Below are 57,671 nucleotides of genomic sequence, written 5' to 3'. Positions count from 1 at the left end.
TTGGACAGACGAACTGATTTGATGCCAGTAGGCGTAACTGGGTTCGGTTGAATGGTAGTCGTAGTGCTTGATGTGTTGTTGTCAGGATTGGGATCGGTCACATCCTTCGGTCGCGTGACTGTTGCCGTATTGTTCAATTGCTCAGATGGTGCAATCGGAGAGATGGCACCAGTTACGGTATAGGTGGCAACAGCTCCATTATTGAGATTGACTGTAGTGTTAATAGCATTTCCCGTACCGCTAGCTTGTCCGCAACTACCAGTGCCCGTAGTAATGGCACAAGTCCAAGTGACTCCAGTAATCTGAGAGGGGACGTTGTCTGTCACCGTTGCTCCAGTTACATTAGAGGGGCCGTTATTGGTAACAGTAATAGTGTAGGTAATGGGACTACCTGCAACGACTGGGTTAGTCACCAAGGTTTTTTGAATTTGCAGATCGGCTTGTGACACAGTGATGCCTGTTTGAAGAGCCGTCACTGTAGATGGGTAGTATGTCCAGGTATCAATACCTCTGTCATTACCAAAGAGGTTAGTAAACCCATGAGCGCCATTAATACTAGAAACCCCTCCCAGAGCGTTCACAGGAGTAGGTGCTCCGGCAACCTGTTGATTATTGGTTAAAGGAGCGTCGTTATAGTACACCTCAAAAGGATTGGGAGCCGGTAGTGTTGGCGCAGCTGGCTCATTGAGCCGCTGGATAATTAGACCTTCGGGGTTGTTTTCTGGGTCTAGAAAGGGAAAATGAATTTCACCTGCACTGAGTACAATTTGCGCTCCGTAAGGGATATTGCTAGCAGAAACATTCACTCCATTGGCATCTAAGCCATCCCAAGGTACAGTGTTGAACCCAGATTCTGCTACACCAACCAGTACGCGATCGTTGGCATTGCCGTATATACTGTCTTGGTTGAGATCGAGAACAACTCTGTAACTGCCCTGTGCAGGTGTATTAAAGCTGAAAGTACCTCCCAAGGGGTCAGTAGTACCAGCTTGATTGTTAGTCCCCTCTGTACCTATAAATTTAAAATCAGTGGGAGTAGGAGGTGCCACGGCTGGCGTCAGTAGCCATGTCTGACCACCACTGGCTGGAGTTATGGGTGCTTGCAGCGGCAGGGTAGAACTGGGTTGGTTAAAGAAGATTTTATAGGTGACATCCGTCCCGAAATCTGGCTGATCCGGGTTATATACGTTACTTCCTGCAAGTGGAACGGATTGGTAAATTGGACCGCCGTTTGGAGTTGGTGTGAAACCTTTGTTATTCGCGAAAAAGATAAATCCAAAGGGATCGATACCATTCAGGTCGATTCGGTACAGATAGCCTTCATCGGTGAGAATAATGGCTTCGGAACGCAACTCTGCTGGCTTATTAGCTCCCAAATTGAGAGACAAATAATTTGCATAAGCTCGACCGGGGATAGGGGTATTTCCATTGACGACGGTGACATCCCAAGCTGTCACCACACCCAGATTGGGCTGAGTCCAGTTAGCTTGGGCAAGAACCGGGGGCGGGTTGCTATTGATAGCAGCATTAGTAGGATTTGGGCTGACAAAATCAATTTCCCAAATTCCTGCTCCTGTTGCGGCAGTCTGGGCCGCTGTAATTGTACAGGGAGTGTAGCCTGCGGGATTGAGGGGCGCTGGACCTGCAACCTCTTGCGCTCGGTTGACGATCTTTCCGATACCTGCACCACAAGAAGTAAAAGTAGTGCTATTGGGCGGTCTATATCTGATCTCGCCAACTCCAACACCAACGGCACTGGAACCAAGATAGATGGTTTCCCCTGGATTAGCGAAAACTCTAATTCGACTTCGACGCGGTATAGGAGTACCCAGAAAAGGAGCGTTTTGATAATATTCCAAGTAAGGGCGATAGCCTGGGTTATCGGTCAGTTCGCGACTGCCTTCAGCAAATGCCGCTTGAGTCCAACCGCTAATCGCGCAAATGGATAGGGCAAGGCTGCCGAAGCGACAACTCCAACGGCTAACGGAGGCGCTAATTTTTTGCAAATGTTGGGATTTTAACGGCGAACTCACTCTGCTTTCTCTCGCTAGGGGTGAAGACATCAAGATGGGAGGGAACAGATAACGGGTTAATGGCGGTTAGAGAGCAATGGGTAACGATTCTTACTCCAACTGCAAATCTTCTTCTTGAACAAATAGATCGATGCCTCTGGCATCTTTGAAGATAAATTCGACCCGACGATTCCGGGCATGATCTAGACGGTTTCTTCCAGTAACTCGCGGTTGAGATTCACCCAAAGCGCGAATTGTCATGCGTTCTGGGGCAATGCCTTGCCGTAATAAATAATTTCTCACTGCGATCGCTCGCCGATTTGACAAGTCAAGATTATAAGCATCGCTGGCACGAGGATCGGTGTGACCTCGAAGCTCAATCACGATAGGGGGATTTGCTTGTAAAACTTCGGTAATTCGATCGAGAATTCTGGCACTTTCTGGGCTAATCGTGGCTTTGTCGAGGGCAAAGTGGACGTTGGTTGGCACTTGGATGCGGATGGGTTCTGGCGGTGGCGGTGGCGGTTCTTCCGGCGGCACCTGTACTACTGGGGGAGCGGGTGCGGTGGTACATTGAGGAATTGTTGGTGCTGGATTATTCGTTGCCGCTGTTTGTTGTTTACCAGCGACTGTTGATGAAATTAAGGCATTCGCGGCGGGTTCGGAGGTGCCGTACTTGGGATCTGTCGCGATCGCGCTAACTCTATCTCCCGGTTGTAAATTATCGAGTGTGAGGCTAAAATTCCCCTCGTCATCTACTGCACCTGTTGTCAGCGGTTCTCTTAAAGGGGCATAGGGCGTCTCGGCATTCTCCTCCACTCGATAAATTGTTACCTGAGAACCCGGATCGGCAGTTCCAGATAGATTCGTTTTATTACCGAGTACAAAAAATTCGCGGCTAATGAACTGGGGGGCATTAATCGCTGAGTTAGCCGTATCCAAGCGACGATTTGGCGAATTCCGAGGTGGATTGGGACCATCTCCTCGTTGGTAATCTTGGACACCTGTATTTTGTTGAGCGATTAAGTCGATGCTCAAACCGGCTAAATCGAAGTAGCGATTGGATTGAATGAGATTGCGATCGCTCTTGGGATAAGATGCAACCACGACACCCGGTCCGGTTTGATGACCGATTTGGTTCTCGATCACTTGATGATCGTTCCCCATCAGGTAAACGGCTGCCCGACGCAAGCGACGACCGTTATAAATAATTTGGTTATTATTAATCTGCGCCGCGCCTTGGGGTTTAAATAAAAAGACGCCACTACCATCGTTAGCACAAATCAAGTTAGCGCTAACCCGTGTCTTATCAATCTTTCCTTCTAAGCGAATTGCATCGGGCATTCCCGCAATCCCGTTACCAACAATAATGTTTTCTGTTACCTGCAAATTCTCAGCTTGAACAGAGGTAATAATCCCGCTGCCATCGTGGTTGGCAATTCGATTTCTTTGAATGGTTGTTCCCAAACTGTTAAAGACAAATACCCCAAAGGCCGAAGTTTGCTGCGGCACACTTTGATCGGGCAAAATCCCTAACCAGTTGTTTTCAATGACTACATTTTTCGGAGAATTGGAAACTGGTGATGCTTCGCCTTCCCGGTTCTCTGGTAACTTTTGACCATTTGCGGCTCCCTTAATCGCAGCAGACTGAGGATTATCGATAAAAATGTCTGCTGGTGGCAAGGTAGCCGTGGCGCGATGGCGGGAGGTGAAACCGTAGAGGCTTAATCCGCGAATTGTCACCCCATCCGCAACAACTGTTAAGCCCCGGAAGACTTCTCGATCTGCGGCGGGAGCGATCGCGACTACCGGAATCGGAATTGCGATCTCGGCAGTTGCAGTCCCTTCGGGGTCATACTCTGGTTGAGTTGTACCATCAACAACTAATCCCGGACGAGCTAATGGTGGCAGCACATCAACGAGGCGGATGGTAGTATCTGCTGACGGCAAATTGAAAGCAATCAGCGAACCCGTACCACCATTACTTGAAACCAGGCTTTGTTCGGCGCTACTAAGACGATCTAAAGGTAATGTACCATTGACAATCTCAATTGCTTCCCGCAGCGTTAAGGTCTCATCTGGATTAACTGCTCCATCCTGGTTGCTATTAACAACAACTTTTAAATTTTCTGTCTGAGCAGTTGCAGAAACAGGCAACAGTAAAAAAACAAAAGGTAAGAGAAATTTTTTAGCGTTCATCTGTAGTCATTTATGATTAGCGATCAGCGATTGATAATTGGTCATTCTTTACCGATTACCCATTACCAATTACCCATTTCTCAGTCCCCATTACCTCTCTACCGCGACTGGTTGCACCTGGGATTCTTGTTGCTGAGGCGGTGACACTTTTTGTCGCCCAAAGCCGCCGAGTAGTTCATTGACCTTCAGCGTTAAGCCAAAATAAACACCACCCTCCGACCGATAACCGCTAAAATCACGGTCATCTACACTGCCAAAGCTATATCCCAGAGACGCTCGCAAGTCCGGCGTCACATAATAACCTGCCTCTAGAGCAAAGCCGGTTTCATTAAAATTCGTATCGGGTTGTCCAATCCAGCGAGCTTCCCCCGCCACATCCCAGCGATATCCCAGGCGGTACATCGTCCGGAACTGTGCCAGAAATACAGTCGAAGAGTTGCTGAAGTTATTGGCTAAATCAGTAGTGCTGTTTCGCATGGCATATTTGCCATAAAATTCCCACCGCCAGGAAGGAGCATAAATCGCCTCCGCAGCGATGATGTGATCTCTGTAACCCGTGCCACTGCCCAGCAGCAATGTCTCTGGAATGGTGGAGGGGTTACGGCGATATTCATAACTCAATAAACCATTCCACTTGTCAGAGTTGGGATTGCGGTACGCCATACCCAGCTTGACGTTCATTGTGTCTCCCAAGGCGTATAACAACTGGTTAGAAGCACTTGCCTGTTGATAGCGCACTAAAGCAGTCAAGGAGGGAGAGAGTTTACCGGCAGCAGCACCAGAAATCACGGTGTTACTACCACCGGAGCCAGTACGATGCTCGAATCGGCCGGATGCTTGGAAATTGGGATTGTCAGTATATTCCACCCCAACACTGTAAGCATCGCCACCGCTGAGTCCTAAGGAGGAAGCACTTTGTCCGGTAGCGTAGGGCTGTTCAAATCGCGGTCCGGCGGCGGTGCGGCTAAATAGGTCGCTGAAGATATGCTCGTAACCCAGATGGACTCGCAATCCGGGGGCAACAACCCAGCGGTGATTTAAACCGACTGCCCCTTGTCCGGTGATGGTGTTGAAGCCGCTAATAATCGAGTAGCGACCTGTAATCGAGGTGTTTTCGCCGAGTTTTTGTTCTACCAGTGTGTCCAGACTAGTGATGGAATTGCGACCAAAGACTCTGGTGTCTACAAATTGGTGGGCGAGTCGCAAAGCTACGCCTTCCATGACTGCCCAGTCCAGCCCGAAGGTGGTACGGTCGGGATAAAGGGCGTCGCTACTGTTGCCTAAGTTCAGTTCATTTTGTGCCCGAAAGGTGAGGGCATCATTTAAAGCAACGTTGAGGCGAGAGACAATTTGGCTGGCGTTGCTGTCGAAGGTGTCGCCGATACGATCGTCGCGGGAGCGGTTGACGTATTCTAAGCTGAGGTCTGAAGCCCCAAACTTTTGTAGAATTCCAGCGCGAACTGTAGTTAGAGAATTATCAACTTTTTCGCCGGGTGTGGGTTGGGGTTGAGGGTTAAAAATATCAAAAAATTCCACCCGTTCTAAGGGCGCAGTGCCGAAATTTACCTCGTGATCGTAGCCAGCAGTCAGCGAAGTAGTTTGGCTAAGTTGGGCGGCAATATTTGCACCGTATCTTGTTTGACCGGGGGTAAAACTGGTTGTCGCATTATTGGAGAAATTCTCCTCGACAGAACGGTAATAAGCGCGGGCGAGAATGCTTTTAGCGATCGCTCCATACGCTTCCAGTCGATAAGCATTTCCGTTCACATCCCCGTTAAACGGAGAATTATGAGCTGAGCGGGCATATTCCCCAACAATTTGACCGCTATTCCCTAAGGGGAATAGGAAATCCGCACCCAATAGCTCAAAATCCTGCAATCCCTCGTCTTGCTGGAAATAGCTAGCTCCAATCCAGGATTGACGATTCAAGTCTTGAGAGAAGTTATACTGCGCCCGTCCCGCATAAATATTTGTCTCTTCGCTATCAACCCCTTCATGCTGATAAGTGACGACAATTCGCTGCACCTGAGTAACGCCAAACGGGTCAAATCGCGTGGCAAAGATGGGACGACGGAATAGTAGCGTTCCCCGGTCGTAGTCAATTTCATAGTCAGGCCCGCGAACTAGGGGTTTGCGCGATGTCACCGTTCCTGGACGGTTAATTTCTTCTGTTTCTAGGAAAACACTTTCACTACCGGGAATCAGCAAACGACGGGACAGAAAATAATAGCCGCTGGTGCCATTGGGAGCAACAGTATCTCGCTGGAATCCCTCAACATCCGGGCTATAGAGGGCAGTGATTTGCAGATTTCCCAGGTTATAGTTGCCCTTGAATCCGTGTAGCTGGCGAGAAGTGGCGCTAAATAGCTGAGAGGCGCGGGCGAATTCGGTAGTGTTGTAATCTCCCCACATCACATAGTCTGGTTCAGCACCAAAAACTGGGGAAGTCCGTTCCAGACGGAAATACAGGCTGTCTTTTGAAGGGGTTAGATAATCAACTGTGGAGCTATCACCATAAACGGGATATTGTTGCTCACAGAATTGTGGCCCCCGGAACAGGGTGGTGATGCCATCGCAAGTTTGGTTGAGGGGACGCGCACTATTATATGCACCCGTAAGCAGCCATTCCCCCACTTTACCCGTGGCAAAAACCGCAGCACTCAAATCGATATTAGTGCCATCGTCGATCGTATCCGGATTTAGAAACTCCCGGCGCGGTCCCCAGAAATTTGTTCCTTTAGGACCAATCCGCAGATTCACCACGCCCGAAACCAAGGAAGGGCGCAGATTGGTAATGAATTCTACCTGCGTATAAGTTTCAAGGGTATCAGTGCTTAGTTGGTCTTGGGTATAAGCAACTGGGTGGTCAGTCGGAGGGACTGGCGGGTATTGGGTATTAGAGGGAATTGGATATTGTTGGAGATTGGGAGACAGGGGATTGGCGTTGGGGGATTGGTTAATTGGTGTAGGTAAGTTGTCTTTCTCAACCCGAATTCTTTCTGACGTAGTACCCCTAGTCCCCTCTGTAGCAGCTCGAATCCGTACTTTCTGCGCTTCCAAACTCGATTGCAGTTGGGCGGTAAATTGCCCTCCTCTGGCAATCACCTGAAATCCGGCTCGATCTTTGTCCTCGTCAGCACCGACAAACTTACCGGCGCTAGTCGTTAAAGTTACGACGGTATCTTCGCGGATTAATTCGCCTTTCTCATTCGTGATTCTCCCTGCTAGGGGCAGTAGCGATCGCCCATCAGCGGGAATTCGGGCATCACTAACTGGAGCAATTTCTAAGGTTTTGGCAGTTGTCTTTTCTACAGTTAGCTTGACACTTGCCGAGGTGCCGTTATTCGCTTGCACTGTAATTGTGTTCTCGCCTTTCTCTAGAGGGACGTTGTACCAAACTTGAGTGATGATGTTTTGGGCTTCGTCTCGCTCTATCTGCGTGGGTATTTTGGCATCCAGTGGTTTTTTGTTGACGCTGACTTTTACCTGAGCTTGAGTGTGGTACTGGATGACAAGGTTCGTAGAAGCCTCCCCCAATACTCCACTTTCAGGGGTAATAATCCGAACTTCCGTAGGTGCCAGAATCGCATCTGAGTTTAGCTGAGGAGGCTGCTGGGCATTCGTTTGAGGGAGCGACTGTCTCAGCTCGCTGGCAGTTGGTACGGTCGTTATCGAGTTCTTGGGAGTTGACCCAACCTGTTCCGGAAGTTCGAGGAGGGGTGAAGCTGTCGGCGCGGTATTTTGAGGCGCTGGGTTGGGCGATATTGCTGGTTCTGCCGTCCCTACCGCTTTCTCTACTAAAGGGGGGGGTGAAGCTGTCGGTACAGTATTTTGAGCTAAATCTAGAATTTCTGCTGAATCTGGGATGGCGAATTCAGAATTTGCGCTCCAGACTTCTGAATTTTCTGGTGTCGTTTCTAAGGCAGTCGTCTGCTCGATTGCAGGAAGAGTTGTGGAATTTTTTATTGCAAACTCGGAATCTTCCTCCAGTCCGCCTTGAGGAGGTGCAGACAGTTCATTTGCCTTCGCGGAGCGAGGAAGTAAGAAATAAAAAGTAAACAGTAATAAGAAGGAGAAATATGTCAAGATTCCTTCTTTTTGCGGCTGTTTTTTGCTTTTTGCCCGGTTAATCACTGCTTGCCCTCCCCATAGGCGGGTGTCACCCCGAAATTCATCCGTACTAATCCTCCCGGTTCAAGTTGCACCAGGCGGGACTGACTATTGCGCTCAATAAATTTTTGGTTGGGAGCCAAAGTGTAGCCCGGTAGACTGGTTAAATCCAGCGTGCCGGTACGGTAGCCAGAGATAACATTGGCAAGTGAGAATAAACCGTTGGCATCGGTCGTAATGCGGTTGCCGTCATCCATAAAAATTACAGCATTGGGCACTCCTGGCTCTCCTGGCTGCTGTTCGCCGTCAAAGTTTTTATCGACAAATACTCGCCCAATCAGGGTGCCGCAGTCTGACAAAATACCGGGTCGAATCCGCAACTGATGGCTGGCGATGTTGCTCCTCGTTTCTTGAGCCTGATTTCTCCCGTTCCCCCGAACGGCGTCTGGCGTTACCACGGTGGCATAAACCACGTTCAGGGTTTGATTCGGCTCAAGCTTAGGAAAATTAAAGGTAACTGTCCGGTTGGACGTAGTAGCGGGTTGTATAGTGGTTTGGGCAGTACTGGTACCACTGGTCAGCGAGGCTTGCAAAGACTCCGGCACATACCGTAAGCCCACAGGTAGGGTGTCTGTAATGCTGATATTGCTAGCAGTGGCTGTGCCGGTATTTTTCAATGCCAAGCGATAAACAACTGTGTCGCCCGGTTCCGCAGCAGCGCGATCGCCTGTTTTGATCAGTTCTAGAACCGCTTGACCCGCCGTTACTGAAGTTTCATTGGATTTCACGCCTTCTGGGGGGAGATTGTCACCCGCCGCAGAGGCGGAATTCAAGATGTCAATCGCGCTAACGGGCAGCGAGGGAAAGGCAAACGAGCAAGTTAGGATAGCTGTTAGAGGCAGGTAGACGCGCCCCAACAGAGTTTGCAGGGATTTCATTAGCAAAATTAACTAAATAAAACACCCCATTTCTGGACTGTTAAAGAGATAAAGAAATTGTGGCGGTAGACTCCCTGATGCTCCCTGAGGGGTATAGACCCTGATTTGGTGAAACTTACACTACCAGGTTTCTACGATCTACGACAATACCTGTATCTGAGTTAATTCCGCAAGAGAATATCCTCAGGAATATTACTATAGGAAGAGTTTTCTTTTTCGCCTTAATAATTTTTTTATACCTTTTGGCAGATAAATTAAATTAAAAAATATTTATATTTGATTTTTGCGTTTGCATCAGCGGGTTCTTGAGCGCGAAATTGTCAAGAAATCAGCCAATTCTACTGAAAATCTTGAGTTTTCTAAATTTAGGGCAAATTTAATCGGCGTTGACTAGGCTAGGCGCGATGGGATGTTGAAGAATCCATCACATTGCTCATAGCTCATAATCAAAGAACCCCACCCCTAACCCCTCCCCGCAAGCAGGGAGGGGAACCGGAGCTGTAGGGGATAGAGCAGGGCGAAGGGAAAAGCAGTCGTTTTTTGCGACCTAAAACTCACCGGCTAAGGCGGGAATGCAACGTTCGCACAGCAGGGGATGCTCGGCAGATTCACCTACGTGAACCGAGTAGTTCCAGCAGCGATCGCATTTTTCTCCGTCTGCTTTGACTACGCCAATCGATAAAGCTTCTGTCTGCGAACTGTATTTTAAGCCTTGCAATGCTTCCGGAGAATCTAGCAGCTCTACTTGGGAGGCGATAAATAAGTATCTCAGTTCATCCACACAATTACCCAGCCCTGAAGACTGAGGATGAGAATGGAGGGCAGAATTCAAGTTCAAGGCTTGTAGTAAAGAGCGGAACTCAGCATTCGGGACATAAAGTAATACCTGGGCTTCTAGAGAAGAACCAATCATTTTTTCTGCCCTTGCTTGCTCCATCACCTTATTCACCTCAGTGCGGATTTGTCGCAATTGTTGCCAAAATCCTGCTAGTTTTGGAGCTTGCCAATGCTCCTCTAACTTCACCCACCCCGCTTCAAACACAGATTTGTAAGATGTGGGATAGGGCACATATTGCCAGATATCTTCTGCTGTATGAGAGAGAACAGGCGCGATCGCACGGGCTAAATTTTCCAGTGCGATCGCTAAAACTGTCTGACAACTACGGCGACGGCGGGCGTTTGGGGCGCTGATGTAGAGCCTATCTTTAGCAATATCTAGATAAAAATTAGACAAGTCAACAACGCAGAAATTCTGCACCGTCTGGAAAAAGCGGAAGAACTGGAAACTCTCAAATGCTTGCGTTACTTCCCCAAAGACTTCTGTCATCCGGTGCAACATATAGCGGTCGAGTTCCGGCAGTTGTTCGTAAGGTACTGCATCTTTAGCCGGGTCAAAATCGTGTAAATTGCCCAGCAAGAACCTCGCCGTATTGCGAATCTTATTTCTAACATCTCCCATCTGCTTGAGGATGTTCTTGCTGATGGGGACATCCGAAGAGTAATCCACCGAGGAAACCCACAGACGCAAAACATCAGCACCGTAGGGTGGCTCTTCTTTTTGATTTTTGCCCCCATTGATCACAATCGAGGGGTCGATGACATTCCCCAGAGATTTACTCATCTTGCGCCCCTGCTCATCCAAGGTAAAGCCATGCGTCAAGACGGTTTTGTAGGGCGCGATGGCGTTGGTTGCCACACTGGTGAGCAAACTCGATTGGAACCAACCCCGGTGCTGATCGGAGCCTTCTAGATAGATATCCGCTGGATATTGCAATTCTGGGCGCTGTTTGGCTACCGCCGCCCAAGAGGAGCCTGAGTCAAACCAGACATCCATCGTATCGGTGCCTTTGCGGTAGCTGCGCCCGTTATGGCGATAACTTTCTGGCAAGAGTTCTTCTACTGACCTTTCCCACCAGACATCCGAACCCTTTTCGGCAATGATTGCTTGGACGTGGGCGATAGTTTCCTCGTTCAGTAGCGGTTCGTTGGTTTCCAGCTCGTAGAAAACGGGAATTGGCACGCCCCAGTTGCGCTGACGGGAAATACACCAATCAGAACGATCCGCGACCATTGCCGTAATCCGATTTTCACCTTGAGCGGGAATCCAGTTCACAGAAGCGATCGCTTTTAGCGCCTCTTCTCTAAATCCCTCCACCGATGCGAACCACTGTTCTGTAGCTCGATAAATGGTCGGCTGTTTCGTGCGCCAGTCGTAAGGATATTTATGAACGTAGGGTTCCTCTTTCAGTAGCGATCGCGCTTGGCTTAGCGCGTCAATTACTGCCTGATTTCCATCACCCAGTACGTTCAACCCTGCAAACTGTCCTGCTTCTTGCGTGAAATTGCCATCACCATCTACTGGCGACAACAGTGGCAAACCGTAGCGTTGACCGACCTTGTAATCCTCATCTCCATGACCGGGAGCCGTATGAACTAATCCCGTACCGGAATCGGTGGTGACATAATCGCCCCCAATCACAATCGGACTTTCACGGTCGAACAGCGGATGCCGATAAGTGCTATGTTCCAAATCTTTACCCGGTACTGTCGCTTTTACCGTGAGATTGGTCGAGAGCGTCGTTGACAACCGTTCCACCAAATCGGCAGCTACTAGCAGGTATTTGCTAGAAATCGGGAGAGAATCTGCCTCCACTTCCACGACTGCGTAGGTCAGTTCTGGATTCACGCTCACCGCTAGGTTGGCGGGAATCGTCCAAGGCGTCGTCGTCCAAATTGCCACACCCAGATCGGGCAAGAACGGTGAAAGAAGCGATCGCACGGCTGGCCCCAGATTCGTCATCTGGAAAGCTGCATAAAGGCTGCGCGAAGTGTGGGCTGGGCGACCTTCGGAATCTTCGGGATACTCTAACTCCGCCTCAGCCAGCGCCGTTTTAGAACTCGGACTCCAATGAACTGGCTTTAAACCGCGATAAATATATCCCTTCAGCACCATCTGACCGAAGACGCCAATTTGAGCGGCTTCATACTCTGGTTTTAAAGTTAGATACGGATGCTCCCAGTCGCCCCAAACGCCATAGCGTTTGAAGCTCTGGCGTTGCTCGTCTACTGTTTTGAGGGCAAAGTCTCTGGCTTTGTGGCGGAGATCCAGCGGCGTCAGATTTTGCCGCTCTGCTGGCTTCATTTGCTGAAGGACTTTCAATTCAATTGGCAAGCCGTGACAATCCCAGCCTGGAACGTAGCGAACCTTGCGCCCTTGCAGAAGCTGGTAGCGGTTGATGATGTCTTTGAGGATTTTATTTAAAGCATGACCAATGTGGAGCGAACCATTGGCATAGGGCGGGCCATCATGCAAAACAAAAAGTTCACCGGGATTGTTCTGCGACAGTCGCTCATAAATTTGCTGGTCTGCCCAAAATTTTTGCAGTTCCGGTTCCCGCTTAATAGCGTTCGCCCGCATATCAAATTGGGTTTTGGGCAGATTAACGGTGTCTTTGTAGTTCCCTGTTGCTGTCACAGTTTAATGCCGAGAAATGATTGAGTCCTCTTTCAATCATTATCGGTTACAAATCGCAATCTCTTCAAGTTGTGGCGGAAAAACTAAACCACAAAGATGCACAGAACACAAAGCAAGAAAATGGAATAAGCCGCGATCGCAATCTGATTTTAGTTGGGAGATGCCAGCCCTTAAGATCCCCAACTTCTCTCTCGAAGTCGGGGATCTCGCCTTCACAAAGCGTTAGGGCTGCTATCCCTTCCGCTGCTTCCTTCACGACATACACCAGCTTTGCGGCTCATTCTCCTCCTAACCTTTATTTTTAAGTTGGGTTGGGTGGATTTTCTAACGGCTGATTTGCCTGCTCTGTTGCACTTACCGAGTCACTCGTTTCTTCATGGGCTGGTTCTGGCGGTGAAGCCGGAATGTGCTTTTCTTCAGCATCTTCTAGAGCAGCTTCTACCAGTTCGGGGTCGGGGGGGTTCGGGCGAACTGGTTCGGGTAAGTTTTCTGGGTTAGCCTCCGACTCTGAGGGTAATGATGGGGCAGTCTCTGGTGCTGTTATGACTGTGTCCCCTATAGTGGCTGCTTCCACAGATGCAGGGGGTTCCAAGTCATCTAAGTCTCGGTCTTGGGCACTTTCTTGAGAGGGGGTGGATACCACTTTGGGTTGGGAGGGTGTGGATGGAACGGGTGGTTGATTGAGTAACACCGTTTCATCCTCATCTTCATCCGGTTTCCGGTTATCCAGCATGGTGACACGGGGTTTTCCGGTGTCAGTGGCTGGCGCAGGTTCTGTCGTCTTGGATGCTCCTGGTTGGGGTGTTCCAGTGCCTGGTTTGCTCTGAGTAACTTTACTTGCCGTCTGCTGAGCTTTGTCCTTGAGATTTGCAAATAGACTGGTTATCCGCTGCGGTATGGATAAATTGGTCAGTTTTTCCTGCAATGCTTCAGGACTCGGAATCTCAGTTTGCTGGGCTGCGGGGGTAAGACTTCGTCGTAATGTCAGGGTTTCCCAACCTAACCAACCAACTAGCGCTACGCTAGCGATTTGACCTAGCAGTACACCGCCGGTGATGCGTCCAGCACACACCCATAAAACCAGGGCATAGAACAATCCCACCCCACTCCAGATAAAATCACTCTTTCGGTGTACTTCGGGGAAAAAGAAAGCCGCCATGTAAAGGGCGAAGCTACCGACTGCAACAGCGATCGCTAGGATATATGCCAGCATTTCGTGGATGCTCCAAATACTTGTGTCTATGTTTCAATTTTGCTTGAGATTGTTGACTTAGATACAAATAAAAACTAAATCTGCTGTTTCAATTGTTGATTCTTCGGTGAAGGAGGCTGTACTACTTTTGCGACTCTTAATATCTTCTTTAGGGAAAACTTTCAGGATATCGGGCTACTCTGAAGGAAAAGCAACTGTTCAAAAGCATTGCAGAGTTGAACATTGAATCTTATGACACAGCAGAGCTTTGGTGTGATTGGTTTGGCGGTCATGGGCGAGAACTTGGCGCTGAATGTGGAGCGTAATGGATTCCCCATTTCCGTCTATAATCGCACGCCAGAAAAAACGGATGCCTTTATGGCTGAACGAGCACAGGGCAAAAATGTCTATGCTGCCTATTCCATTGAAGATTTTGTCGAATCCTTAGAACGTCCTCGCAAAATCCTGATTATGGTGAAAGCGGGTGCGCCGGTAGATGCGGTGATTAACCAGCTCAGACCACTACTGGAAGAGGGTGACATCATTATTGATGGTGGCAACTCCTTGTTTGATGATACTGCTCGCCGCACCCGCGAATTAGAGCCGTCTGGGTTCAGATTTATCGGGATGGGCGTCAGTGGAGGTGAAGAAGGAGCGCTGAATGGCCCTAGCCTGATGCCGGGAGGGACGAAAAGCTCCTATGAGTATCTGGAGCCAATTTTGACGAAAATTTCGGCTCAGGTGGATGATGGCCCCTGTGTGAGCTATATCGGCCCTGCGGGTGCCGGTCACTACGTCAAGATGGTACACAATGGCATTGAGTACGGCGATATGCAGCTGATTGCAGAAGCATACGACTTGCTCAAGACTGCGTTGGGGCTAGATGCTACCCAACTGCATGAAGTATTTGCCGAATGGAATACTACCGAAGAACTCGATTCTTATTTGATTGAGATTACAGCGGATATCTTCAATTACACTGACCCCGATACTCGTCAGCCTCTGGTCGATGTGATTCTAGATGCAGCTGGGCAGAAAGGTACAGGGCGCTGGACGGTACAGAGTGCGCTGGAATTGGGGATCTCTATTCCGACGATGACAGCAGCGGTGAATGCCCGGATCATGTCTGCCTTTAAGAAGGAGCGAGTGGCTGCTTCGGAGGTGTTAATGGGTCCAACCGGCAAGTATGAGGGAGATCCCAAAACCTTCATTAACCAAATCCGTGATGCTCTCTATTGCTCGAAGATTTGCTCTTACGCTCAAGGGATGGCGTTATTGAGTGCGGCGTCGAAGGCTTATTCGTATGACCTGAATTTGAGCGAAACTGCCCGCATTTGGAAGGGTGGTTGTATTATTCGAGCCAGGTTCTTGAATAAGATTAAATCTGCTTTCAAGGAAAATCCAGAGTTGCCTAATTTGCTGCTGGCTCCTGAGTTTAAGCAGACAATTTTGGATCGCCAGGATGCTTGGCGGGAGGTATTGGCGCAGTCGGCGAAGCTAGGAATTCCAGTTCCGGCATTCAGCGCGTCGCTAGATTATTTCGATAGTTACCGACGCGATCGCTTACCGCAAAATCTCACCCAAGCTCAGCGAGACTACTTTGGTGCCCACACCTACGAGCGCGTTGATAAAGCAGGCTTCTTCCATACCGAGTGGACTCGAATTGATGAGGAAACCATTCAAACCTCAACGCCTGAGCCACTTCAAGCTCAAGATCCTGCGGACACTCTACGCACGACGATTACATAAATAGGAGTAGTAGAGCGGGCAATGCCCGCTCTACCCTCGTTGTGTCGATTTCAACCGCTTTTAGCTTTGTGTCACTCTTTTGGTAAACGTTGCGCGATCGCATCTTTTCCCATCAATTTCGGGTGAAAATTTAAGGCAAGTCCTCAGATCCCCTTTCTCAGGGATTCATCACCCAGGTTGTTCTGAATCAAGAACTTTGACTACACGAATCCTCATGCACAAACTGAATCTGGGGTATTTGAATCCAGCATCCAGGGAGCGGAGAATGGGCGATCGCCATCCTGAGAAACCGTTAGGAACTTGAATTGATGGAAAATCCTTTGCAAACGCCTCACAGTGGCTACCACTGGGACGGCACCAGTCAGCGATTCTTTGAAGGTTGGTATTACCGCGTCACCTTACCAGATTGCGGACATACCTTTGCTTTCATGTACTCCATCGAAGATCCCTTGGGCAATCAACCCCACAGCGGCGGTGCTGCCCAAATTCTGGGTCCCGAAGATAGTTACCTTTGCCGGACTTTCCCGGATGTCAATAAATTCTGGGCATCGCGGGACGTTCTAGCCTTGGGACACTGGGGCAAAACCGATTTATTAACCAAACCCGCCTACCTTCCCGCAGAAGCTTTTGAGCGTCACGTTCAAGATGGCTATCAAGCTACTGCTACTTGGCATCAGGGAGTTTTACATGATCCTGGCACGGGTTCTCAAGCGCGTTGGCAGTATGAGATTAAACCTGTATATGGATGGGGGAATCTAAATCAGCCACAACAATCAACAGCCGGATGGTTGTCTTCTTTCCCGATTTTTGAACCGGGATGGCAAATTTTGATGGCTCACGGGCTGGCAACTGGCTGGATTGAGTGGAATGGAAAACGCTACGACTTCACCAATGCCCCTGCCTACGGTGAAAAAAACTGGGGACGCTCTTTTCCTCAAAAATGGTTCTGGCTGAATTGCAATGGTTTTGAGGAGTCTTCAGTCATCGCCTTAACGGCTGGTGGAGGAAGACGCGGGGTGCTGTGGTGGATGGAATCGGTGGCGATGATTGGCTTGCACTATCAAGGCAAATTTTATGAATTTGTACCTTGGAACTCAAAGGTAAGTTGGAATATCGAGCCTTGGGGCAGCTGGCAAATGCAAGCCCATAATTCTGAGTTTGAAGTTGAGTTAACCGCCACAACAAATCTACCAGGGACTCTCTTGCGTGCCCCGACTGAAAAGGGTTTAATCTTTTGTTGTCGCGACACGATGAACGGTCAAGTTGACCTAGAACTGCGCCAACGGGATGACAAATCCAAAATCATCCTGAAAGCTCGCAGTTCTCTATGTGGATTGGAAACAGGCGGTGGTCCTTGGGAAGAAACCTGGCGATCTACTTAAATTCAACTGGGTAATGCTGCCCTTGGGCTGCTATGATCGCCTTAGAATTGGGGCTGTAGCTCAGTTGGATAGAGCGAGCGCCTCCTAAGCGCTAGGTCGCCGGTTCGAGCCTGGCCAGTCCCGTTGTCTGTTACTCTCTAAAACAGTTAGTCGCCCAGTGGAGTGTATCTACGTGGACGCTAGCTGGAATAGAGAATTTTCGCAAGTTAGCGATCGCGCTTCGTGCGTATCGCTTCCCATGTAAACACGGCTTTTTCAATTGATTGATGATCCTGAAAATTGGTCCTAGCCGACAAAAACACTTATTTTCCAAGCCTTCACGCTCTAAAAGTAGATATTCTCGGCTCCTAATACTAGCTTTACCTGTGGCGCTGTGGTTTGGATACAAGGAAGTTGAAAAAAGCCAGGTCAAACCCCAGGCAATGTTAGTTTTGGGCGGCTCTACTTCAGCCTTGGAGCGAGAGAAGTTGGCAGCCGCAATGGCTCGTCAGCATTCAAATTTGCCCATCTGGGTTTCTTCAGGTAGCACTAACAAAGCTTACGTTCAAAGGGTTTTTGCTAAGGCTGGAGTTGGCCCGCGTCGCCTGCGTTTGGACTATCAGGCGGTGGATACGGTTACGAACTTCACGACACTGGTTGATGAGTTGCAGAGTCTTGGGATCACTAGCATCTATTTAATTACCTCTGACTATCATATGCGCCGCGCCAGGGTAATTGGAGAGATTGTTCTAGGCAGCCGGGGCATTACTCTGAAGCCGGTTGTTGTGCCTTCAGGGATACCGCAGGAACCGATTGAGAAATCAATTCGGGATGGAGCCAGAGCTATGCTTTGGGTGACTACCGGCTATACGGGAGCCACCCTCGGTCAGTCATCCAATCAGATTAAGCAGCAATTGTCGCCGTTTCTTTTACCAAAACATAAGGCGACACGATCAAAGCGCTGAACCGCTTGTTTCGGTTATTGTTCCAATCTTGTTTCTGCTCTTCGGAAGGCTTGTAAATCAATTGTTCGCTAATCCAGTGTTGTACAGAGGAAACATCATCATTTGCGATCGCTACCCCTACATCCAGCAAGTCCAGCTCTTGAGATACGATAACCACAGCCTCCCGTTCCGCATGAGGCATCAACCAGTTCCACTCAGCCTCATCGATCAATTCTGCTAATTCTTCTCTTAAACCCTGCATTTTTATTTTTTTGATTTCAGCAAATTTTATTTTAATCTATTTTATAGAAGCTGATACTCCTCATGAGATGCCTCTAAACATCCCTCTAAGATTCTGCTTTCATTTCATCAATTTCAAATAAACTGACAAGGACTCCAGTAATCGGAATTGCAATAAAAATTCCGAGTAATCCTGCTACTCTAGCGCCTACTAGCAAGGCAAGAAATACGATAACTGGATTAATATTAAGTGAATTTTGCATGATCCGAGGTGCGATAAAATTGTCTTGCAACTGCTGGATAATGATACAAACCACTACTACTCTAATGGCTAACCAAACACTCTGAGACAATAAAATAACAAAAACGATACCAACCCCTAAAGTAGCTCCAATCCCAGGGATTAAATCGAATAATCCAGCAATAATTGCCAGGAGTAATGGAAACGGTACATTTAAAACTAAGAAAACCGAAAAAGTAGTAGTAGTCAGAAATAAACATAAAAGCATCTGTCCTCTAAAAAATCCGAGAAACTTGCGTTGAATTACGAGGGTAAATCTATTTTGTAAATGCGCGGGAACAAATTTAAGAATAAGCTTCCAAAGTTTTTCTCCATCTAGCAGCATGAAAAAAGAAATAACGGCAATTAATATCAAATTAAGAAAATTAGCAAAAAAGGCTTGTATTGTTGTTAAGCTATAACCGATTCCAAACCCCAGCGATGAGATAATTTGATTTTGAAATTCTTCTTGAATTATGCTCAAGTTCACTTGAACATTAAATCTTAAAAAATATTTTTCTATTTGATAAGCCAGAGGAATTAAAGAATTGAAAAAAGTCGTTAAACTAGAAATTAATTGTTGACCTTGCGATACAACGGTTAAGCCAACTGTGACAGTAAGACTAGCGATTACTATCATCCCTATAAAAAAGACCACAGTAACGGCTACACCGTGTGGCAAAAAGCGATTTAGCGATCGCACGGGATAACTCAGTAGAAAAGCAACAATAGCTGCAAATGTAAAAATGACAATAACTGTTTCAAAGTAAGCTAAAATTTTTACAAAAGCCCAACCAGAAGCAACGAAAAGCAAAAATCTAACCAATGCCAAATTGTTCAGTCGCTGCAAAAGATACTTGGCAGAAGGTTCGCTCATTTTCTTTTTGGGATGATGATTGAATACAGAATCCAGCTGATTGACTCATTTCTTTATTGAATGAAGCAATAGCCGCATATTCAGACAGATTTGGAATAACCTAATCCTACTGAAAGCGCAACTGTAAGTACATCATCCCAACGTTTTAATTTCGTCGAGAAAATCTTATAATTTGAAATCCGTCAACGACCTAAATCGTGCAACGCATGAATCGCTGTCGCGCATTTTTGCGTTACTGCCTGTAACTCATCCCGGTCTGTTGAATTAGGAGGATCAACTACCTGACCAATCCGCACCGTTACTGGCACCGGACGCGGAACCAGCGACCCTTTCTTGAAAATCGCTTCCGTACCCCACAAACTAACGGGCAGCAGCGGCACCTTCGCCTTGGCGGCAATCAGCGCGGCACCTAGCTTAGGGTCTGAAATCCGGGCGTCTGGCGTTCGCGTTCCTTGCAAAAAGAGACCAACCGCCCATCCTTCCTCTAGGAGAGTCAGCGCCGAACGAATTGCACTCCGGTCTGCCGAACCTCGCTTCACCGGATAAGCACCATACAACTTAATTGCCTGCTTCAAAACTGGGACTCGAAACAGTTCTTCCTTCGCCATATAGGCGACGGGTCGTCGCACGCAGCAGGACAAAATCGGCGGATCAAAATCACTGGCATGATTGCTAACCACTAGAAGCGGTCCCAATGGAGGCACATGTTCACACCCATAAATCCGACCTCGCAGGTAAGCATGAAGCACGGGGCTGACCACTGACCACTTAAACAGATGGTATAGAACTAAACTCGAAACAGGCTCGCGGCTTCTGCCCAAATTAGATAATTCGCTATCCACCGTACTCTCGCTGTAAACCTTTAACCACCTTGTCTGATTTTTCCCCTTCCCTGGCTAATGAGGGAAGGAGAGAATTTTTCCATTCTCTCACTCTCGTGCGCTGTCGCTGTCGCTGGACTTTATTTTGAGTTCGGCAACTCTGCAACACTACCCACGTTTTCTAAGGTTAAATCGGGGCAAGTTCGTTTAATTAAACCCGTGAGAACTTTCCCTGGCCCAATTTCCACAACCTGCGAAATTCCTTGTACTGGCAATTCTAGAGAAATTTCTCGCCACCGCACCGAGCCGGTCATCTGACGGATGAGGCGCTCTTTTAAAATATCAGCGTCCACACAGGGGACAGGTTCCACATTTGACAGTACTGGCACTTGAGCAGAATTAAACGGAACTGACTCTAAAACTGCCTGGAACTCAGCGGCGGCTTCCGCCATTAAGGGCGAGTGAAAGGCTCCTGAAACATTTAAGCGGACAACGCGCTTTACCTTTACCTGGCTTAGCACTGCCTCCACCGCTTTCGGGGTTCCAGAGACGACGACTTGAGCAGAACTGTTGTCGTTGGCTAATACAACGTCAGGCGTCTGCTGAATTTGTTGTTCTAGCTGTTCGCGGTCAAACCCAATCAGAGCCGCCATCATGCCATCGGATGCGCTATCCATAAACTCTGCCCGACGTTTGACCAGGCGCAACCCAGCCTCAAAGTCAAAAACACCGGCGACATAGAGAGCGACGTATTCTCCCAGGCTGTGACCGGCAACGAGGTTAGGTTGATGTCTCCCAGCTTGCATTCGATCCGCCAAAATGCTTTCTACCACATACAGGCTGGGCTGGGTATAAAGAGTGCGGGATAATTTATCTTCCTGACTCTGACAGATTTCTGGTACAGACCAGCCTAAAATTTGCTCGGCTTGCTCAAACTTAGCCTTCGCCTCTGGCAAGTCTAATAAATCTACTCCCATTCCGATTGCCTGGGAACCTTGCCCAGGAAACACCCATGCGGTCTTTGTCATTGGTCATTGGTAATTGGTAATTCGTAATTGGCGATTAGTAATGGGTAATTGAAGAAAAGTTTTCAGTTTTAGAGGCGCGATTGATCGCGTTTGAGTTTTGGCTTAAAGAATTTTCTTCTTGCCTTAAAACTCAATCCTTAACACTCATTACTTTGATTACCCATTGCCGATCCCTTCTCGAAAATTATCGGAGGTGGAGAATCTCCGACCTCCGCAAAATAAAAATCTAAAATTGATTTATCTGCCCCATTGGAAAATCGCTGCGCCCCAAGTCAGACCCGCACCAAATCCCGAACTAGCAATAATATCTCCTGGTTTAATTTTGCCTTCTCGCACTGCTTCATCCAGCGCTAAAGGAATGGAAGCAGCAGAAGTATTGCCGTAGTTAGCAAGATTGCTAATGACTTTTTCGGTAGGAATTTTTAAGCGTTGAGCGACAGCATCAAGAATTCGCTGATTGGCTTGATGCAAAAGCAGCCAGTCAATTTGTTCAATGCTGATACTTGCTCGAAACATTGCTTTTTCCAGCACTTCCGGTACTTTTTGCACGGCAAAGCGATAGACTTCCTTGCCGTTCATGGTAATGGGGTGGTAAGTGCCAGCTTGGACATTGATTCCAGGAACCAGTTCTTTGGGCTGTGCCGTGTAGGCTAGGCTGAGGGATTGGTGCTGGGTTCCATCACTGCGGAGTTCAAATCCGAGTAAGCGATCGCGCTCACTCGCCTGCATAACAATGGCACCGGCACCATCCCCAAATAACACGCAGGTTCCCCGATCTGACCAATCTACCCAGCGCGACAGAATATCAGCCCCAATCAGCAAGACATTTTGATAGACGCCGGTGCGAATAAACTGCGATGCCGTGACCAGACCAAAGACAAATCCAGAGCAAGCTGCTGTTAAATCAAAAGCTACCGCCCTGGATGCTCCCAGTTGAAACTGAATTGATGAGGCACTTCCAAACAAATCATCAGCAGTGGAAGTTGCCAAAATAATTAAATCCAGGTCTTCTGGAGCAATCCCAGCCATTGCGATCGCTCTTTGTGCCGCAAGGGTGGCGATCGCACTTAAGGACTCCTCACCCGCCAGCCGCCGCTGACGAATCCCCGTGCGGGTAGCAATCCAATCATCGGAAGTTTCTACCAGCTGAGTTAGTCCTTGATTATCCAGGGAAACTGAGGGGATCGCAGAGCCGCTTCCGGTAATGGCGACGCCGACGCCTGTTTGTTGCAACATTGCTCTCCATGCTTGCTGGGGTCTTTAGGTATCAGCTATTAGCATTTTAGCTTTTAGCTAAATCGATTAATTCTAAACGATCGACGCTAGAATGTCACATTCTACACTTCATCCTTTACACTTTTGCCTATTCGCCGACTGTCGATTGTTTAGCACTGATATCTTGAGACTGAATTCGCTCTAGTACCTGGTTATCAACCGCTTCTTTCGCCAAGCGAATCGCGTTAAAAATTGATGGAGCCTGGGAGCTACCGTGGCTAATAATACAAATGCCTCCTACCCCTAATAACAAGCAACCGCCATGTTCCGCGTGGTCCACCCGCTGCTTAATGCGCCGCAAGTTTGGTTTCAACAAAGCTGTGCCGATTTGACCGCACAATCCTTGAGGTAACTCTTCCTGGAGGATTTGTAATACCGCCTCACCAACTGCTTCCGCAAATTTCAGCAAAATATTGCCAGCAAAACCATCGCAAACGACCACATCAAAGTTACCCGTCAGGACATCTCGCCCTTCAGCATTGCCAGTAAAGCAAATTTGCGAATTGTCTTGCAGCCTTTGGTAAGTGCGAACTGCCAGATCGTTCCCCTTACACTCTTCTTCCCCGATGTTGAGCAACCCCACTTTAGGAACGTCTATACCCAGTACATACTGGCTATAAATCGACCCCATTAGTGCGAACTGCTCCAAATACTTAGGACGACAATCGACATTTGCGCCGACATCGAGAATTAGCACCGATTTACTGGCGATCATCGTTGGCAAAACTGCCCCAATGGCGGGTCGGTCGATCCCCCGAAGGCGTCCCAGTCGCAGCAGAGCAGATGCCATAGCGGCTCCTGAGTGACCCGCTGACACTACTGCTTGGGCTTGTTTTTGTTTTACCAAATCCATTGCGACGTTGATCGAAGCCTTGGGCTTGCGTTTTAAACCACTTAGAGGCTCCTCGTGCATTTCAATTGTGCCCTCAGAAGGCACAATTTGAGGAAGATGAGAACTGGTGTGTTGCCCTAGGGAAGCTTCAATCTGATGAGGATCGCCCACCAGCAAAACCTCTACGTCTAATTCTTCCTGTGCCCTAAGCGCTCCAGCAACGATTTCAGCGGGGGCATGGTCGCCACCCATAGCGTCAATTGCGATCCGTGCGCGAGTCGATCCCATTGATCAAAGTGATATAAACCTTAAAAATTCTACCAGTACCCGATGACTCCTGGAGAAACTGGGGTCAATCCGGAAGGCTGAAAGAGGACAGAGGATGGATGAATAAAAGAAGGGTGAAAAAAAATGGTACTTCTAAATTAGGTAAAAATAGAGAACTGGTTGTCGTACAGGAGAGTTTATCCCTTTTCACTCTTTAACCCATGACTCATTCCTGTTTCCTGCGTGTGCTTTACAGATACACGGACTCTCGAAGAAATATCTTCATTCTGGCGGAAGTGATTTCCGCTTTTGGCTTTTGTTGTAGCTTGCACATCCGGCAGGCTCTGTGTTTAACGAATAAAGGAAAGTGAGGAATGTTGCAATTATTTGGCTCTGGTTTGGTGGCGCTGTGGATGAATATGGCTGGGGTGAAAACAACTGAGATAGACACTGCCCAACTGATAGCGTGGCGGGGCGTTCCCTTGTTTTCCCTATCGATGGCGACCGACCCGGTAGCTGAAAACACGATGCAGCAATACTTGAAGGGCTGGAGTGCTAAAGGCATGACAGCGGCGGCTCAAGGGGTGTGGATTCAGTCTGGTTCGTTGCCCCTGGCAACGAACCAGGGAAATATTCCCTTACCGGCTGCTTCTTTGACCAAGATTGCGACTTCTACCGCTGCATTGGAAACTTGGGGACCGGGTCATCAGTTTGAAACCTCAATCGGCACAACTGGACCCGTGAAAAATGGGGTTTTGCAGGGAGATTTGGTGATTAATGGCAGTGGCGATCCCTTTTTTGTCTGGGAAGAAGCGATCGCTCTAGGGAATGCTTTAAATAAACGGGGCATCCGCCGCATCAACGGCAACTTGGTAATTGTGGGCGATTTTTACATGAATTACCAATCTCACCCTTATATGGCGGGTCAGATGCTCAAGCAAGCATTTAATCCTACCTCATGGCCTAGAGATGCCCAATATCTATACAACTTAATGCCGCCCGGAACGCCAAAGCCGCAAATTGCGATCGCGGGTTCGGTCAAAGTTTCGTCGATTCCAATTCCCAAGCAAATTTTGTTGTTGCGTCATCGCTCAATGTCCTTGGCACAAATCCTCAAGGAAATGAACATTTACAGCAACAACGACATGGCGGAGATGCTGGCAAAAGCCCTTGGGGGGGCATCTGCTGTCGCTCAGTTGGGGGCTACGTCTGCTGGGGTTCCCCAACAGGAAGTTCAGCTGGTAAATGGCTCTGGTTTAGGGGTAGAAAATCGCATTTCGCCCCGCGCTGTTTGCGGAATGCTGACGGCGATTGAAAGTTATTTACAACCCCATCAGCTGACAGTCGCCGATCTCTTCCCGGTATCGGGACGCGATCGCCGAGGAACGATGGTCTCCCGCCACATCCCTTCAGGCACGATTATCAAAACGGGCACCCTGCGGGATGTTAGCGCCCTGGCTGGGGTAATGCCAACACGCGATCGCGGTCTGGTTTGCTTTGCCATCATCAATCGGGGTGGTGATGTCGATGGTTTTAGAAAACAGCAAGACCAAATACTTCAAAAACTGGTGCAACGATGGGGCGTTCCCCCCACTTTACCAGCAGCAATTCTTCCTAGCACTGGGCGACCTGATATTGCTGGATTTCTTGGTGACGCCAGTCGCAATGAAATTCTCTCAGATTTTCAAGCGCGACGATAATATCCCACAACCCGCCTTATGATTTGTGAAGGAGAGATCCCCAACTTTCTAAGAAGGCGGGGATCTAAACTGTTGGCATCTTACGACTCAAATAGGATTCCTATAACGTTTTGGTTTTTATGACCATCGCCTACCGATTCAAGGAATAATTTCCGTCACCACCCTGCCACTACTGCCACTAGCACCACCGCCACCCGTGACAACAACCGTTTGACCTTGAAACTTACCGACTGCTCTGGAACCCGTCAGGTGCAGCGGCGGGTCAACTTGTTGATGATAAATTACATTGCCTTGAGCATCGAATTCTTCAGTTGGAATATTCCAAATCACCTGATTGGCGTAAAGTTGGGATTTATTCCGACTGCCAACACCTTGGACGCCACCAATCAGACGAGCCACTTTTCCCTTCAGATCCACCTGACCCCGGTTCCCTGTCAGCGTCACTTGCTGCTGTTGATGCACCACTTTCACGGGTTGGTCTGACGTAACCATTTGTGTGGTAAGGTTCCAGGTGACAGAATTCCCGGCGATTTGCACTGGCGGCTCTAAAGAAGTCATCTGAACATTCTTTGTCAGCGTTGCTATTTTTGTTTTCAGGTTTACCTGACCAGAATCTCCCGCTGCTTGCTCTGTCACGCGATTGCCTGTGTAGCGGTCAATCTGGATGCGGCGATCGCCAACTACCATCTGCTGGGGAATTTGCCACACTAAATGCTCGGTTCTAATTTGTACCGCTGGGTCTTTCGATGTTGCAACAATTTGACCCAATAATTCCATTTGCTGGGATCGGCTAAAATATCGTCCTTCATTCGCTGTCGCCACCATCTTTTGATGAGTGCCGACAAGATTTTGACGCACGATCAAAAGGTCTTCCTTCGGTCGCCACTCTAGTTCATTTCCCTTTAAAACTGCCCCGTTGCGGGGGTCTGTAGCAACAATCTGACCCTTTAGAAAGATTTTTTTACCATCCTCTTGAACTTCCCCACTATCTGCGGTGATTTGCATAACCAATTTTCCATCTTGGAACAAATCTCCGCTAGGCTTTTGGATGCGAGCAGCTTTCTTATCTTTGGTGTAAACCGCTTGCTCCGCCTTCACTTTCCACAAAGGTCTTCCTTGCTCATCTGCCTGATCCAGGGTCACATTTTGAAATACCAAACTTCCCTCGAAATCTGTCACGGAGGCAGTATCTTTCTGGATCTTTTTCTCCGCACGTTTCTCGGTATTACAAGCACTAACTAAAAAAGTGAATAGTAAAAAGTAAATAGGCAAAAGAAATAATTTTTTGCGAGAAGCTACTTTTTTCATTTCTTTTGCCTATAAATTTCTTTTTTCTTTAGTTGGCGTTATCTATCTTCTTGGTCATCCATAAAGCCAATGCCAGAAAGTGGACGGTAGGTATAATTTTGTCTGGGCGTCTTTTGGATATCTTCTTTGATGCTATCCAGATCAATATATCGATCTGATACATTGATCAAACTGTCGCTGGTCATGGAGCGCAAACTGACCACTTCCACGCGGACACCTCGATAGCTAACGGCATCGACGGCGTAAGCTAAATCCCCATCTCCGCTGACGAGAACAGCGGTATCGTAAGATCCCACTAAAGCCATCATATCGACAGCAATTTCCACATCCAAATTAGCTTTTTTAGAACCATCCGGTAGCTGTACTAAGTCTTTGGCAATGACCCGGTAGCCATTGCGACGCATCCACAACAGGAAACCCTGTTGTTTTTCATTCGTGCGATCGACTCCGGTGTAAAAGAAAGAGCGCAACAAGCGAGACCCAGCGGTTAAGCGGCACAGCAGCTTAGTGTAGTCAATTTCTATACCGAGCTGTAGAGCTGCGTAAAATAGATTTGATCCATCGATGAAAATTGCTACACGACCACGATTTTCTAAAACCTGTTCTGGTGTAAATACAGAGTCGTTACTGCTGAAATTATTCAACATGATTGTTATGCCTCGATTTTTTTATGAAAAAAGCAATTAGCGATTTTGATGAACTTTTAGCTTGTGAGAGAGCGGTCTGTACCAGAGTCTTTACTTTTGTATGTAGCAGCACCCAATGGTCAAGCCGCTAACAGCCAACAGCTATTAGCTACTAAGACGAAACTATTTAGGGGAGTTCCAGCCTTGGAAAAACAGGTCTGGCTTCACCTAAAGCTTGTCTTGCAGTTAGTGTTCCCCAAGTGGCATGGGCGGAAAACGCAGCCGAAACATCTATTAACGTTTTGTTATTAAAGTCAATTGAAAAACCTAGCTGTTGGTAAATGTCACTGCTGACGGTGGGAATAATCGGTGATAGCAGATAAGCTGCTAGTCTAACAGATTCTAGAACCGCATACAGGACTTGTTCGACGGCCTGCTGTTGACCCTGTTTGTATAAAGTCCAGGGAGCTTGATCGTCAATAAATTTGTTACTGGCTCGAATTAAAGTGAAAATATCTGCGATCGCTTTGCTAAAAGCCAGAGATTCATAAGCTTGAGCAACGCGATCGCCTAAACCAAGACCAATTGCTTTAATTGTGTTATCTGCGGGGATGTTTTCAGATGAGCAGTCAGGCACGATGCCATTGCAGTATTTCTTTGCCATGTTCAACGTCCGATTGAGTAAATTGCCCAGGTCATTTGCTAAATCAGCATTGAGGATATTAATAAATCGAATTTCGTTAAAATCTCCGTCTTGCCCAAATTCAATCTCCTTGAGAAAATAGTAACGAATCGCCTCTGCCCCGTAGCGTTCGACCAAGGCGACCGGATCGATGGTATTACCCACCGTTTTACTGATCTTTCGTCCGTCTTTTGTCAGAAAGCCATGTCCAAATATTCGCTCCGGCATGGGCAGATCAGCTGACATTAACATGGCAGGCCAATAAACCGCATGAAACCGCAGAATGTCTTTACCAATCAGGTGCATATTAATTGGCCACCACTTAGATAAAGCATTCTCTAGCGTTGGGTCGCTATCCGGTTCAAGTAACGCTGTAACATAACCCAATAAGGCATCAAACCAAACATAGATAGTGTGGCTGGGATCGACGGGTATTGGGAAGCCCCAGTCTAGGTTTACTCGCGAAATAGAGAAATCTTGAAGCCCTTGGCTGACAAAGCTCAAAACTTCATTGCGGCGAATTTCTGGCTGGATAAAATTTGGTTGCTTGTGATACAAGTTTTCCAGATGAGTTTGATACTTAGAGAGGCGAAAAAAGTAGTTTTGTTCATCCCGCCACTCGACTTCTTTATTGGGGTGAAGGGGGCAGTGGTGCCCTTCTAAAAGGTCGCGCTCATCTTTGAATTCTTCGCAGGAGACACAGTACCAGCCCTTTTGTTGCCCCAAATAAATGTCATCTTTTTCCCAGACGCGCAGGAAAAACTCTTTGACAATGGCGTGGTGGCGGGAGTTTGTCGTGCGGATAAACCGATCGTACTGGATGTTGAGCTTTTGCCAAAGAATGTCGAATCCAGCCGCAATTTCATCAGAGTGAGCTTGTGGTGCAAGCCCTTTCATTTCGGCTGTGCGCTGAATTTTCTGTCCGTGTTCATCCGTGCCGGTAATCAACAGCACAGACTTTCCCCGGAGTCGTTCAAACCGAGCCACCACATCCGCCGCCATTGTTGTATAAGCACTGCCAATGTGGGGTACGTCGTTTACGTAATACAGCGGTGTAGTAATTGCAAATGTATTTTTACCTGTATGATTAGCACTCATAAATATAAAAAACAACCCCCTTTCTTGTTTTTGATCATATACTTCGGGCTGCAATTTTGTATCTTTTCGTTATCTTGTTTTGAGAGTTCCACTTAGCTTCTGGCAATACAAGTATAAATTGTCACTTTTTCTTGACCGGAATAAAATCGTAAAAAATCTTTACTGACTATTTTTACCCTATCTACCCTAAGGGATTCGCATAGGCGAGGACGTTAGGTTAATAATTATATTAAGAAAAGTTAAGTTTTGGGGTGAGCGATCGCTTCTAGTCAATGAATAAAGTCCAGACTAAGTAAAAAATGGACAGTTCGCTCAAGAGTCAAGAGAAAGGGTCAAACGCAGTCTCTCTCAAGACTCTAGCGATTTACAATCAAGCCAATTGCCTGTTGGCTTCTGCGATCGCCCTGCCTGCAAAAAAGCCTATAGAAAGCATGTCTTCAGATAACCCTTTACAGATTTCTCGTTTGCTGCTTTCGGCATTGGGAACGCAGATGTATATGTACCATCAAGATCGCGTTCCTCAAGAAGGTGGCGTTTTAGTGGTGAGCAATCATCGCAGCGTCATGGATGCGCCATTACTAATGGCAGCTTTAAATCGTCCGATTCGGTTTGCCTGTCATCACTATATGGGTCAAGTGCCCGTGATGCGGGACATTGTCCATCAGCTGGGTTGTTTCCCTTTAGAGACGCCAGAACACCGCCAGCAAGATTTCTTTAATAAGGCGATTCGGCTGTTGCAGACCCAGCAGGTGGTTGGAATATTTCCAGAAGGTGCCCAACCGATGGTAAAGCTAACTCAGCCGAATGAAATGAAAACCTTTCACCGGGGATTTGCCCATTTGGCTTTACGTGCGCCGGTGCAAAATTTGGCAATTTTACCTGTCGCGATCGCATCCCAGGAAGAAACCAATAATTCTGCAATCCCTCTGCAATTATTAAGTTTATTTGACCCTTCCGAACCCCTATTTAAACAGACAGGCTGGCATCCAATGGTCGTTTACCGTCGATCTAGCATCCTGATTGGGCGTCCCCGTTGGATTACGCCTCAAGCGCGGGAACAATATCAAGGAAAACAAGCCAAAACTGCTGTTGCTAGTCTTATCAATTATTGTCAGGAAGAAATAGCGGGTTTACTTCGTCAGGTTTCTTATTAGTTCACGACCATAGGAGGCTGCCTTAGAATAAGAATTAATACCTACGTCTACAGGAAGATAACCTACGAGTAGGTTAAATAGGCAAGATCAGCTCTCAGGAGTTATCACCTTGAAGAATTAGAACTTTATTGGTTGTTCGCTGAAGTGCCTTGAGTCCTCGAATTGTTCGCACCCACCCCCAAGAAAGCAATAAATCTTTGACCTGTTGTTTTTAAATGGACATTACGAAATGCCAGACGTAAAAAGCCATCCTTGTTTTCTCACCCCCAGGCTGTTAAATCCAGACCACCCACTGTTTGTGTTCCTTCCAGGCATGGATGGCACGGGTCAATTGCTGCGAGCGCAGACCGAGGGGTTAGAGGCAGCCTTTGATATCCGTTGTTTGGTAATTCCAGCCGATGACTTGACTAGCTGGGACGATCTCACAGAACAAGTGGTCGCGCTGATTAAAGCGGAAGTGGAAAAACAGCCACAACGGTCAGTTTATTTGTGCGGCGAGTCATTTGGGGGCTGCTTGGTGATGAAAGTAGCTCTACGAGCGCCCGAACTATTTGACCGAATTATTTTGATTAATCCCGCTTCTTCCTTTAATCAGCGACCTTTGCTGGCTTGGGGATCGCTGGTGAGTGGCTGGATACCGGAAGTCCTCTACCGAGCGGGATCGGTGTGGTTATTGCCATTTTTGGCTCATTTAGAACGGGTTGCACCGCGCGATCGCCGTGCCCTTCTAGACGCTATCCACTCCGTACCCCCAAAAACTGTCCTTTGGCGACTGTCTCTGATCAGAGATTTTGATGTTGATGCTTCCCAATTACGTCGCATCACTCAACCCACCCTGGTAATTGCTGGAGGCACAGACCGGCTACTTCCCTCTGTAAGCGAAGCCCAACGCTTAACTTCTTGCCTACCCGACGCCGAAATGGTAGTGCTACCGAAGAGCGGTCACGCCTGTCTCTTAGAAGCTGATGTCAACCTCTACGCAATCATGAAAGCTGAAAATTTTTTAGAACGTCGGGATAAAGCTTCCCTCTTGGCAGTTTCTTAGTGATTAGTCACTAGCCATTCAGTAAGAGAACCCAATTAAAACCTGTCATTTTGTCGGCTGAGTTATCCCTCATGCAGGGGTGTTCTCGGCGTTGAGAGCGTGACTTTTGAGGTGCGAAACCCAGTACTCAAACGAGTTTGATTTGTCTACTTCACTATTCTTGATTTGCTGGTACTAAGGAATAATGACTTTTACCAAGGATTGCCAATCATTGTAAAAGCAGACCAATAATAAGGATGAGAGAGGACTTGATTTCCAATGCCTAGCAATTGGGGTGGTAAAGAGATATCTCCACCGCGAGTCCGCAACCTTCCACCCTCCAGCCGCACCTGCCCCTTGAGCATCGCCAACTGAGCCTGACGTAGCGCCTCTGCCTTAATCGGAGCTGTTTTTAATTGTTCGTAAAATTCTGTCATCAGCCCCAGAGTCCCCTCATCGCTGACATACCACAAACTTGCCAACGCCGATTTCACCCCTGCTTGCACGGCTAATCCCGCAAAGCCTAACTCCGCTTGCTCGTTGCCTACTGCTGTGCGGCAGGCACTCAGCACTAATAACTCTACAGGTGGGTTATTCCATCCCAATTCCCGCCACTGATCGAGTCGCAGCTTGGTGTCCCATAACTGAATGTAGGAGTTGCTAGGGGAACCTGGATTAAACTCTCCGTGAGTTGCCAGGTGTACAATCTCAAATGGTTGTTTTTGACGCTGTGCCTTCAGATTCTTGAGAGTAAAATCCTCATTGAGAAAGGACTTGCCTTTCCACAGATAGGGCACGATTGCGGATAATTCCCTCGGTACTGCGGGTAAAGGATTTTCATCCGTAAACGTTGAGATCCCCATTGCCAAAACTTGAGCATTTTTCAAACTCTGGTAGCGAGTATCAGTGAGGCTAAGGCTGGGCATCAAACCAACGCTGTAGCGCTCAAGGATAAACGCTTTACCATCGTGGAGAGCAGCGATGGGGATCGTGCGTAGGCCCCCATCCATGAGGAAGACAAGATTCTGGATACCGAGTTTTTGTAAATCTTTCTCTAGGGGTGCTAGCAGCCATTGATACATCTGCTGAGAGGGGGCTATGTAGCTACGAGAGCTTTTAACGTTAGTCACTTGCGTCTGGAATTGGTCGGCAAGTTTGAGAACCTTTTCCCGTGTTGCACCCGTAAGTCGTTTCCGAATCGGTTGTCCCTCTGCCGTCACCAGTAGGAGTTCCAGATGATCTTGAGGATTTTCTGTTTTTTGGGGTTTTAGGCTGTCAGTATTCTGGTGAATTGAGGAGGATGGGCTTTTTGCCTCATTTACTGTCAAAGTTGTGGGAATAAACATTGCATAAATGAGTCCCGCTTTGATACCGCTGGATGCCTCAATGCCTTGCAGGGTACTACGGGCATCGGTAAGGCTCATCGTGGGGGTATCGTTCACCCCCAGATATTGTTCGTATTCCTGGGTGAAAGGTTCATCAATTTGAGCCAATGCAGAATCAACTTCCACCAGGGACTGACTGGCATTGGCTGGGGGGGAAAGCGCAGTAGTCCCCTGCGGTTGTGATGCTTCTTGCTGTGGGATTCCGACGGGCTGCGAGGGGGTTTTAGCGGGAATCAGATTGGGAGCCGGACTGAAGGTGATGATTTTAATGTTGCCCTGGATGTAAGTGGCAGGCGGTACGGGTACTGAAAAGATTGTCGCAATCGTATTGCTTGCGCCACTAGTAATCGATCCAGCCGTTCCGTTGAGGCTAGCATTGCCGATGATGAAGGGAGTTGTGGTGCTGCCGTTGTGACGGATGGTGATGTTACCGCCGTTGGTTCCGCCAGCCGTGGAGATGCTGGAATTTAGGCTGTTGCGGTCTACAAAAATGCCTGTAGCCCGAAAGAATTTACCAGCAGTAATATTCACAGTTCCTCCAGTACCACTTCCCATACTTTGGGCATTGATGGTACTGGTAGTAATATTGCCGTTGTTAGACGTTAGGGCGATCGCTCCCCCGTTGCCACTCTGCGAGTCAGAAGACACATTTTTGGTATCGATCGATCCCGTAATGCTGTTGAGGGCGATCGCTCCTCCATCATGATTAATTGACCAAGATTCCACGTTACCTGTGGTAATGTTGCCATTGGCTTCTAGGGCGATCGCGCCCCCAACGCCTTCAAAGGAAGTTGCATCTAATAACTCAGTATTAATCGTTCCCTGGTTACTGTAGAGGGAGATATTACCGCCATCGTCCGCGACTGACCAGGATTCCACCTTACCTGTGGTAATGTTGCCATTGGCTTCTAGGGTGATCCATCCCCCATACCCTTCAGAGGAAGTTGCATTTAACAACCCAGTTTTGATAGTTCCCTGCTCACTGTAAATAGACATATCACCGCCGTCGCCCGCGACTGACCAGGATTCCACCTTACCTGTGGTAATGTTGCCATTGGCTTCTAGGGTGATCCATCCCCCATACCCTTCAGAGGAAGTTGCATTTAACAACCCAGTTTTGATAGTTCCCTGGTCGCTGTAAATAGAGATATCACCAGCATCTCCACTATTGGAGAAAGAGTTTAAGTCAGCAGTAGTAATATTGCCATTTGCATCAAATGCGATCGCGCCCCCAACGCCTTCAGAGGAAGTTGCATTTAATAACCCAGTTTGGATAATTCCCTGGTCACTGTAGAGAGATATATCACCAGCATCCCCACTATTGGAGAAAGAGTACAAGTCAGCGGTGATAATGTTGCCGAAAGCGTCTAGGTCAATGTCACCCCCAAAACCTTCAGAGGAAGTGGCATTAACTACTCCCGTTTTGATAGTTCCCTGGTCACTGTAGAGAGAGATATCACCCGCATCGCCACCGTTTGAGAAAGAGTACAAGTCAGCGGTAGTAATATTGCCATTTGCATCAAATGCGATCGCGCCCCCAAAACCTTCAGAGGAAGTTGCATTTAACAACCCAGTATTAATCGTTCCCTGGTCACTGTAGAGAGAGATATCACCAGCATCCCCATTATTGGAGAAAGAGTACAAGTCAGCGGTAATAATATTGCCATTTGCATCAAATGCGATCGCGCCTCCGTCGCCACTTACTGAATCCGATCGCACTTGTTGGGTGCCAATCGTTCCTGTATAGCTTGTCAGAGAAATCTCTCCCCCATCGCCGTAACCGTTTGAAAAAGCATGAATGTAGTTGGTGGTAATGTTGCTACCGGCGGTAAGGGTGATGTTCCCCGGAATGCCTGCATCCAGACCATAAGAGCCTGTGTTGAGAATACCAGTGGTAATGTTGCCCTTAGGGGCAAACAAGTTAATTGAACCCGCGTCGTTAGTCTGAGAGTAGGAGAACAAATCTCCAATTCTGAGACTTCCCCCACTGCTAGTAACGGTAATATCACCTCCAATCCCAGAATCATAGGAGCGAGAATCTAGATCGCCCGTGGTAATCTTTCCATTGGCAAACAGGGTAATCTCTCCAGAGAAACCATAATCCGACCAAGTTTGCAAGCTTTTTGTTGTAATTTCTCCAAAAGCTGTTAGGGCGATCGCACCGCCATCGCCGTCAAAAGTGGTCGCGTCCAAGATGCCAGTGTTAATGCTTCCTGCCTTACTGGAGAGGGAGATATCCGCGGCATCGCCTTCAACCGACCAAGATTCCAAGTCACCAGTGGTAAGATTGCCAAAAGCCGTCAGTGCGATCGCGCCGCCGTTATCGCTATAAGCGCTAGTATCAAGCTTGCCTGCACTGGTGTTGATACTGCCGAGGAAGCTGGTTAGCGTAATCTGACGACCAGAATTGATAATATTGCCAGTCGTAATATTTTGGTTGGCTTGCAGGGTAAGCGTCGCGTTATCATCTCCGGCGAGAGTATAACCTGTCGTGGTTATAGAACCGGAACCTACAGGCGATCGCACGGTAACGGGATCGAAGAAGGTAGTGTTGCCAGCTAGAGTAATCGCACCACTACTGTTTGCCCGTCCAATGACGATTTGAGAAAACCCATTTTCTAAGAAATTGAGTTCGCTGGTGTTTAAATTTAAGCGGTTGTCGTTGACAGTCCCGCCAATGGTAATGCCCAAACTGGAAGTCAGAGGCTGCAATTGAAGCGTCCCGCTGCCCTTGATTTGTGGGGTGCCAGGATTCGTAGAGTCAATAAAATTAATTTCATTAGCGGCAAGAGTGATATTACCGCTACCCCCAATTCCAGTTGGATTAATGCCGCTGTCTTGTAAAAGAATCCCTGCTGCATCACTCGCACCAGTGCCATTTAGGGTAATCGCCCCTGTCCCAACGGATTCCACGACGCCTTCAGAGACAATAATAATCCCGTAGCTGTCGCTGCCCGTTCCCTTGACAGTGCCGCTTAGGTTAATATTGCCCGCTTGCGATCGCACTCTGCCGCTTGCATAAACAGCCGTTCCATCCTGACTCCCCACCCCAGTACCACTGGTGCCAGTTAGGGTAATATTCCCGCTGTTGGATTGGACAATGGTGCCACTACTGCCAATCGAAATGCCGTCATTGTTGAAACCCGTGCCATTACTGGTGCCGATTAGGGTAATATTCCCCGTCCCGGTTGATTCAATCTTGCTAGCTGTAGACAGATGGATTCCATGATTGGTAGCGCCAGTTCCGTTACCAGTACCCTGGATATTAATATTTCCATTCACCGAACTCACTTTGGAGTTTTGGATGATTTCTACGCCGTCATTTCCATCTGTCCCACTTCCAACTGCACCCGTTAGGGTAATGCTGCCCGTTCCGGTTGATTGCACTACACTGTTGTTTTGAATTGAAATCCCGTTACTGGTAGTACCAGCACCACTAAAAAATCCTGTACCCGTCAGGTTAATATTGCCGCCTTGGACATTAATGATGCTGTTGTTGAGCTGAATGCCATTCGTGTAGGTGGCATTTCCGCGACCGACTCCTGTAAAATTGCCGCCGTTAGTATTAATCGTGGCATTGGTAAAGGCGATCGCGCCGCTACCGTTGGTGTCATTATCAGCAAAAAGATTTACATTCAGCTTGCCGCTACTGGAAGCGATCGCTCCATTTAGAATAATGTCGTTGTTAGCTTGCAAAGTAAGCGCAGCATCTCCCCCAGATGTCTTGCTAATAAAAGCATTGCTATTTTGAGTAATATTCCCGGCACCTGGAGAACCAGATGCAGTTGCCGTGTCGAGGATGACGCTGGTGCCAGTATTTAGGGCAGCATTAATATTGGCAACATCCACCGTATTAGTGCCAATTCCACCGCCGCCGCTATTGACAATCGTGATATCGGTCGGGTCAATCAGCCAAGTCCCACCAATTCCTTGAGAAGCACTGGCATTCGGCGTACTGGTGAGATTGAGAAACTGTTTGCTAGAAGTTTCAATCAAGCCACCATTTCCAGAAAAAACGCCTCCCCGTGCTGTCAGTGTCCCGTAAATGCTGGCTGTATCATCTGCAAAAACAATAACTTTTCCACCATTACCGTTGTGCAATGCGTCGGCAGAAATCACCGAGTCGCTGGTGACTAATGTTTGTAAGGCATTTGGGACTTTGCCTTGACCCTGATAATCACCGCCAATGAGTACCACACCGCCGCCATTGATGCCCGAAGCGTTGATATTGGCACTGATGACACTCGCTTGGTTGCCCAAGACATAGACGGTACCGCCGGTTTGACCCGATACATTCAGGGTGCCAGAAGCAATGGCCGTACCCGGTTGTGTGCCAATCTCAGCACCAGAAGCGGTCAATCGTACCGTGTCATCGCTATTGACGGTTAATCCCGTGGCATTCGCGAGATTTCCGCCCGTTAGTAGCGAAGGTAGAGAAAGGGGAGAAAAAGGTAGTGCGGCTGTATTTGAGACAGGTAGCGGTTGAATTTCCAAACTTAGCGGACTGCCAGGTAGACTCAAACGTACTAACTTCTCACCCGGTACACCGACTACAGCAATTTGCCCCCCAGATGCACTCAGCTGCCCCGTAGTGACCGCCGTGCCACCTAACAGGGTTAAATTCTCCGATACTGCCAAACTCCCTGCATTAACAATGCTTCCTGCTTGAGGAGTGTGAAAGATAAACTGGGTAGGCGTTCCGACTAAGGTAGCGTAGTCATTGGCACCAATCGCATTAAACCAATTACTGCCAAAACCGATACCCGTGGCAGTGGTAGCGGTAAATGAAGCCGGTACATTCAGGCTGGCATGGGAACCAAAGATAATCCCCGCTGGATTCATCAAGAACAGGTTAGAATTTCCTCCCGTGACTTGGATTAAGCCATCAATATAAGAGGCATTCCTACCCGTAACGCGCCCTAAGATATTTTGAATACTAGGGTTAGAAAGAAAGTTCGCAATTTCCCCAGAATTTAGCCCTAGCTGCTCAAAGCTATGGAAAAGATTTGCTTGATCCTTTGAAAGCGTGCCGCCGCTAATATTAAGGCGGTTCCCATCTGGGGTAACGATTGTGCCGGTGCCGTCAGCCGCTGGGATAATCGGCTGTGCTTGTACTGGTTGAAGCGGGTTAGCGATCGCTGTGAGTGAAAACACTACCAGTAACAGCCTTATATTTCTAACGGCTGACATATTTACGCATTTCGCCTCTTGACAATACCCCTAAAGTAACATTGACAGATTCAAGTGTTGGGGATGCTTTGATTTGTTTTAGATCCCAAACGCGATCGCAATCTGTAAATAAATAAAATTGTCTGGCTTCCAGACCGCTCAATATTGGAAAGCCAAACAATTTTGTATCTTCTCTATTCTATTGATTGTGCTAATTATGCGATCGCGGTTTTGAGTCCCTCATCACCCATCAATAACTTTTAACGGAAGTTGCCTGGATTCAGTCGAGGATTGGCTCGATTCGAGCGCATAGGCACTCCGCCTTTCAACTGGGTGCCAGTGCCACCATCCGCTCGATCTAAGAAAGGTCGCAGGTTAACGCTTTGCGATCTACGACTAGAGCGATTGGTGCTTCCGCCAAGGGAAGATAAGCCCAAGTTTAATAGATCGTTGAGCATCTGAGCATCCCGGCCCCCGACAAAGGTATTGACGCCCTCTGTCACCTGTCCGCTGTCAGCAATGCTGATATTTTGGAAGACGCGATCGCGGATTAACTGCGGATTTTCACCTGGAGGCACAGTCAACACAATCCGGCAGTCTGGATTTTTCTGAGTTGTGATGCAAACAACGTTGTAGTTATTTTCTACCGATGCCCGCATTTCCTGAAGACCATCGGGTCGATAAGATTCTAATCTGCGACTAATTTCGTTACAACGTCTCTCAGCAGTCCAGCCACCCCCTAAAGGGCTGGGAGTTGCCCAAGCATAAGCTTGATCGGGTTGGCTCTTCGGGTGATACATCACCATATACTGACTGTTCGTTAGCTGGCAGGTAAACCGTGGCTTGTTAGCAGTTGTACTATTCTCTGATTCCGTTTCTGGGTTAGTCGTGGTATCGGGACTCCCATCGGTGTCTACCACAACATCCCCATCCGAGGGCTGAGTCTTCTCATCTTCTACACCTGGCAGTTGCGCTTGCTGAACAGAACCGGCAAAGGCAATACCGCTATTAAGTAGAATTGTTACACCGACAGATAAAGCCACACTGTTGGCAACTAAGGACTTTGCCCCAGACGCGAACCTAGACAGATGTGGTGACATATCAACAATCCTCCTGTATATTTTTTGACTATCGTTAGCATCATTTGAATTAAATGAGCTAATTTCATAAATCTTTATAAATCGGTCTCCGTAGCGTATACTACGAAAGCACGACTAGAATCCCCCGATTACCTGGTAGAAATAAGGGTAAGAAATCAGGAAAATAGAGCGTATTTTTTGAAAATTGTCAATCAGTGGGTACTGTTTATCGTGTATCCAATGTTGCACAAGATACCCCCCTAGATGCCATAGTGACGGGAAAACCGAAGCAAAGTTCCCGCAAAACCCTTAAATCACTAAAAAGGAGAAAACAATGTTGTTGGAGGCACAAAAGCCGCTGACAGTTCCGAGACATTTCCTGGAACCGCCTGCGTCCCTAAGTCCAACGCTACTCATGTTTCTTACCGCCGTAGCGATGGTTGTGCTATCAAACTTTGGTTACTGGCTCTGGGAGTGGCCTCACTGGTGTTGCTTTATCACAAACACGATCGCCTTGCACATTTGTGGAACGGTGATTCACGATGCTTGTCATAATTCTGCCCATCGTAACCGAGTCATCAATGCCATCCTGGGACATGGCAGCGCCCTGATGTTAGTCTTTGCCTTCCCAGTATTTACCAGGGTTCATTTGCAGCATCATGCCCATGTAAATGACCCGGAAAACGATCCAGATCATTACGTTTCTACCGGCGGTCCCCTGTGGTTAATTCCGGTGCGGTTTTCATACCACGAAATATTTTTCTTTAAACGGCAGTTGTGGCGAAAATATGAACTTTTAGAATGGTTCTTAAGCCGCTTGTTTGTCGGGACGATTTTCTATATCTCAATTCAGTACCAATTCTTAGGCTACATTCTCAATTTTTGGTTTATCCCTTCTGCTTTGGTGGGATTGGCGCTGGGATTGTTTTTTGATTATCTGCCGCATCGCCCTCATCAAGAACGCGATCGCTGGAAAAATGCCAGAGTCTACCCCAACCCCATCCTCAATTTGTTGATCATGGGGCAAAATTACCACCTTATTCATCATTTGTGGCCTTCCATTCCTTGGTATCACTACCAAAACGCCTATTACGCCACCAAGCCCCTCTTAGATGAAAAAGGCTGTTATCAAACTCTGGGAATCTGGCAAGGAAAAAATTTCTGGAGCTTTTTATATGACGTTTTTTTAGGCATCCGCTTTCACAGCAAATCGTCTAAAAATCTAGAAAATAGCTAATAAATGTCATTAGTGATTCGTCACTAGTCATTGACGAATCACTAATGACAAGAAGCATCAGCGATGAAACGACTGAACCGTTGCCTGGGAGGATAAACTAACCTGAGACAAACTCCAATCCGGTCTTAGGCTTTTAGCTCCCCGCAGATAAGGATGGTAAATCGGTGGGTGGGAAGCTGGCAAATTGACGTGAATTAAAAAGCGGATGCAACGCTCCAACCCTCCCTCCACGTGCATTTGCTGGACATCGAGCAGAGGAACATTGTCCCAGTGGGGACGAGAGCGAGCGATCGCAGCGGGAAAGATCGCATCCAGATCCCGCGTCACCGAGAACGTGGCACTAATAATTAAATCGGGATGTAGTTGATTGTGTACTTCCAATTCATCGAGTAGTTCCGCTACCACTTCTCGAATTGCCTCAGCCGTGTTCTGTGAGGCAGTTGTTGCCCCGCGAATCGCTCGAACTCGCCACTCCACGCAAGCATCCTCCATTTTATAATTGGGATTTTGAATCTTAGATTTTGGATTTCAGAATCATCTAAATCATCTATAATCTAAAATCTAAACTTCATACTAGGGTCGGTAAAGCCACAACGGTTGACCACTGGTAGAAAGTTCAAATTCTAACCAGTCTATCCCAGCTGATAGACTAGATGCCCCCTGAACTCTGCTCGATACCACACGATTCCAGAAAGGTTTGCGTTCTTCCAGGGTGTAACACTTCGTTTTTTCGGGATCGAGACCGACCAGTTCCGCAGCCCAACGGCGGGCATCTTCCTCAGTACCGAGCCGGTCAACAACCCCCAGTTCTAAAGCTTGTTGACCTGTGAAAATGCGACCATCGGCAAAACTTTTAACCATTTCGGTTGTCAGCTTCCGAGCCTCAGCAACCGTTTGCACAAATTGCTGATAACTGATGTCAATCAGGTCTTGGAGAATATTCTTTTCCGGCTCGGTGAGTTCCCGGTCAAAAGCCAGAATATCTTTATAAGGACCGGATTTGATCACCTTGAAAGAAACACCAATCTTTTCTAGCAAGCGCTCCAGGTTGTTTCCCCGGAGAATTACACCGATACTGCCAGTAATTGTGCCTGGGTTGGAAACAATGTGTTCGGCTCCCATCCCGATGTAGACTCCTCCAGATGCGGAGATATTGCCAAAGCTGGCAACAATTTTCACCTTTTTTTGCAGGCGAGTCAGGGCTTCATAGATTTCTTGAGAATCCCCGACCGTACCACCAGGACTATCAATGCGTAGCAGTAAAGCTGGAAACTTTCGTTCTTCAACCGTTTTCAGGCTTTCTAGAACTTGTTTTCGGGTAGTACTGCCAATCGCACCAGTCACTTCAATCCGAGCAATTTGTTTACGAAACTTAGGCTGAAAAGGCCAGATCATGAGCAGGCAAGCGATGAATCGTGAATGAATGAGCGAATTAGAGAAGGAAGCAAATCCTGCAAAACAGTAAATGTTTCCCTAGGAATGCTGGCTCTTTCTCTAGTTTGCACGATCTGCATCGGTTTCGTTGGCTTGCGGGTGAAGCCTGAAAGCTTATCAGAAAGAAGGTTTTCCCTAGCTCCCCGAATTTAACAGGTACTTACAAGTAAAAACTTACCCTTTTGTCGGCATCCCAACAATTTGCCAAAGCGCCTTAACAGAACTACATATTAAGTACAATTAAGTAAATAAACGCGCAACCAGCCAGAAAAAGAGCAAGAAACCGGAAAATTTTCGAGAAATCCGGTTGCGGCTAAGTTCTAAATTGTAGATTCTTGCTTGCACCTCCCGGAAGGGCAACTCGCGATGACTTGCCCCCTATAGAAGCGGTGATTTGGCTCTGTTATGTACGCCTACAAAGGACTTTTATGCAGCTAAAACTCACAGAATCCAAAATTCCGTTGGCACCCTTGCTGCTGATTGCCCCCTTTTTCTTGTGGGGAACAGCGATGGTAGCAATGAAGGGTGTTATCCCAAACACAACGCCCCTGTTCATGGCTGGTATCCGGTTGGTGCCTGCCGGGGTATTGGTATTACTGGCTGCCTTTTTAATGGGGAAACCTCAACCCAAAGGCGTTCGGGCATGGCTATGGATTAGCTTGTTTGCCTTGGTTGATGGCGCTTTGTTTCAAGGCTTTTTAGCCTTTGGATTAGTGCGGACGGGCGCGGGGTTGGGTTCAGTGATGATTGACTCTCAACCCCTAGCCGTGGCTTTGCTGTCTTGTTGGTTGTTTGGAGAAACCATTGGACTGTGGGGCTGGCTGGGGTTGGCATTAGGAGTGCTGGGGATTAGTTTAATTGGCTTGCCGAATGAGTGGATTATCAATCTCTTCCACGGCAACGCGATCGCTGGCTCGTTTAGCTTCACGCACTTATTTGAAAGTGGGGAATGGCTGATGCTGCTGGCGGCGCTGTCGATGGCTGTCGGAACAGTGCTGATTCGCTTCGTTTGTCAGTATGCCGATCCGGTGATGGCAACTGGCTGGCACATGATTTTGGGCGGACTGCCTTTATTTGTACTCTCAGGACTGTGGGAATCGGAGCAATGGGTACATCTAAATTCGTCTGGCTGGATAGCGTTGAGCTACGCAGCCGTATTTGGCAGCGCGATCGCTTATGGTTTATTCTTCTACTTTGCCTCTAGCGGCAATCTCACCAGTCTCAGCTCCCTCACCTTTTTGACACCTGTGTTTGCCCTGGTGTTTGGCAATCTGATTTTGGCTGAAGTCCTTAGCCCTCTGCAATGGCTGGGAGTGAGTTTTACCCTGGTCAGTATCTATCTCATTAATCAGCGAGAGAAGATAGCCGAAAAGGTGCGTTGGCAAATCCTGCGCTTTGGGCGATCCGCTACATCTAGCGAAACAAGGGTGACAGAAGAAAGCAAAACCGAGCAAATTTCCTTGTTAGAGCCATCCGAGCCATTACCCTATCAATCGCTACCGATACAAGCGAAAGAAGCTGAAGCTGAGATTTGGCAAAATCGGTAGAAATGAATAGGATAGCAGACAAGCGAACGGCTAAGATTGAGAGCGAGTTGAAACTTTCTGCTATGATCAGCGCAATATTTACACTCTCTTCCAGAGCTAATCGCCCAAAAAATCCGGATGAAAAGCTCGCTAACTATTTAGAACTTATAACTTCATGCTGGTACTAGAAGCTAAGCAGAAAATTATCAGCAAAGGATCTTGTCTGGTTGTATTCACTTAGACAGGTTTCCCGAAAACTATGCTCTACCGCTCCACATTGCTTCTAGTTACCTGGGTTATTTGTCTGGGCTTTACCCCCAATTCGGGCAAGAATTCCACAGGATTTCCGCTAGCGATCGCGACTTCCCCCCCCAGTTTTCCCGTATCCTTAAAACTGGCTCAGTCGAGTTCCCCAGCCGCTAACAAGAATTTGCCCCTCCTCACAGTAGGCTCTCAAGGCGTTGAAGTCGCAGAACTTCAAAAGTCACTGAAGAGTTTGGGACACTACAACGGGGCTGTAGATGGTGCTTATGGGCGAACGACAGCAGTTGCTGTCTCTAAATTTCAAACATCTGTTGGTTTAACGCCTGACGGAGTGGCTGGTTCTACGACTCAAGAGCGCATTCAGGCAGCTGAAGCCGCAAAATCTTCCCCCGCTCCCACTCCAAAACCTAAGGCGGCTAAAGCGAGTTCTGGAGCAAACCGGCTCTGGTGGTTATTAGGCTTAACGGCAGCGTCTGCTGGTGTCGGGTTAGGAGTATACTTCTTGCTGAAATGGTTAGGCAATCTCAACAGAGAGGAGGAGCTAGAGCCTGAATCTGATGAACTAGCAGATGAAAGGAGCTACGAAGACCCTAAAGATGCCAATCACCCCGCAGATATCCATGCTCACCCGATAGAAAATGAAAATGGCAATAACGGCTATCATGCCTCTGCTTTAACCTTTTCAGAAACAAGCAACTTAGAAAAAAGCAATTTAGACGGGAGAACAACCTCACAAAAGTCAACCGAAGGAGTTAGCGAAGCGAAGCCGTTAGCGCGGCTGCGAAGCAACGAGGCAAAAGCGATAGGAGAAACCACTCGCCTCCCCAAAATTGACATTGTTAATGAATTAATTAAAGATTTACAGGGAGCCGATCCGACAAAACGACGCAAGGCGATCTGGGAGCTGGCACAATGCGGCGACTCTAGAGCAATTCAGCCCTTGGTGGATCTAATGATCGACTCGGATTCTCAGCAGCGCGGTTTAATCTTAGAGGCGCTGTCGCAAATTGGCACCCGTACCCTCAAACCGATGAACCGGGCACTCGCGATCTCGTTGCAAGATGAAAACCCTGATGTTCGCAAAAATGCAATTCGGGATTTGACGAGAATTTATGACACGATCGGTCAAGTCAGTAATTTATTGCGTCACGCTGCTGAAGATCGGGATTCCGAGGTTCAGGAAACAGCGCGGTGGGCAATAGGGCAGTTAAATCGGCTTCGCTTGAATCCTGGCACGGATAATAATTTGCCCGCTTTGCCAAATTCCCAAAATTCTTCTAATCATCCGCCAGAGGAATCAGAAAACCGTTAAATCGGCGTCTTTACAAGAGTTTAAATTCATTGTTTATCGTTTAGAGTGCCAAAGTTGTCCATCTTGCATCGTCCAGTGAAACTGTTGTTGCTCTCAACCTCGGTGGGCGCTCTCGGCACGGGGTTGGGGGGTGGCGTAGAACTAACCCTACTCAACATTGCTCAAGAGATGCTCCGGCGGGGACATACCCTAAAAATTGTGGCTCCCCAAGGCTCTCTGCTGGGAGATATTCCAATTGTCGAAATTGCTGGAGAACTCCAGACGACGGCTCAGACTCAAGGACGAAGTGCCCCGATTGTGATGCCGGAGAATTCTGTGCTGGGCAATATGTGGGATTATGCGCGGCAAGTCCAAACTGACTACGATCTGATTTTCAACATTGCCTATGATTGGCTACCGTTCTATCTAACGCCATTTTTTAATCGAGCGATCGCGCATTTCGTGAGTATGGGTTCTCTCTCGGCAGCGATGGATCGCATCGTGGAACAGATTGCCGTTCAGTTTCCCGGTACGGTTGGCGTCTACACATTGACACAGGCAGAAACGTTTCCCAGTCCGTCGCAATATCGAATTCTTGGAAGTGGTCTAGATTTATCACTTTATCAATTTTGCCCAGAACCCTCATCCTGCTTGGCTTGGGTGGGTCGGATTGCCCCAGAAAAAGGTTTAGAGGATGCCGTTGCCGCTGCCAAAATTACTGGTATTCCCCTCAAAATTTTCGGCAAAATGCAAGACAGTGCATATTGGGAGCAAATTTGTCAAGATTATCCGGATGCTCCTGTAGAATATGCGGGATTTTTCACCACATCCGAACTGCAACAGCATCTAGGCAAGTGTCGGGCGTTGTTGATGACGCCTCGCTGGGTGGAAGCGTTTGGCAATGTGGTGATTGAGGCGCTTGCTTGTGGGGTGCCGGTGATTTCTTATTCCAGAGGTGGCCCGACTGAAATTATTCAGGATGGGAAGACGGGCTTTTTGGTGGAACCGGATAGCGTGAAGGGCTTGGTAGAGGCAATTGGACGCATTAATAAACTTGACCGTTATACGTGCCGCCAACAAGCCGAAGCAGAATATTCTCTGGAAGCATTGGGCGATCGCATGGAAGAATGGTTTCGAGATATCTTGCAAAATTAAAACTTAAACCTGAAAAATTTTGGATTTTTCCGAGTGTCAACTACCGCCGCCTTTGCAAACTGGGGATTTGCTGCGAGTCATTGCTCCCAGTGGTGCCTTGCGAGAACTAGAAGCGTTCCACAAAGGTGTGGAAATATGGCGATCGCGCGGCTATCAAGTCGAAATTAGCAGTGGCGTTGAGGAACGGTGGGGCTACCTTGCGGGTAGCGATGAAAGCCGCCGCCAACACCTCGCAGACGCTTGGAAAAACCCTGAATGTAAAGGCATTCTCTGTGCTAGAGGCGGTTATGGTAGCGCCCGCTTGCTAGAAGATTGGTCTTGGCAGGGTAGAGAACAGACAAAGAAAATCGGAGATTTTTTACGCAGCACTCCCAAATGGCTAATCGGCTTTTCTGATGCCACTGGCTTGCTGTGGAGCCTCAGTAAAGTTGGCATTGCAGGGGTTCATGGCCCCTTGCTAACCACCCTGTCAGCGGAGCCAGAGTGGTCGATTCAGCGGCTGTTTGACTGCGTGGAAGGTCGCCCCCTAGAACCCTTGAAAGGAGTCGGCTGGGGCGGCGGTAAGGTCAGCGGCATCTTAATCCCCGGCAATCTGACCGTAGCCACGCATTTTTTGAACACGCCCGTACAGCCCCCGTTAGCAGGCGTCATTCTCGCTTTGGAAGATGTGACTGAGGCTCCCTACCGCATTGACCGAATGTTAACGCAGTGGCGAATGACAGGGGCTTTTGAGAAAGTCAAAGGCATTGCCTTGGGGCGCTTTAGTCGCTGCGAAGCTCCGCCGAACATTTCTAGCTTGACAGTGGAAGAAGTCTTGCGCGATCGCTTAGGGAGTCTTAGCATTCCCATTGTCTCCAATCTGCCCTTTGGTCACGATGGCCCTAATGCAGCTTTACCTTTAGGAATCCCCGCTCAGTTAGATGCAGATCGCGGCAGTTTAAGTTTATTCTCTACCAAGTAATAATACTTAAGCGCTTCTGGATTGCGTCAGTTGAGCAGGCGTTTTAAACCGGCTTGAAAAGTTTGGTGTGCCTGGACGCTGGGAACTCTGGATGGATATCATCTGTCCAAACACAAGGAAGCAGTTCTTGTTTGTAGGAAAACGGGTCTACCATGATGGGTCGTAAATTTGTCAATAGGGTTGCGGCGAGTGTAGCTGTCGCTGGGATGATGTTTACAGGGATTGCTGATATCGCTGGAGCAGCAACTGCAATAAAAAATGGTGAAAACGTTAATGGGTTCATCCGTACCAGCTCTCCCAACTTCACCTTTAGAAACCAATCTCTAAGGGGAACTCCTGTCCAGAGAGCCTATGGTGAGGAATTCCTGTTTAACGCCAAACAAGGCGATGCAGTGATTGCGGCTGTTGATGTAGAAGACGGTAGTACTCTTCTGCCGATCCTAGTTCTTGTTTCCTCGCAAACGGGGGCGCAGGTTGCCTACGATGACCGATCGGGTTTGCTGCGGTATCGAGTGCCGACGACTGGAGAATATAAACTGCGCGTGTTGGGTAAGAACAACACCAGGGGGAGGTACACGCTTTCGATTTCCGGGATTAGCCAGACACCAACTTCCCAAAATCCACCAGCTCAAACTCCCTCCGGTCAAAAAGATGCGCGACAAAAATTTCTAGAAGATGAATATGGATTAAGAGTCCTAGAAAACTGTCCGGCGGTAAGGAGTAATGTTGTTGTTGTTACCTTCCCCGAATACGGTCAAAACTATACCTACTGTGCCAATCCTAACCGCAATATTAAAGCAGGCGAATATCGGTATGACGTTAGCAGCAATGAGATCCGGCTTGGGAATGTTGCCCAAAATCCACCGGCTCAAACTCCACCTCAAAATGATCCTCGGAAACAAGCTCTGCTTAATGAGTATGGGTTGAGGGTTCTGGATACCTGTCCGGAAGTAAAAACTTCTTTAGTCGTTGTCACGTTTACCGAATACGGTCAAACGTACAATTACTGTGCCAATCCTAACCGCCTTGTCAAAGCAGGAGCGTACACCTTTGACATTAGCAGTGGTGACTTAAAGCCGAAAACAACGACTGCTCAAAATCCTACTCAACCGACAGCGAACGATCAAAGAAGCCAACTGTTGCGTAATGAGTATGGCTTGACGGTTTTGGATAGCTGTCCTCCAGCAAAGAATTCTTTGGTGGTCGTGAACTTTACCGAATCGGGTCAAACCTACACTTACTGTGCCAATCCCAACCGCGTTTTCAAGGCAGGGGAATATACCTATAACCCTACCACTCGCAACTTAGATGCGGCTAAGAAACCGACGCGATGCACCGTTGAAATTAGTGGCATCTGCATTGTCAAATAACATCAACAGCTAGTTAAAAAGGCACGCAGTAGAGAAACCCGGTTGATTCAAGCAGCCGGGTTTTTCGCGTGTAGGAGGGGCACTTAGGCTAGCTGACGACTGCTAGAGACACGGAAATTCCGTGTCTCTAGCAGTTGATACCTTATGGAGAGGTTTAGAGTGAATTGCCTCTCTAGTGGCGGGCAAAACTCAAGAGAAGCGATCGCAAAACTAAACTTGGGGAATCCGACAATGATAAGCTAAACAAATGCCTTTAAATAAGTGTTTAGGTGAAGTGTAGATGACCGTTGCAACCCAAGATCCGTATCTGCTGAGGGCAGCTCGTGGGGAAGTTTTAGACCGTCCGCCTGTGTGGATGATGCGGCAAGCGGGTAGATATATGAAAGCTTATCGGGATTTAAGGGATAAGTATCCTGCGTTCCGCGATCGCTCGGAAAAAGTAGACCTGGCAATCGAAATCTCCCTACAACCGTTTCGTGCCTTTGAGCCAGACGGAGTAATTTTATTTTCTGATATTTTAACTCCCTTGCCAGGACTCGGTATTCCCTTTGATATCATCGAAAGCCGAGGCCCAGTCATCGATCCGCCTATCCGCAGCCAGGAGCAAATTGATAAATTGCATCCTCTAGAACCTGGGGAATCTCTGCCTTTCATCCGGGAAATTTTGCAGACATTGCGGCAAGAAGTCGGCAATAAGGCAACTGTCTTAGGTTTTGTGGGTGCCCCTTGGACACTAGCCGCGTATGCGATTGAGGGCAAAAGCTCGAAAGACTACGCAATTATTAAGAGTATGGCTTTTTCAGAGCCAACAATGTTGCATCAATTTTTGGGTAAATTGGCGGATGCGATCGCGACTTACGTCCGTTACCAAATTGATAGCGGTGCCCAAGTCATTCAAATGTTCGATTCTTGGGCAGGGCAACTGAGTCCTCAAGATTACGAGACATTTGCTCTACCGTATCAGCAGCGAGTTTTCAACCAGGTAAAACAGACGCATCCGGATACTCCCCTGATTCTGTACATCAATGGCAGTGCTGGCATTCTGGAGAGGATGGCACAATCCGGCGCGGATATCGTCAGCGTAGATTGGACGGTGGACATGGCAGAGGCCAGGACAAGACTTGGCTCTAACATCGGTGTACAGGGAAATATGGACCCGTGTGCCTTATTTGGTTCACAAGAGTTCATCCGCGATCGCATTTATGACACGATTCGCAAAGCCGGAAACAAAGGTCATATCATGAATCTTGGTCATGGTGTTTTACCCAGTACCCCAGAAGAAAACGTGGCTTTCTTCTTTGAAACTGCCAAATCAGTCAAAAATCATTAGTCAGTGGTCATGGGACTAAAGACGAATCATTCTTGACTAAGGACGAATGACCAACCCTTATGAAACCCAAGCGGATTTTGGTAACTGGTGCCAGTGGCTGCATTGGTCACTACATTAGCGAAAGCCTGATTCAAGAAACCGAACACGAGCTGTATCTGCTAGTCAGAGACCCAGACAAAATACGATTTGACTATCAATCTCGACCGGGCATCACCATTGTAAAAGGTGATTTGCTAGACATTGAACGAGTAGGAAATCTACTCAAGACAATAGACATCGCAATTCTAGCCGCAACTTCTTGGGGCGGCTCCCAAGCGGTGTTTGATGTGAATGTCATCAAAACCATCCGGTTGCTAAACTTGCTCGACCCCGCAGTGTGCGAGCAAGTTATTTACTTTTCTACCGCTAGTATCCTCGGACGCGACAACGAATTATTGAAAGAAGCGGGAGAACTAGGGACGGACTACATTCGTTCTAAGTATGACTGCTTGCAGCGATTATCGAAATTAGCGATCGCACCGCGCGTCACTACCCTCTTTCCCACCCTGGTACTCGGAGGAGATGCTAACAAACCTTACTCCCATCTCTCTTCAGGATTGCCTGGAGTCGCAAAGTGGATTGACCTAATTCGCTTTTTTAAAGCCGACGGCAGTTTCCACTTTATGCACGGGCGAGATATTGCACAAGTGGTACGATTCCTGATCGAGCATCCTCCCAGCCCTTCGGAACCTCGACAGATAGTTTTGGGTCAAGCACCCATGACGGTTAACGAAGCCGTAGAAGAGGTTTGTGCTTATTTAGACAAGAAAATTCATTTTCGCGTGCCGCTGTCTCCCTGGCTAGCTGATTTCTTCATCCTCTTGTTCCGAATTCAGATGGCACCTTGGGATCGTTTCTGCTTGCGCTATCGTCATTTTACCTACCAAGATCCCGTCAACCCCGCTACCCTGGGTCTGCCGAATTACTGTGCCACATTCAGCGACGTGCTGAAAATCAGCGGGGTTCAGAGAAGACAGCTTACCGCTAAGAACGAGTAAACATTAGATTTAAAAGAAGGTTTTTTTAACGCAAAGGGACGCTGAGGTTAGCACAAAGGTACGTCAAGGAGGCTAGGGACTAATGCAGAAGAGTTTTGTAGACAGGTCAAGACCTCTTACTAATTCTCTGTGTCCCTTGGCGTCACCCTTGGCGTCACCCTTGGCGTACCTTTGCGTTAAAGAAGCAATTAGATAATCCAAGCTTGCCGGATTCAGCTAGGCTCGTGTGCTATGTATTAGCTAATAGCTGAAATTTAATAAGGTGTGAGGTTTTAGATTCAATGAAAGTTTTATTAGTTTATCCCCTGTTTCCCAAAACTTTTTGGTCTTATGAAAAAATTCTGGAATTAGTCAATCGCAAGGTTTTATTGCCGCCGCTGGGTTTAGTAACCGTGGCGGCAATTTTGCCTCAAGAGTGGGAATTCAAGCTGGTCGATCGAAACGTTCGCACCGTTACAGAACAAGAGTGGGAATGGGCAGATGTTGTCATTCTCTCGGCAATGATTGTTCAGAAAGAGGATTTACTCGATCAAATTAAAGAAGCCAAGCGGCGCGGCAAACTGGTGGCGTGTGGTGGCCCTTACCCAACTTCTGTTCCGGAGGAAGCTCAAAAAGCGGGTGTAGATTATCTGATTTTAGATGAAGGGGAAATCACCCTGCCGATGTTTGTTGAGGCAGTTCAGCGGGGCGAAAAACAGGGCATTTTCCGTTCCAATGGGGAAAAACCCGATGTGACGACGACGCCTATCCCGCGTTTTGATTTGTTGGAATTTGATGCTTACGATTCAATGTCGGTGCAGTTTTCGCGGGGCTGTCCCTTCCAGTGCGAATTTTGCGACATTATTGTTTTGTATGGTCGCAAACCCCGGACGAAGGCACCGGAACAGCTATTAGCAGAGTTAGAGTATCTCTACCAATTAGGGTGGCGTCGCAGCGTTTTCATGGTAGATGATAACTTCATCGGCAATAAGCGTAACGTCAAGTTATTTCTCAAAGAATTAAAAACTTGGCAAGCGGAACACCAATATCCCTTCCGGTTTAATACAGAAGCTTCGATTGATTTGGCGCAAGACCAAGAACTGATGGATCTGATGGTGGAGTGCTATTTCGATGCCGTGTTCTTAGGGATTGAAACCCCAGATGAAGAGAGTTTGTCGCTGACGAAAAAATTCCAAAATACGCGCAGTTCCCTGGGTGAAGCGGTGGAGGCAATTACACGAACCGGATTGCGCCCAATGGCTGGGTTTATTATTGGCTTTGATGGGGAGAAAGCTGGCGCAGGCAATCGCATTGTCCGCTTTGCCGAGCAAACTGCTATTCCCACCACGACCTTCGCGATGCTGCAAGCCTTACCCAATACAGCGCTGTGGCATCGATTAGACAAGGAGGGTCGCCTGCGGGGGAAAGATGGCAATATCAACCAAACTACCTTGATGAACTTTGTCCCGACTCGACCCCTGCAAGAGATTGCCAGAGAATACGTCGAGGCTTTCTGGACACTATACGATGCCGAAAAGTTTTTGGATCGGACTTATCGCTGTTTCTTGATGCTGGGTGCGCCCAAATGCAAGGCTCCTGGTAAATTACCAAATTTAGTGGATCTGCGAGCGCTGCTGATTGTGATGTGGCGTCAGGGTGTCAAACGCACTACTCGCTGGAAGTTCTGGCACCACTTATTGAGCATCCTCAAGCGCAATCCTGGTGTTTTTGAGCATTACATCGCAGTCTGCGCTCATAATGAGCATTTTCTAGAGTACCGCCAGATTGTGCGGGACGAAATTGACGCCCAGTTAGCTGAGTTTCAGGCAGAAGAAGCAAAACTGCAACAGATGGAAGATACTTCATCTGCATCTGTGAAACAAAAAAGTCCTGTCAGTGTATAAGACAAAGTTCTTTCGCGATTGCTAACAGAAGCGGGGGAATAGAGCGATCGCTCTGAAATGAAAATGCTCGTGAACCGCCAGAAATAAACACGATCGGGGTGTCTGGGAGTAGGGAGGCGGAAAGTCCAGAATCATTGGGTGGATATCAGTTTCCCACTCCCCCTCAACCAACGGTCAACTACATTCGGCTACTGAGTTAGTTAGCATGGAATATCCATTCATCATTAGCGAAAACCTAGCGGCATATTGTATTCGGTCAATTTAATGACTCCTTTATGAGCGATCACACATCGAAAGTGATAGAACAATTTGCCCCTGCCACGAATTGCTAAAATTAGTCCGAGGTTGCCAATTCAATGCGAGTTTTACTGCTTTATCCTTTATTTCCTAAAACTTTTTGGTCTTTTGAAAAAGTCCTGGAATTAGTTAATCGCAAGGTTTTATTGCCACCCCTAGGTTTAGTGACGGTTGCGGCAATTTTGCCTCAAGAATGGGAATTCAAACTGGTCGATCGAAACGTTCGCCACGTCACAGAAGACGAGTGGGAGTGGGCGGATTTGGTGATTCTCTCTGCGATGATTGTCCAAAAAGAGGATTTAGTTGACCAAATTCGAGAAGCCAAGCGGCGCGGTAAAGCGGTTGCTGTAGGTGGCCCTTATCCGACTTCTGTGCCTGATGAAGCCACCAATGCCGGTGCAGATTATCTGATTTTGGATGAAGGGGAAATCACCCTGCCAATGTTTATGGAAGCCATTGCGCGAGGTGACAAGGGCGGGATTTTCCGATCTGATGGGGAAAAACCCGATGTGACGACAACCCCGGTTCCTCGTTTCGATTTGCTGGAGTTTGAGGCTTACGATACGATGTCAGTGCAGTTTTCGCGGGGCTGTCCTTTCCAGTGCGAATTTTGCGACATTATTGTTTTGTATGGTCGCAAACCCCGGACGAAAACACCGGAACAGATATTAGCAGAGTTGGAGTATCTCTACCAATTGGGGTGGCGTCGTAGCGTTTTCATGGTGGATGATAACTTCATCGGCAATAAGCGCAACGTCAAGTTATTTCTCAAAGAATTAAAAACTTGGCAAGCGGAACACCAGTATCCCTTCAGCTTTAACACTGAAGCCTCGGTTGACTTGGCGCAAGACCAAGAACTGATGGATTTAATGGTAGAGTGCAATTTTAATGCGGTGTTTCTGGGAATTGAAACGCCGGATGAAGCCAGTTTGCAGATGACGAAGAAGTTTCAGAATAACCGAACTTCGCTTGCTGATTCGGTAGAAACTATCACGCGGGCAGGGTTGCGGGTGATGGCTGGGTTTATCATTGGCTTTGATGGAGAAAAATCAGGTGCAGGCGATCGCATTGTCCGCTTTGCCGAACAAACGGCGATTCCGACTACCATTTTCGGAATGCTGCAAGCTTTGCCTCACACTGCCCTCTGGTTCCGCCTAGAAAAAGAAGGGCGATTACTGGATAGCGCATCGGGCAACCAGTTCAATGTGATGAATTTTATCCCGACCCGACCTGTAGAAGAGATTACCAGGGAATATATCAACGCCTTCTGGGACTTATACGATGCTGAAAAGTTTTTGGATCGGGCTTACCGCCATTTTCTGATGCTGGGCGCACCGAAAGTAAAGGTTCCGTTTAAAATGCCTGGTCTGATGGAGTTGAGGGCTTTAGCAATTGTGGCATGGAGACAAGGCATCAAGCGTCACACTCGCTGGAAGTTCTGGCACCACTTGTTTAGTATCATCAAACGCAATCCTGGCGTTTGGGATCATTACCTCACCGTCTGTGCCCACAACGAGCATTTTCTTGAATATCGCCAAATTGTCAAAGACCAAATTGAGGTGCAGTTAGCTGAGTATCTAGCCCAACAATCGAAACAAGAAGCTAAAGTTTCCGTTGTGAAAAAAAGTGTCGGTGCGAGTGCGTGATAGCAAGTTGATAATGGGTAAAAAGTTCTTTACCCATTACTAATCATCAATTACCAATTAAGCGTGAGGATTGACATTTCATGCGAGTTTTACTTCTATATCCGCTATTTCCTAAAAGTTTTTGGTCTTTTGAGAAAACTTTGGCTTTGCTAAATCGTAAGGCAATGTTACCGCCTTTGGGTTTAGTGACAGTTGCCGCAATTTTGCCCCAAGAGTGGGAGTTTAAGCTAGTAGATAGAAATGTTACCCAAATAACTGAAGCTGAATGGGCATGGGCAGATTTAGTAATTCTGTCGGCAATGATTGTCCAAAAAGAAGATTTGCTAGATCAAATCAAAGAAGCAAAGCAAAGGGGTAAGTTAGTCGCAGTCGGCGGCCCTTATCCCACCGCTTTACCTCAAGAAGTAGAATCGGTAGGCGCAGATTATTTGATTTTGGATGAAGGGGAAATCACCCTGCCGATGTTTGTGGAGGCAGTGCAACGTGGCGAAACTTCAGGAACTTTTCGGGCGGGAGGAGAGAAGCCGGATGTCAGTTCCACACCCGTTCCCCGCTTTGATTTACTGGATTTTGACGCTTATTCAGAAATGTCTGTGCAGTTTTCGCGGGGATGCCCATTTCAATGCGAATTCTGCGACATTATTGTCCTTTACGGACGCAAACCGCGGACAAAAACGCCATCTCAATTATTAGCAGAATTAGAACGCCTTTATGAGTTGGGTTGGCGACGTAGCATCTTTATGGTGGATGACAATTTTATCGGGAATAAGCGGAATGTCAAGTTATTCCTGAAAGAGTTGCAACCGTGGATGGTGGAACATCAGTATCCTTTCTCTTTTGCTACGGAAGCATCGGTGGATTTGGCAAAAGATCAAGAATTGATGGATATGATGGTTCAGTGTAATTTTGGGGCGGTGTTTTTAGGAATTGAAACACCGGATGAGGAGAGTTTAGCACTAACTCAGAAGTTCCAAAATACGCGAGATTCATTAAGTGATTCCGTTCAAGCGATCGCGCGATCGGGATTGCGGGTGATGGCTGGGTTTATCGTCGGCTTTGATGGAGAAAAACCCGGTGCAGGCGATCGCATTGTCAATTTTGTCGAGAAAACGGCGATTCCCACCGCTTTATTTAGTATGTTGCAAGCTTTACCCGATACAGCCCTTTGGCATCGGTTAAAGAAAGAAGGACGTCTCCGAGGCGAATCCGCCAACATCAATCAAACAACATTGATGAATTTCGTGCCCACACGCCCCCTAGAAGATATTGCCCGCGAATACATCGATGCATTTTGGACATTGTACGATCCAGAGCGTTTTTTAGACCGTACTTACCGTCACTTTCGCATCTTAGGAGAAGCGACGTATCCGAATAAGGGCAAACGTGCGAAGAAGAAAATAGATTGGGTTGTGATTCGAGCATTATTAATCATTTGTTGGCGACAAGGCGTACTTCGTAAAACTCGTTGGCAGTTCTGGCGCAACTTGTTTAGTATGTATCGACACAATCGAGGTGGAATCAGCAGTTATTTAGCAGTTTGCGCTCAAATCGAGCATTTTGTAGAGTATCGCCAGATTGTTAAAGAGCAAATTGAGGCGCAGTTGGCAGAGTTTATGGCAGAAGATGCGAAGCTCCAACAGCCACAAGAGGTGAAAACTCCAGTGAATGCGTAATGCGGACGAGACATCAGCTCCTCCAAACCCCCTTTTTAAGTCAGTATCTTCAAAAAGAGAGTTTGGAGAATAGAAGGATAGCGCCAAGAAAAGGAATCAGGATGAGCAATTCCTTTATTTAAAACTGGTATATAGCCATCCTATTTGAGTTGCGAGGTGTCAGAAGTTTAAATCCCCGGCTTCTTCGAGAAGTTGGGGATTTTGCTTTCACTAATCATTTAGAACTGGTATAAGTAGGCAAACGTTTTTGTCGTCTGCGTCTTGCCCAAAAGTTGTTGGCAAAGTTGAGTATGTTTTTGTCGCGATGCTCTCCTGAACCTGCAACAGTCCGCCTATTGGCAAGCCAGCGATCGAGGGAGTAAATATTGAAGCTACTACCAGCTAGCAAGATGAATAGCACAATCCCGTAAATAAGCATCGTTTGTGCTGCACCCCAGTTTTGTATGGATGTGACGCCCATCATCAAGATGATCATCAGGATAAATGTTGCTATTAGGGCGCTTCGCGTTGCTAATCCGAGCGTGATCAACACTCCCACAATTAATTCAACTGGGGGTACTAAGTAAGAATTGATCCTTACCAAAAATTCCGGGAAATAAGAATTTGCAAGTTGGTTGACAGTGTTTTCAGCAAAACCGGGAATATTGCCGATGCGAGTAAACCCGTGATTAAAGTAATTCACGCCGATAAGAATTCGCAGCAACAAATAGGCGAGCGCAATATCCCTAGTTTTTAGACCAATGTAGGGTCTATTTTCAGTCATTGCTATAGCTCCAACTGTGTTACGTCAACTTTAATTGATTTTAACTATAGAGATTTGAATCATTCAAGTTTGGTCGGAAATGCGGCTTTTCTTTTAGAAGCACTGGGTGGTTTTGAATAAGGACAGAATAAGCGATCGCTCAATTCATACGTATAAACCCAGCGAGTAAAGCTAACAAGTCACTACGGTATCAGCTAAGCTAAACCTAAGATGGATACTTAACTAACGATTTCTCGCCCTCCTGCTGATATCTTGATTCGGTCTTGCTGACGCTGCTGAATCTGTTCTAGACTCCCGGTAGGAATGGCGGCAATTAACTGGCGCGTGTATTCTTGCTTCGGTTCGCGGTAGAGATTTTCAGCGGAGCCAATTTCTTCGATTTTGCCTCGATTCATGACCATGATGCGATCGCTCATAAATTTCACCACGCTCAAGTCATGGGAAATAAAGATGTAAGTTAAGCCAAATTCGCTTTGGACTTCTTTCAGCAAATTCAGCACTTGCGCCTGTACGGAGACATCTAGCGCCGAGACAGATTCGTCGCAGATGATGAATTTGGGATTGAGTGCCAAAGCACGAGCAATACAAACCCGCTGGCGCTGTCCGCCAGAAAACTCGTGGGGATAGCGATTCATCCAGGCAGCATTTAAGCCTACACGCTCTAAGAGATAGGCTGCGCGATCGCGTCGTTCCTTAGAATTCTTCCCATAGTGATGAATTTGTAGCGGTTCCATCACCGCATCTCCGATTTTTAGACGCGGATCGAGAGAACTAAAAGGATTTTGGAAGACAATTTGCATCTCGCGCCGCAATTGCCGCAGCCGCCGATTACTGACTTTTGTAATATCTTCCCCTTCAAACTCGATCTGCCCGCTTGTCGGTTCGATCAAGCGCAGGATAGTACGCGCTAAGGTACTTTTGCCACAGCCAGATTCTCCCACCAATCCCAGCGTTTCACCGGGATAAACATCAAATGAGA

The 57,671-nt window shown here is 47.6% G+C and carries 38 protein-coding genes and 1 tRNA gene (2 of these 39 running past the window's edge); 18 read left to right on the top strand and 21 right to left on the bottom strand.

Translation table 11 applies throughout. The features are described from left to right. The 6 genes from H6H02_RS04580 to H6H02_RS04555 form a co-directional block, all read right to left on the bottom strand. Window positions 1-2,033 carry the 5' portion of a DUF11 domain-containing protein gene (locus tag H6H02_RS04580; protein ID WP_190815100.1) on the bottom strand. It extends 1,021 nt beyond the left edge of the window, so the window shows 2,033 of its 3,054 coding nt (coding positions 1-2,033); its start codon is at window positions 2,031-2,033; its stop codon lies beyond the left edge, outside the window. 90 nt (window positions 2,034-2,123) lie between these two features. Further along, entirely contained in the window at window positions 2,124-4,211 is a 2,088-nt protein-coding gene (locus H6H02_RS04575; protein ID WP_190815098.1) for an OmpA family protein, read from the bottom strand. Between the two features lie 90 nt (window positions 4,212-4,301). Further along, window positions 4,302-8,345 carry a hypothetical protein gene (locus H6H02_RS04570; protein WP_190815095.1) on the bottom strand — a complete coding sequence of 1,348 codons (4,044 nt, stop codon included), beginning with the start codon at window positions 8,343-8,345 and terminating at the stop codon, window positions 4,302-4,304. Beyond that, on the bottom strand, window positions 8,342-9,259 hold the full coding sequence (locus tag H6H02_RS04565) for an isopeptide-forming domain-containing fimbrial protein (protein WP_190815093.1): 918 nt from the start codon (window positions 9,257-9,259) through the stop codon (window positions 8,342-8,344). The genes H6H02_RS04570 and H6H02_RS04565 overlap by 4 nt, the downstream gene beginning before the upstream one ends. A 547-nt stretch (window positions 9,260-9,806) precedes the next feature. Beyond that, window positions 9,807-12,734: an isoleucine--tRNA ligase gene (gene ileS, locus H6H02_RS04560; RefSeq protein ID WP_190815091.1), complete on the bottom strand. Its 2,928-nt coding sequence runs from the start codon at window positions 12,732-12,734 to the stop codon at window positions 9,807-9,809. A gap of 301 nt (window positions 12,735-13,035) precedes the next feature. Beyond that, a complete protein-coding gene (locus H6H02_RS04555) occupies window positions 13,036-13,947 on the bottom strand; it encodes a Ycf66 family protein (protein WP_190815089.1) in 912 nt (303 codons plus the stop codon). 231 nt (window positions 13,948-14,178) lie between these two features. On the opposite strand from H6H02_RS04555, the gene gndA reads away from it, so the two are divergent. From gndA to H6H02_RS04535, 4 genes are all read left to right on the top strand, one after another. Next, window positions 14,179-15,675 carry an NADP-dependent phosphogluconate dehydrogenase gene (gene gndA, locus H6H02_RS04550; protein ID WP_190815087.1) on the top strand — a complete coding sequence of 499 codons (1,497 nt, stop codon included), beginning with the start codon at window positions 14,179-14,181 and terminating at the stop codon, window positions 15,673-15,675. Between the two features lie 308 nt (window positions 15,676-15,983). Beyond that, complete coding sequence (locus tag H6H02_RS04545) at window positions 15,984-17,057, top strand: tocopherol cyclase family protein (RefSeq protein ID WP_190815085.1); 1,074 nt, start codon at window positions 15,984-15,986, stop codon at window positions 17,055-17,057. Window positions 17,058-17,106: 49 nt separating this feature from the next. After that, window positions 17,107-17,180 (top strand) — tRNA-Arg (locus tag H6H02_RS04540). Window positions 17,181-17,323: 143 nt separating this feature from the next. Continuing rightward, the gene (locus H6H02_RS04535) at window positions 17,324-18,001 is read left to right on the top strand and encodes a YdcF family protein (protein WP_190815083.1); all 678 of its coding nucleotides are present in this window, start codon (window positions 17,324-17,326) and stop codon (window positions 17,999-18,001) included. Here the strand turns inward: H6H02_RS04535 and H6H02_RS04530 are convergent. From H6H02_RS04530 to plsX, 6 genes are all read right to left on the bottom strand, one after another. After that, window positions 17,940-18,242 carry a DUF2288 domain-containing protein gene (locus H6H02_RS04530; RefSeq protein ID WP_190815081.1) on the bottom strand — a complete coding sequence of 101 codons (303 nt, stop codon included), beginning with the start codon at window positions 18,240-18,242 and terminating at the stop codon, window positions 17,940-17,942. The two genes, H6H02_RS04535 and H6H02_RS04530, sit on opposite strands and share 62 nt — an antisense overlap. Window positions 18,243-18,327: 85 nt before the next feature. Continuing rightward, complete coding sequence (locus H6H02_RS04525) at window positions 18,328-19,377, bottom strand: AI-2E family transporter (RefSeq protein WP_190815079.1); 1,050 nt, start codon at window positions 19,375-19,377, stop codon at window positions 18,328-18,330. Window positions 19,378-19,559: 182 nt separating this feature from the next. Further along, window positions 19,560-20,198 (bottom strand): lysophospholipid acyltransferase family protein, encoded by a 639-nt coding sequence (locus H6H02_RS04520; protein ID WP_190815450.1) that lies wholly within the window; start codon window positions 20,196-20,198, stop codon window positions 19,560-19,562. 140 nt (window positions 20,199-20,338) lie between these two features. Then, the gene (fabD, locus tag H6H02_RS04515; RefSeq protein WP_190815077.1) at window positions 20,339-21,226 is read right to left on the bottom strand and encodes an ACP S-malonyltransferase; all 888 of its coding nucleotides are present in this window, start codon (window positions 21,224-21,226) and stop codon (window positions 20,339-20,341) included. Between the two features lie 237 nt (window positions 21,227-21,463). Next, complete coding sequence (locus H6H02_RS04510) at window positions 21,464-22,462, bottom strand: beta-ketoacyl-ACP synthase 3 (RefSeq protein ID WP_190815075.1); 999 nt, start codon at window positions 22,460-22,462, stop codon at window positions 21,464-21,466. A gap of 127 nt (window positions 22,463-22,589) precedes the next feature. Then, a complete protein-coding gene (plsX, locus tag H6H02_RS04505; protein ID WP_190815072.1) occupies window positions 22,590-23,621 on the bottom strand; it encodes a phosphate acyltransferase PlsX in 1,032 nt (343 codons plus the stop codon). A gap of 353 nt (window positions 23,622-23,974) precedes the next feature. Between plsX and H6H02_RS04500 the strand changes: the two genes are divergently transcribed. Next, window positions 23,975-25,300, top strand: coding sequence for a D-alanyl-D-alanine carboxypeptidase (locus tag H6H02_RS04500; protein WP_190815070.1), 1,326 nt, complete (start codon window positions 23,975-23,977; stop codon window positions 25,298-25,300). A 138-nt stretch (window positions 25,301-25,438) separates the two neighbouring features. Here H6H02_RS04500 and lptC read toward each other — a convergent pair whose 3' ends face one another. The 3 genes from lptC to metG all read right to left on the bottom strand — a co-directional run bounded on the left by lptC (window position 25,439) and on the right by metG (window position 29,068). Beyond that, window positions 25,439-26,608 carry an LPS export ABC transporter periplasmic protein LptC gene (gene lptC / locus H6H02_RS04495; RefSeq protein WP_190815069.1) on the bottom strand — a complete coding sequence of 390 codons (1,170 nt, stop codon included), beginning with the start codon at window positions 26,606-26,608 and terminating at the stop codon, window positions 25,439-25,441. Between the two features lie 38 nt (window positions 26,609-26,646). Next, window positions 26,647-27,255, bottom strand: a complete 609-nt coding sequence (locus H6H02_RS04490; protein WP_190415651.1) for an NYN domain-containing protein — start codon at window positions 27,253-27,255, stop codon at window positions 26,647-26,649. A 166-nt stretch (window positions 27,256-27,421) separates the two neighbouring features. Next, a complete protein-coding gene (gene metG / locus H6H02_RS04485) occupies window positions 27,422-29,068 on the bottom strand; it encodes a methionine--tRNA ligase (RefSeq protein WP_277922518.1) in 1,647 nt (548 codons plus the stop codon). A gap of 377 nt (window positions 29,069-29,445) precedes the next feature. Here metG and H6H02_RS04480 point away from each other — a divergent pair, with 377 nt between their 5' ends. Continuing rightward, the gene (locus H6H02_RS04480) at window positions 29,446-30,168 is read left to right on the top strand and encodes a lysophospholipid acyltransferase family protein (RefSeq protein WP_190815065.1); all 723 of its coding nucleotides are present in this window, start codon (window positions 29,446-29,448) and stop codon (window positions 30,166-30,168) included. Window positions 30,169-30,397: 229 nt separating this feature from the next. Beyond that, window positions 30,398-31,213 (top strand): alpha/beta hydrolase, encoded by an 816-nt coding sequence (locus H6H02_RS04475; RefSeq protein ID WP_190815063.1) that lies wholly within the window; start codon window positions 30,398-30,400, stop codon window positions 31,211-31,213. Window positions 31,214-31,404: 191 nt separating this feature from the next. Here H6H02_RS04475 and H6H02_RS04470 read toward each other — a convergent pair whose 3' ends face one another. Continuing rightward, window positions 31,405-37,731 carry a CHAT domain-containing protein gene (locus H6H02_RS04470; RefSeq protein WP_347342563.1) on the bottom strand — a complete coding sequence of 2,109 codons (6,327 nt, stop codon included), beginning with the start codon at window positions 37,729-37,731 and terminating at the stop codon, window positions 31,405-31,407. A 275-nt stretch (window positions 37,732-38,006) separates the two neighbouring features. Beyond that, a complete protein-coding gene (locus tag H6H02_RS04465; RefSeq protein WP_190815061.1) occupies window positions 38,007-38,846 on the bottom strand; it encodes a COP23 domain-containing protein in 840 nt (279 codons plus the stop codon). A gap of 313 nt (window positions 38,847-39,159) precedes the next feature. On the opposite strand from H6H02_RS04465, the gene crtR reads away from it, so the two are divergent. Beyond that, window positions 39,160-40,062 carry a beta-carotene hydroxylase gene (gene crtR, locus H6H02_RS04460; protein ID WP_190815059.1) on the top strand — a complete coding sequence of 301 codons (903 nt, stop codon included), beginning with the start codon at window positions 39,160-39,162 and terminating at the stop codon, window positions 40,060-40,062. Between the two features lie 57 nt (window positions 40,063-40,119). Here crtR and aroH read toward each other — a convergent pair whose 3' ends face one another. Both aroH and sppA read right to left on the bottom strand, forming a co-directional pair. Continuing rightward, window positions 40,120-40,554, bottom strand: coding sequence for a chorismate mutase (gene aroH / locus H6H02_RS04455; protein WP_199328987.1), 435 nt, complete (start codon window positions 40,552-40,554; stop codon window positions 40,120-40,122). An 81-nt stretch (window positions 40,555-40,635) separates the two neighbouring features. Next, the gene (gene sppA / locus H6H02_RS04450; RefSeq protein ID WP_190815057.1) at window positions 40,636-41,457 is read right to left on the bottom strand and encodes a signal peptide peptidase SppA; all 822 of its coding nucleotides are present in this window, start codon (window positions 41,455-41,457) and stop codon (window positions 40,636-40,638) included. 467 nt (window positions 41,458-41,924) lie between these two features. Between sppA and H6H02_RS04445 the strand changes: the two genes are divergently transcribed. The 10 genes from H6H02_RS04445 to H6H02_RS04400 all read left to right on the top strand — a co-directional run bounded on the left by H6H02_RS04445 (window position 41,925) and on the right by H6H02_RS04400 (window position 55,929). After that, entirely contained in the window at window positions 41,925-43,043 is a 1,119-nt protein-coding gene (locus H6H02_RS04445) for a DMT family transporter (RefSeq protein WP_190815055.1), read from the top strand. A gap of 238 nt (window positions 43,044-43,281) precedes the next feature. Further along, the gene (locus tag H6H02_RS26990; RefSeq protein WP_190815053.1) at window positions 43,282-44,598 is read left to right on the top strand and encodes a HEAT repeat domain-containing protein; all 1,317 of its coding nucleotides are present in this window, start codon (window positions 43,282-43,284) and stop codon (window positions 44,596-44,598) included. 60 nt (window positions 44,599-44,658) lie between these two features. Further along, on the top strand, window positions 44,659-45,732 hold the full coding sequence (locus H6H02_RS04435) for a glycosyltransferase (protein WP_190815444.1): 1,074 nt from the start codon (window positions 44,659-44,661) through the stop codon (window positions 45,730-45,732). A 16-nt stretch (window positions 45,733-45,748) separates the two neighbouring features. Further along, on the top strand, window positions 45,749-46,693 hold the full coding sequence (locus tag H6H02_RS04430) for an LD-carboxypeptidase (RefSeq protein ID WP_190815442.1): 945 nt from the start codon (window positions 45,749-45,751) through the stop codon (window positions 46,691-46,693). Window positions 46,694-46,845: 152 nt separating this feature from the next. Beyond that, window positions 46,846-48,063 (top strand): hypothetical protein, encoded by a 1,218-nt coding sequence (locus H6H02_RS04425; RefSeq protein WP_190815051.1) that lies wholly within the window; start codon window positions 46,846-46,848, stop codon window positions 48,061-48,063. A gap of 280 nt (window positions 48,064-48,343) precedes the next feature. Further along, on the top strand, window positions 48,344-49,393 hold the full coding sequence (gene hemE / locus H6H02_RS04420) for a uroporphyrinogen decarboxylase (RefSeq protein WP_190815049.1): 1,050 nt from the start codon (window positions 48,344-48,346) through the stop codon (window positions 49,391-49,393). A 59-nt stretch (window positions 49,394-49,452) separates the two neighbouring features. Continuing rightward, on the top strand, window positions 49,453-50,430 hold the full coding sequence (locus H6H02_RS04415) for an NAD(P)-dependent oxidoreductase (RefSeq protein ID WP_190815047.1): 978 nt from the start codon (window positions 49,453-49,455) through the stop codon (window positions 50,428-50,430). 281 nt (window positions 50,431-50,711) lie between these two features. Further along, a complete protein-coding gene (locus tag H6H02_RS04410) occupies window positions 50,712-52,313 on the top strand; it encodes a B12-binding domain-containing radical SAM protein (RefSeq protein ID WP_190815045.1) in 1,602 nt (533 codons plus the stop codon). Window positions 52,314-52,669: 356 nt separating this feature from the next. Then, complete coding sequence (locus H6H02_RS04405) at window positions 52,670-54,256, top strand: B12-binding domain-containing radical SAM protein (protein WP_190815043.1); 1,587 nt, start codon at window positions 52,670-52,672, stop codon at window positions 54,254-54,256. 80 nt (window positions 54,257-54,336) lie between these two features. Continuing rightward, on the top strand, window positions 54,337-55,929 hold the full coding sequence (locus tag H6H02_RS04400; protein ID WP_190815041.1) for a B12-binding domain-containing radical SAM protein: 1,593 nt from the start codon (window positions 54,337-54,339) through the stop codon (window positions 55,927-55,929). Between the two features lie 214 nt (window positions 55,930-56,143). Here H6H02_RS04400 and H6H02_RS04395 read toward each other — a convergent pair whose 3' ends face one another. Both H6H02_RS04395 and H6H02_RS04390 read right to left on the bottom strand, forming a co-directional pair. Next, on the bottom strand, window positions 56,144-56,692 hold the full coding sequence (locus H6H02_RS04395) for a DoxX family protein (RefSeq protein WP_190815040.1): 549 nt from the start codon (window positions 56,690-56,692) through the stop codon (window positions 56,144-56,146). Window positions 56,693-56,910: 218 nt separating this feature from the next. Then, window positions 56,911-57,671, bottom strand: the end of a protein-coding gene (locus H6H02_RS04390; protein ID WP_190815038.1) for an ABC transporter ATP-binding protein. It continues 1,168 nt past the right edge of the window; only the last 761 of its 1,929 coding nucleotides appear in the window; its start codon lies off the right edge, out of view — the gene reads right to left on this strand; its stop codon occupies window positions 56,911-56,913.

Source organism: Coleofasciculus sp. FACHB-1120 (genome assembly GCF_014698845.1).
Classification (GTDB): Bacteria; Cyanobacteriota; Cyanobacteriia; order Cyanobacteriales; family FACHB-T130; genus FACHB-T130.
This window is presented reverse-complemented; position numbering and strand designations above follow the sequence as displayed.

Excerpts from the sequence above, each read along its gene's own strand:
- sppA (WP_190815057.1), bottom strand. The coding sequence starts at position 41,457 with ATGATCTGGCCTTTTCAGCCTAAGTTTCGTAAACAAATTGCTCGGATT.
- hemE (WP_190815049.1), top strand. The coding sequence starts at position 48,344 with ATGACCGTTGCAACCCAAGATCCGTATCTGCTGAGGGCAGCTCGTGGG.
- H6H02_RS04480 (WP_190815065.1), top strand. The coding sequence starts at position 29,446 with ATGTCTTCAGATAACCCTTTACAGATTTCTCGTTTGCTGCTTTCGGCA.
- H6H02_RS04400 (WP_190815041.1), top strand. The coding sequence starts at position 54,337 with ATGCGAGTTTTACTTCTATATCCGCTATTTCCTAAAAGTTTTTGGTCT.
- H6H02_RS04410 (WP_190815045.1), top strand. The coding sequence starts at position 50,712 with ATGAAAGTTTTATTAGTTTATCCCCTGTTTCCCAAAACTTTTTGGTCT.
- H6H02_RS04425 (WP_190815051.1), top strand. The coding sequence starts at position 46,846 with ATGATGGGTCGTAAATTTGTCAATAGGGTTGCGGCGAGTGTAGCTGTC.
- H6H02_RS04500 (WP_190815070.1), top strand. The coding sequence starts at position 23,975 with ATGTTGCAATTATTTGGCTCTGGTTTGGTGGCGCTGTGGATGAATATG.
- aroH (WP_199328987.1), bottom strand. The coding sequence starts at position 40,554 with ATGGAGGATGCTTGCGTGGAGTGGCGAGTTCGAGCGATTCGCGGGGCA.
- H6H02_RS04535 (WP_190815083.1), top strand. The coding sequence starts at position 17,324 with ATGATCCTGAAAATTGGTCCTAGCCGACAAAAACACTTATTTTCCAAG.
- plsX (WP_190815072.1), bottom strand. The coding sequence starts at position 23,621 with ATGGGATCGACTCGCGCACGGATCGCAATTGACGCTATGGGTGGCGAC.
- H6H02_RS04465 (WP_190815061.1), bottom strand. The coding sequence starts at position 38,846 with ATGTCACCACATCTGTCTAGGTTCGCGTCTGGGGCAAAGTCCTTAGTT.
- H6H02_RS04395 (WP_190815040.1), bottom strand. The coding sequence starts at position 56,692 with ATGACTGAAAATAGACCCTACATTGGTCTAAAAACTAGGGATATTGCG.
- lptC (WP_190815069.1), bottom strand. The coding sequence starts at position 26,608 with ATGAAAAAAGTAGCTTCTCGCAAAAAATTATTTCTTTTGCCTATTTAC.
- H6H02_RS04490 (WP_190415651.1), bottom strand. The coding sequence starts at position 27,255 with ATGTTGAATAATTTCAGCAGTAACGACTCTGTATTTACACCAGAACAG.
- H6H02_RS04510 (WP_190815075.1), bottom strand. The coding sequence starts at position 22,462 with ATGTTGCAACAAACAGGCGTCGGCGTCGCCATTACCGGAAGCGGCTCT.
- H6H02_RS04545 (WP_190815085.1), top strand. The coding sequence starts at position 15,984 with ATGGAAAATCCTTTGCAAACGCCTCACAGTGGCTACCACTGGGACGGC.
- H6H02_RS04565 (WP_190815093.1), bottom strand. The coding sequence starts at position 9,259 with ATGAAATCCCTGCAAACTCTGTTGGGGCGCGTCTACCTGCCTCTAACA.
- H6H02_RS04555 (WP_190815089.1), bottom strand. The coding sequence starts at position 13,947 with ATGCTGGCATATATCCTAGCGATCGCTGTTGCAGTCGGTAGCTTCGCC.
- crtR (WP_190815059.1), top strand. The coding sequence starts at position 39,160 with ATGTTGTTGGAGGCACAAAAGCCGCTGACAGTTCCGAGACATTTCCTG.
- H6H02_RS26990 (WP_190815053.1), top strand. The coding sequence starts at position 43,282 with ATGCTCTACCGCTCCACATTGCTTCTAGTTACCTGGGTTATTTGTCTG.
- fabD (WP_190815077.1), bottom strand. The coding sequence starts at position 21,226 with ATGACAAAGACCGCATGGGTGTTTCCTGGGCAAGGTTCCCAGGCAATC.
- gndA (WP_190815087.1), top strand. The coding sequence starts at position 14,179 with ATGACACAGCAGAGCTTTGGTGTGATTGGTTTGGCGGTCATGGGCGAG.
- H6H02_RS04475 (WP_190815063.1), top strand. The coding sequence starts at position 30,398 with ATGCCAGACGTAAAAAGCCATCCTTGTTTTCTCACCCCCAGGCTGTTA.
- H6H02_RS04445 (WP_190815055.1), top strand. The coding sequence starts at position 41,925 with ATGCAGCTAAAACTCACAGAATCCAAAATTCCGTTGGCACCCTTGCTG.
- H6H02_RS04575 (WP_190815098.1), bottom strand. The coding sequence starts at position 4,211 with ATGAACGCTAAAAAATTTCTCTTACCTTTTGTTTTTTTACTGTTGCCT.
- H6H02_RS04415 (WP_190815047.1), top strand. The coding sequence starts at position 49,453 with ATGAAACCCAAGCGGATTTTGGTAACTGGTGCCAGTGGCTGCATTGGT.
- H6H02_RS04525 (WP_190815079.1), bottom strand. The coding sequence starts at position 19,377 with ATGAGCGAACCTTCTGCCAAGTATCTTTTGCAGCGACTGAACAATTTG.
- H6H02_RS04405 (WP_190815043.1), top strand. The coding sequence starts at position 52,670 with ATGCGAGTTTTACTGCTTTATCCTTTATTTCCTAAAACTTTTTGGTCT.
- H6H02_RS04530 (WP_190815081.1), bottom strand. The coding sequence starts at position 18,242 with ATGCAGGGTTTAAGAGAAGAATTAGCAGAATTGATCGATGAGGCTGAG.